45 protein-coding genes and 6 pseudogenes (1 of these 51 running past the window's edge) are annotated in these 57,671 nt (G+C 69.7%); 24 read left to right on the top strand and 27 right to left on the bottom strand.

Annotated features, from left to right (window positions below; translation table 11 throughout):
* Positions 1-215, top strand: the 3' end of a protein-coding gene (locus ACFXAE_RS05990) for a DUF4349 domain-containing protein (RefSeq protein ID WP_384708634.1). The gene continues 787 nt to the left of window position 1, outside the view; the window shows 215 of its 1,002 coding nt (coding positions 788-1,002); its start codon lies off the left edge, out of view; it ends in the stop codon at positions 213-215.
* 48 nt (positions 216-263) lie between these two features.
* Positions 264-1,661 (top strand): FAD-dependent oxidoreductase, encoded by a 1,398-nt coding sequence (locus ACFXAE_RS05985; protein WP_384708631.1) that lies wholly within the window; start codon positions 264-266, stop codon positions 1,659-1,661.
* 133 nt (positions 1,662-1,794) lie between these two features.
* On the opposite strand, the gene ACFXAE_RS05980 is transcribed toward ACFXAE_RS05985, so the two are convergent.
* The 4 genes and pseudogenes from ACFXAE_RS05980 to hemE all read right to left on the bottom strand — a co-directional run bounded on the left by ACFXAE_RS05980 (position 1,795) and on the right by hemE (position 5,003).
* Positions 1,795-2,118: a hypothetical protein gene (locus ACFXAE_RS05980; RefSeq protein WP_384708628.1), complete on the bottom strand. Its 324-nt coding sequence runs from the start codon at positions 2,116-2,118 to the stop codon at positions 1,795-1,797.
* A 218-nt stretch (positions 2,119-2,336) separates the two neighbouring features.
* A pseudogene (locus ACFXAE_RS05975) lies at positions 2,337-2,950 on the bottom strand (PP2C family protein-serine/threonine phosphatase).
* Positions 2,951-3,308: 358 nt separating this feature from the next.
* Positions 3,309-3,806: a PAS domain-containing protein gene (locus ACFXAE_RS05970; protein ID WP_384708626.1), complete on the bottom strand. Its 498-nt coding sequence runs from the start codon at positions 3,804-3,806 to the stop codon at positions 3,309-3,311.
* Positions 3,807-3,908: 102 nt separating this feature from the next.
* The gene (hemE, locus tag ACFXAE_RS05965; protein ID WP_384708623.1) at positions 3,909-5,003 is read right to left on the bottom strand and encodes a uroporphyrinogen decarboxylase; all 1,095 of its coding nucleotides are present in this window, start codon (positions 5,001-5,003) and stop codon (positions 3,909-3,911) included.
* 171 nt (positions 5,004-5,174) lie between these two features.
* Here hemE and ACFXAE_RS05960 point away from each other — a divergent pair, with 171 nt between their 5' ends.
* From ACFXAE_RS05960 to ACFXAE_RS05950, 3 genes are all read left to right on the top strand, one after another.
* Positions 5,175-5,816 carry a DUF3000 domain-containing protein gene (locus ACFXAE_RS05960; protein ID WP_384708620.1) on the top strand — a complete coding sequence of 214 codons (642 nt, stop codon included), beginning with the start codon at positions 5,175-5,177 and terminating at the stop codon, positions 5,814-5,816.
* 268 nt (positions 5,817-6,084) lie between these two features.
* Complete coding sequence (locus tag ACFXAE_RS05955; RefSeq protein ID WP_384708617.1) at positions 6,085-6,744, top strand: LuxR C-terminal-related transcriptional regulator; 660 nt, start codon at positions 6,085-6,087, stop codon at positions 6,742-6,744.
* Positions 6,745-6,892: 148 nt separating this feature from the next.
* Complete coding sequence (locus tag ACFXAE_RS05950; RefSeq protein ID WP_384708614.1) at positions 6,893-8,173, top strand: ribonuclease D; 1,281 nt, start codon at positions 6,893-6,895, stop codon at positions 8,171-8,173.
* 104 nt (positions 8,174-8,277) lie between these two features.
* On the opposite strand, the gene ACFXAE_RS05945 is transcribed toward ACFXAE_RS05950, so the two are convergent.
* Genes ACFXAE_RS05945 through ACFXAE_RS05935 form a run of 3 tightly spaced genes read right to left on the bottom strand, consistent with a single transcriptional unit; the run spans position 8,278 to position 11,374 of the window.
* The gene (locus tag ACFXAE_RS05945; protein WP_384708611.1) at positions 8,278-9,108 is read right to left on the bottom strand and encodes a carbohydrate ABC transporter permease; all 831 of its coding nucleotides are present in this window, start codon (positions 9,106-9,108) and stop codon (positions 8,278-8,280) included.
* The gene (locus tag ACFXAE_RS05940; protein WP_384708608.1) at positions 9,105-10,058 is read right to left on the bottom strand and encodes a carbohydrate ABC transporter permease; all 954 of its coding nucleotides are present in this window, start codon (positions 10,056-10,058) and stop codon (positions 9,105-9,107) included. Before ACFXAE_RS05940 ends, ACFXAE_RS05945 begins: the two co-directional genes overlap by 4 nt.
* Positions 10,058-11,374, bottom strand: coding sequence for an ABC transporter substrate-binding protein (locus ACFXAE_RS05935; protein ID WP_384708604.1), 1,317 nt, complete (start codon positions 11,372-11,374; stop codon positions 10,058-10,060). The genes ACFXAE_RS05940 and ACFXAE_RS05935 overlap by 1 nt, the downstream gene beginning before the upstream one ends.
* A 151-nt stretch (positions 11,375-11,525) precedes the next feature.
* Between ACFXAE_RS05935 and ACFXAE_RS05930 the strand changes: the two genes are divergently transcribed.
* The 5 genes from ACFXAE_RS05930 (at position 11,526) to ACFXAE_RS05910 (ending at position 19,826) form a co-directional block, all read left to right on the top strand.
* Positions 11,526-13,913, top strand: coding sequence for a glycoside hydrolase family 2 protein (locus ACFXAE_RS05930; protein ID WP_384708601.1), 2,388 nt, complete (start codon positions 11,526-11,528; stop codon positions 13,911-13,913).
* Entirely contained in the window at positions 13,910-14,962 is a 1,053-nt protein-coding gene (locus tag ACFXAE_RS05925) for a LacI family DNA-binding transcriptional regulator (protein WP_384708598.1), read from the top strand. Before ACFXAE_RS05930 ends, ACFXAE_RS05925 begins: the two co-directional genes overlap by 4 nt.
* A gap of 207 nt (positions 14,963-15,169) precedes the next feature.
* On the top strand, positions 15,170-16,387 hold the full coding sequence (locus ACFXAE_RS05920) for a thiolase family protein (RefSeq protein ID WP_384708595.1): 1,218 nt from the start codon (positions 15,170-15,172) through the stop codon (positions 16,385-16,387).
* Positions 16,384-18,513, top strand: coding sequence for a 3-hydroxyacyl-CoA dehydrogenase NAD-binding domain-containing protein (locus ACFXAE_RS05915; protein ID WP_384708592.1), 2,130 nt, complete (start codon positions 16,384-16,386; stop codon positions 18,511-18,513). Before ACFXAE_RS05920 ends, ACFXAE_RS05915 begins: the two co-directional genes overlap by 4 nt.
* A gap of 278 nt (positions 18,514-18,791) precedes the next feature.
* Positions 18,792-19,826, top strand: a complete 1,035-nt coding sequence (locus tag ACFXAE_RS05910; RefSeq protein WP_384708589.1) for a hypothetical protein — start codon at positions 18,792-18,794, stop codon at positions 19,824-19,826.
* A gap of 24 nt (positions 19,827-19,850) precedes the next feature.
* Here the strand turns inward: ACFXAE_RS05910 and ACFXAE_RS05905 are convergent, their stop codons facing one another.
* Positions 19,851-20,189 carry a hypothetical protein gene (locus tag ACFXAE_RS05905; protein WP_384708586.1) on the bottom strand — a complete coding sequence of 113 codons (339 nt, stop codon included), beginning with the start codon at positions 20,187-20,189 and terminating at the stop codon, positions 19,851-19,853.
* A gap of 86 nt (positions 20,190-20,275) precedes the next feature.
* Here ACFXAE_RS05905 and ACFXAE_RS05900 point away from each other — a divergent pair, with 86 nt between their 5' ends.
* Positions 20,276-20,647, top strand: coding sequence for an NTP pyrophosphohydrolase (locus tag ACFXAE_RS05900; protein WP_384708583.1), 372 nt, complete (start codon positions 20,276-20,278; stop codon positions 20,645-20,647).
* A 51-nt stretch (positions 20,648-20,698) separates the two neighbouring features.
* On the opposite strand, the gene ACFXAE_RS05895 is transcribed toward ACFXAE_RS05900, so the two are convergent.
* The 9 genes from ACFXAE_RS05895 to ngcE all read right to left on the bottom strand — a co-directional run bounded on the left by ACFXAE_RS05895 (position 20,699) and on the right by ngcE (position 32,908).
* On the bottom strand, positions 20,699-22,207 hold the full coding sequence (locus ACFXAE_RS05895) for an amino acid permease (RefSeq protein ID WP_384708580.1): 1,509 nt from the start codon (positions 22,205-22,207) through the stop codon (positions 20,699-20,701).
* Between the two features lie 149 nt (positions 22,208-22,356).
* Entirely contained in the window at positions 22,357-24,309 is a 1,953-nt protein-coding gene (dxs, locus tag ACFXAE_RS05890; RefSeq protein ID WP_384708577.1) for a 1-deoxy-D-xylulose-5-phosphate synthase, read from the bottom strand.
* Between the two features lie 238 nt (positions 24,310-24,547).
* Positions 24,548-25,840 (bottom strand): sugar ABC transporter permease, encoded by a 1,293-nt coding sequence (locus ACFXAE_RS05885; RefSeq protein ID WP_384708574.1) that lies wholly within the window; start codon positions 25,838-25,840, stop codon positions 24,548-24,550.
* Positions 25,837-26,628 carry an ATP-binding cassette domain-containing protein gene (locus tag ACFXAE_RS05880; protein ID WP_384708571.1) on the bottom strand — a complete coding sequence of 264 codons (792 nt, stop codon included), beginning with the start codon at positions 26,626-26,628 and terminating at the stop codon, positions 25,837-25,839. The genes ACFXAE_RS05885 and ACFXAE_RS05880 overlap by 4 nt, the downstream gene beginning before the upstream one ends.
* Before the next feature lie 185 nt (positions 26,629-26,813).
* The gene (locus tag ACFXAE_RS05875; protein ID WP_384709053.1) at positions 26,814-27,914 is read right to left on the bottom strand and encodes a sugar ABC transporter substrate-binding protein; all 1,101 of its coding nucleotides are present in this window, start codon (positions 27,912-27,914) and stop codon (positions 26,814-26,816) included.
* Positions 27,915-28,048: 134 nt separating this feature from the next.
* Positions 28,049-29,260: an ROK family protein gene (locus tag ACFXAE_RS05870; RefSeq protein ID WP_384708568.1), complete on the bottom strand. Its 1,212-nt coding sequence runs from the start codon at positions 29,258-29,260 to the stop codon at positions 28,049-28,051.
* A 207-nt stretch (positions 29,261-29,467) separates the two neighbouring features.
* Complete coding sequence (locus ACFXAE_RS05865) at positions 29,468-30,403, bottom strand: carbohydrate ABC transporter permease (protein WP_384708564.1); 936 nt, start codon at positions 30,401-30,403, stop codon at positions 29,468-29,470.
* Positions 30,404-30,418: 15 nt separating this feature from the next.
* Positions 30,419-31,351, bottom strand: coding sequence for a carbohydrate ABC transporter permease (locus tag ACFXAE_RS05860; protein ID WP_384708560.1), 933 nt, complete (start codon positions 31,349-31,351; stop codon positions 30,419-30,421).
* Between the two features lie 75 nt (positions 31,352-31,426).
* On the bottom strand, positions 31,427-32,908 hold the full coding sequence (ngcE, locus tag ACFXAE_RS05855; RefSeq protein WP_384708558.1) for an N-acetylglucosamine/diacetylchitobiose ABC transporter substrate-binding protein: 1,482 nt from the start codon (positions 32,906-32,908) through the stop codon (positions 31,427-31,429).
* A gap of 362 nt (positions 32,909-33,270) precedes the next feature.
* Here ngcE and ACFXAE_RS05850 point away from each other — a divergent pair, with 362 nt between their 5' ends.
* On the top strand, positions 33,271-37,074 hold the full coding sequence (locus tag ACFXAE_RS05850; protein ID WP_384708555.1) for a GH92 family glycosyl hydrolase: 3,804 nt from the start codon (positions 33,271-33,273) through the stop codon (positions 37,072-37,074).
* A gap of 111 nt (positions 37,075-37,185) precedes the next feature.
* Positions 37,186-37,395, top strand: a pseudogene (locus tag ACFXAE_RS05845) (acetylxylan esterase); the annotation flags it as partial.
* A gap of 63 nt (positions 37,396-37,458) precedes the next feature.
* On the opposite strand, the gene ACFXAE_RS05840 reads toward ACFXAE_RS05845, so the two are convergent.
* The gene (locus tag ACFXAE_RS05840; RefSeq protein ID WP_384708552.1) at positions 37,459-38,553 is read right to left on the bottom strand and encodes a lytic polysaccharide monooxygenase; all 1,095 of its coding nucleotides are present in this window, start codon (positions 38,551-38,553) and stop codon (positions 37,459-37,461) included.
* Between the two features lie 269 nt (positions 38,554-38,822).
* Positions 38,823-41,546, bottom strand: coding sequence for an aconitate hydratase AcnA (gene acnA, locus ACFXAE_RS05835; protein ID WP_384708549.1), 2,724 nt, complete (start codon positions 41,544-41,546; stop codon positions 38,823-38,825).
* 295 nt (positions 41,547-41,841) lie between these two features.
* Between acnA and ACFXAE_RS05830 the strand changes: the two genes are divergently transcribed.
* The gene (locus tag ACFXAE_RS05830) at positions 41,842-42,366 is read left to right on the top strand and encodes a TnsA-like heteromeric transposase endonuclease subunit (RefSeq protein WP_384708546.1); all 525 of its coding nucleotides are present in this window, start codon (positions 41,842-41,844) and stop codon (positions 42,364-42,366) included.
* A 242-nt stretch (positions 42,367-42,608) separates the two neighbouring features.
* Here ACFXAE_RS05830 and ACFXAE_RS05825 read toward each other — a convergent pair whose 3' ends face one another.
* Positions 42,609-43,499, bottom strand: a complete 891-nt coding sequence (locus ACFXAE_RS05825; protein WP_384709050.1) for an aminoglycoside phosphotransferase family protein — start codon at positions 43,497-43,499, stop codon at positions 42,609-42,611.
* Positions 43,500-43,889: 390 nt separating this feature from the next.
* Here ACFXAE_RS05825 and ACFXAE_RS05820 point away from each other — a divergent pair, with 390 nt between their 5' ends.
* Together ACFXAE_RS05820 and ACFXAE_RS05815 are read left to right on the top strand one after the other, a co-directional pair.
* A complete protein-coding gene (locus tag ACFXAE_RS05820; protein WP_384708543.1) occupies positions 43,890-44,096 on the top strand; it encodes a DUF4236 domain-containing protein in 207 nt (68 codons plus the stop codon).
* A 64-nt stretch (positions 44,097-44,160) separates the two neighbouring features.
* A complete protein-coding gene (locus ACFXAE_RS05815; protein ID WP_384708540.1) occupies positions 44,161-45,690 on the top strand; it encodes a UDP-N-acetylglucosamine 1-carboxyvinyltransferase in 1,530 nt (509 codons plus the stop codon).
* A 196-nt stretch (positions 45,691-45,886) separates the two neighbouring features.
* Here the strand turns inward: ACFXAE_RS05815 and ACFXAE_RS05810 are convergent, their stop codons facing one another.
* Positions 45,887-46,141, bottom strand: a complete 255-nt coding sequence (locus tag ACFXAE_RS05810; protein WP_384708537.1) for a hypothetical protein — start codon at positions 46,139-46,141, stop codon at positions 45,887-45,889.
* A 112-nt stretch (positions 46,142-46,253) separates the two neighbouring features.
* Between ACFXAE_RS05810 and ACFXAE_RS05805 the strand changes: the two are divergent.
* Positions 46,254-46,412: pseudogene (locus ACFXAE_RS05805) on the top strand (transposase); the annotation flags it as partial.
* A 183-nt stretch (positions 46,413-46,595) separates the two neighbouring features.
* On the opposite strand, the gene ACFXAE_RS05800 reads toward ACFXAE_RS05805, so the two are convergent.
* The 5 genes from ACFXAE_RS05800 to ACFXAE_RS05780 form a co-directional block, all read right to left on the bottom strand.
* The gene (locus ACFXAE_RS05800) at positions 46,596-46,862 is read right to left on the bottom strand and encodes a hypothetical protein (RefSeq protein ID WP_384708535.1); all 267 of its coding nucleotides are present in this window, start codon (positions 46,860-46,862) and stop codon (positions 46,596-46,598) included.
* Positions 46,863-47,077: 215 nt separating this feature from the next.
* Entirely contained in the window at positions 47,078-47,203 is a 126-nt protein-coding gene (locus ACFXAE_RS05795) for a hypothetical protein (protein ID WP_384708532.1), read from the bottom strand.
* Between the two features lie 389 nt (positions 47,204-47,592).
* Positions 47,593-47,961 carry a beta/gamma crystallin domain-containing protein gene (locus ACFXAE_RS05790; protein ID WP_384708529.1) on the bottom strand — a complete coding sequence of 123 codons (369 nt, stop codon included), beginning with the start codon at positions 47,959-47,961 and terminating at the stop codon, positions 47,593-47,595.
* An 870-nt stretch (positions 47,962-48,831) separates the two neighbouring features.
* On the bottom strand, positions 48,832-50,031 hold the full coding sequence (locus ACFXAE_RS05785) for an FAD-dependent monooxygenase (protein ID WP_384708526.1): 1,200 nt from the start codon (positions 50,029-50,031) through the stop codon (positions 48,832-48,834).
* A gap of 5 nt (positions 50,032-50,036) precedes the next feature.
* Positions 50,037-51,254, bottom strand: a complete 1,218-nt coding sequence (locus tag ACFXAE_RS05780) for an FAD-dependent monooxygenase (protein WP_384708523.1) — start codon at positions 51,252-51,254, stop codon at positions 50,037-50,039.
* Positions 51,255-52,237: 983 nt separating this feature from the next.
* Between ACFXAE_RS05780 and ACFXAE_RS05775 the strand changes: the two genes are divergently transcribed.
* The 6 genes and pseudogenes from ACFXAE_RS05775 to ACFXAE_RS05750 form a co-directional block, all read left to right on the top strand.
* Positions 52,238-52,876 carry a TetR/AcrR family transcriptional regulator C-terminal domain-containing protein gene (locus ACFXAE_RS05775; protein WP_384708520.1) on the top strand — a complete coding sequence of 213 codons (639 nt, stop codon included), beginning with the start codon at positions 52,238-52,240 and terminating at the stop codon, positions 52,874-52,876.
* Positions 52,877-53,685: 809 nt separating this feature from the next.
* Positions 53,686-54,060 carry a peptidase inhibitor family I36 protein gene (locus tag ACFXAE_RS05770; RefSeq protein WP_384708516.1) on the top strand — a complete coding sequence of 125 codons (375 nt, stop codon included), beginning with the start codon at positions 53,686-53,688 and terminating at the stop codon, positions 54,058-54,060.
* 359 nt (positions 54,061-54,419) lie between these two features.
* A pseudogene (locus ACFXAE_RS05765) lies at positions 54,420-55,258 on the top strand (transposase); the annotation flags it as partial.
* Between the two features lie 448 nt (positions 55,259-55,706).
* A complete protein-coding gene (locus ACFXAE_RS05760) occupies positions 55,707-56,099 on the top strand; it encodes a hypothetical protein (RefSeq protein WP_384708514.1) in 393 nt (130 codons plus the stop codon).
* A 15-nt stretch (positions 56,100-56,114) separates the two neighbouring features.
* Positions 56,115-56,774, top strand: a complete 660-nt coding sequence (locus ACFXAE_RS05755) for a nucleotidyl transferase AbiEii/AbiGii toxin family protein (protein WP_384709048.1) — start codon at positions 56,115-56,117, stop codon at positions 56,772-56,774.
* A gap of 18 nt (positions 56,775-56,792) precedes the next feature.
* Positions 56,793-56,882, top strand: a pseudogene (locus ACFXAE_RS05750) (ATP-binding protein); the annotation flags it as partial.
* A 145-nt stretch (positions 56,883-57,027) separates the two neighbouring features.
* Here the strand turns inward: ACFXAE_RS05750 and ACFXAE_RS05745 are convergent.
* Positions 57,028-57,486 (bottom strand): annotated as a pseudogene (locus tag ACFXAE_RS05745) (alpha/beta hydrolase); the annotation flags it as partial.
* Here ACFXAE_RS05745 and ACFXAE_RS05740 point away from each other — a divergent pair.
* Positions 57,486-57,629, top strand: coding sequence for an ester cyclase (locus tag ACFXAE_RS05740; RefSeq protein ID WP_384709045.1), 144 nt, complete (start codon positions 57,486-57,488; stop codon positions 57,627-57,629). The pseudogene ACFXAE_RS05745 and the gene ACFXAE_RS05740 sit on opposite strands and share 1 nt — an antisense overlap.
* Positions 57,630-57,671: the final 42 nt, after the last annotated feature.

Here is a 57,671-nt window from a genome sequence, read left to right as displayed (position 1 = left end):
TGCTGCGCTGGCTGGCGGTGGCGTTCGGCGCGGTGCTGCCGTTCGCGGCGGTGGCGGCGCTGCTCGTCCTGCTGTGGCGGAAGGCCGTACGCCCCCGGCTGCCGCGGCGTCCGGAGCCGGCGCCCGCGACGAGCGCCCTCGGCCCGCTGCCGGCGGCCCGGCCGGTGCCGTCGCCGGCGTCCCGCCCGGCGTCCGACGGGGACGGGGAGGGCTGAGAGGCCCTCGAGCGGGCCTGAAATCCCCGGCCCCCGTAGCGTGTTCGTATGACCATGAGCGATGCGCGCGGTGCGAGGGAACGTCTGGTGGTGATCGGCGGTGACGCCGCGGGGATGTCCGCGGCGTCACAGGCCCGCCGGCTGAAGGGTCCGGACGAACTGGAGATCGTGGCGTTCGAACGCGGCCACTTCACCTCCTTCTCGGCGTGCGGCATCCCCTACTGGGTGGGCGGTGACGTCCCCGAGCGGGACCGCCTGATCGCGCGCACCGCCGAGGAGCACCGCGCGCGGGACATCGATCTGCGGTTGCGCACCGAGGTCACGGAACTCGACCTCGACCGGGGGCGGGTACGCGCGCGGGACGTCGATTCCGGTGCCGAGTCCTGGACGTCGTACGACAAACTGGTGATCGCGACCGGTGCGCGGCCGATCCGTCCGGAACTGCCCGGCATGGACGCCCCCGGGGTGCACGGCGTGCAGACCCTCGACGACGGACAGGCCCTCCTCGACACGCTGTCCCGCACGCGCGGGCGCCGCGCGGTGGTCGTCGGGGCGGGTTACATCGGCGTGGAGATGGCCGAGGCGATGCTCAACCGCGGTTACGAGGTGACGGTCGTCAACCGCGGCGAGGAGCCCATGGCGACCCTCGACCCCGACATGGGGCGCCTGGTGCGCCGGGCCATGGAGGGCATGGGCATCACCATGGTGAACGACGCCGAGGTCACCGGGCTGCGCACGGGGGACGACGGCGGGGTGCGGGCGGTCGCCACCGAGGACGCCGAGTACCCGGCGGACGTCGTCGTGCTCGGCATCGGGGTGCGCCCGGAGACGACCCTGGCACGGGCCGCCGGACTTCCCCTGGGGGAACACGGCGGACTGCTCACCGACCGGTCGATGCGGGTGCGCGGGCACGAGAACATCTGGGCCGGCGGCGACTGCGTGGAGGTCCTCGACCTGGTCTCCGGGCAGCAGCGGCACATCCCGCTGGGCACGCACGCCAACAAGCACGGCCAGATCATCGGCGCGGGCGCCGGCGGCGGCTACGCCACCTTCCCGGGCGTGGTCGGTACGGCGGTCAGCAAGGTGTGCGACCTGGAGATCGCGCGCACCGGGCTGCGGGAGAAGGACGCCCACCGCGTGGGCCTGCGGTTCGAGTCGGTCACCATCGAGTCGACCAGCCGCGCGGGCTACTACCCGAACGCCTCCCCCATGACGGTGAAGATGCTCGCCGAACTCCGCACCGGCCGGCTCCTCGGCGTCCAGATCGTCGGCCGCGAGGGCGCGGGCAAGCGCGTGGACATCGCGGCGGTGGCCCTCACGGCCGGCATGACGGTGGACCGGATGACGACCCTGGACCTGGGCTACGCACCCCCGTTCTCCCCGGTCTGGGACCCGATCCTGGTGGCGGCCCGCAAGGCGGCGGCAAAAATTGGGTCCGCCTTGTGACGAGGGCCGGCGCCGCGCCCCTGAAAGGGGCACGGGGCCGAGTCGATGCGCGGCTCCGCCGCGTGGGCGCGATCAGCCACAGCGGACCGGCACTCCGCACTCGACCCCGCCCCTACGGCGCCCCCGGAAACCCTCACGCCGTCCCGTTGATCCTCTCGATCGCCTGCCGCGCCTGCTCGGCGGGCGGCCGCGAGGGCAGCGACGACACCGACGCGCTGGCGTCCGGCGTCGGGGCCGACGCCTGCGCCGCCGGCTTCGCGTGCGCGGCCCCCCGCGCGGAGCGCAACCGGTGGCTCACCGCCTCGTCCAGCGTCACCGGCCGCCGCAGCTGCGCGGCGAGCCGCCCCGCCTCCTGGCCGAGCCGGGCGACGTCCTCCCACGGGAGGCGCACCACGAGCGTGAGTTCGGCCTCGCCGTCGGGCAACGCGTGCATCGCGGTGGGCACTCGGTCGTTCATCGGCTGTTCCTCCACGTCGGCCCGGCGGCCCCTTACCCGCGCCGCGGGCGGTCGACGAGTCATACGCACGACCGGCCGGCGGCGTTCAGCGGCGCCGCGGATCCGCCGGCCACGGGGCCGGGCACGAACGGGTGGTCGTTCCCATCCCCATGACGTGCCTCGCGCGCTGCCCGCCGCGCACTTCTCCGTCTTCGTTCTCCGCTACCGGCCGTCCTCCGCTACCGGCCGTCCTTCCCGCGCTCGTCCGTGGGGGTCATGGGCAGGCGCAGGGCCAGCATGGCCACGTCGTCGTCGTTGTCGACGGTCAACTGGTCGGCGAGCAGCGTGTCGCAGAAGACCTCCAGCGGGCTGTGGACGGTCGCCGACGCGTGGTGGCGCAGCCGCTCCAGGCCGACGGTGAGGTCCTCCTCACGGCGTTCCACGAGCCCGTCGGTGTACAGCAGCAGGGTCGAGCCGGGCAGGAGGGGATCCACCGCGCTGTCGTAGTGGGGGTCCGGGACGAGGCCGAGCATCGGGGAGCGGCCCCCGGTCAGGAACCGCTGCCGTCCGCCTCGACCAGCAGCGGCGGCGGGTGGCCCGCGACGGAGTAGTGGAGCTGGAGACCGCCGGTCCCGGAGCGTTCGATCCGGGCCAGCACGCAGGTGGCGGTGCACTCCAGATAGAGGGTCTGCACGGAGAGGTCCAGCCGGCGCAGGATCGTGCCGGTCGGCTCCTGGCGGTCCAGCGCGAGTCCGCGGAGCATGTTGCGCAGCTGGCTCATGGTGACGGCGGCCGGCAGGTCGTGGCCGGAGACGTCGCCGATGGTGAGGACGGTGGCGCCGTCGCGGAGCACGAACGAGTCGTACCAGTCGCCGCCGACCTCGGCGGCCGCGGTGCTGGGCCGGTAGCGGACGGCGATGCCGATGCCGGGCACGTGCGGCGGGTCGGTGAGCAGGCTGCGCTGCAGGGCCAGCGCCACCTGCCGGGTGCGCTGGTACTCCAGGGCGTTTCTGAGGGGGGTGTGGGCGCGTTCCAGGAGGGCCCGCAGCAGAGTGATCTCGGCCTCGCCGAGGGGTGGGCGGTCGCCGCTGACCGAGGCGGTGACCAGGGCGGCCGTGGTGCCCTCGACGACGACGGGGAGCAGGACGACGCTGTTGACCCCGGGGGGCAGCCACGGTTCGGCCTCGGACGGGCGGAGGTCGGGCGGAGGCTCACCGGGCGGGGCTGGGCTCGGTCACCCCGCCCTTGGGGCCCGTCACCCACACGATCTGGGACGCGGCGTTCACCAGGCTGCGGTAGCGCTGCAGGGCGCGGCGGCGTTCCTCGGACAGGACGCGTATCCGTTGCGCGGCGGTCACCTGCTCGGTGACCTCGACGAGGACACTGAGCACCCCTTGTCGGCCGTCGCTCATCGTGGCGTGGGAGAGGCTGAAGGTGAAGTACCGCGTCCGCTCGTGCGGTGAATCCGGATAGTCCAGGTCAATAGGTGCGGCGGTGAGCACTTCGGCCGTGCCCGTGGTGAAGACGCGGTCGAAGATGTCGAAGTAGCCGGACTGCGCGAGGTCGGGAAACGCGTCGCGGATGGCCCGGCCCAGCGGACGGTCGCCGAAAGTCTCGCGGTAGACCTGGTTGATGTACGCGAGCCGGTGCTCCGGCCCCTGGGTGACGACGACGCCGATCGGGGCGGGGTCGAACATCTCGAGCCGCATGAGGCCTTCACCTGCCCGTGCCCGGGAGCGAATGTGCTGGACGACGCAGGTCCAGTACCCCGTTCCCGGGTTCCGACGCGTGTGAGCCGCGTACGCGGTGGGTCAGCGCGCGGTCTGCGTGTGGACGTACTCCACGAGGCGGGTCAGGGCGTCCGGGTCGGTGGACGGCATGACGCCGTGGCCGAGGTTGAAGACGTGGCCCTCCAGGCCGGCGGCCGTGTCCAGGACCTCCCGCGCCTTCGCCTCGACGGCCTCCCGGCCGGCGAACAGCACGGTCGGGTCCAGGTTGCCCTGGAGCGCCTTGCCGGGGCCGACACGGCGGGCGGCCTCGTCCATCGGGACGCGCCAGTCGACGCCGACGACGTCCGCTCCGGCCTCGCCCATGAGCCCCAGCAGTTCGCCGGTGCCCACGCCGAAGTGGATACGCGGGACGCCGTACCCGGCCACCGCGTCGAACACCTTCGCCGAGGCGGGCAGCACCGAGCGCCGGTAGTCGGCGGGGGCGAGCGCGCCGGCCCAGGAGTCGAAGAGCTGGACGGCCGAGGCGCCGGCCGCGATCTGGACCTTCAGGAACGCGGCCGTGATGTCGGCGAGGCGGTCGAGCAGGTCGGCCCAGAGTTCGGGGTCGCCGTACATCATCGCCTTGGCGTTCTCGTACGTACGGGACGGGCCGCCCTCGACGAGGTAGCTGGCGAGGGTGAACGGGGCTCCCGCGAAGCCGATCAGCGGGATGGACCCGAGCTCGCGGGTCAGCATGCCGATCGCCTCGGTGACGTAGGAGACGTCCTCGGGGGTGAGGTCGCGCAGCCGGGCGAGGTCGGCGCGGGTGCGGACCGGCTGCTCGACGACCGGGCCGATGCCGGGCTTGATGTCGAGGTCGATGCCGATGGCCTTGAGGGGGACGACGATGTCGCTGAAGTAGATCGCCGCGTCGACGTGGTGACGGCGCACCGGCTGGAGCGTGATCTCGGTGACCAGGTCGGGGCGCATGCAGGAGTCGAGCATCCCGATGCCCTCGCGGACCTTGCGGTACTCCGGCAGTGAGCGCCCGGCCTGCCGCATGAACCACACCGGCGTGTGCGGCACGGGCTCGCGCCGGCACGCCTTGAGGAAGGCCGATTCCCGGACTGCGTCGTTCCTGACGGGATCGGGGGTCGCGGTCGGCGTCTGGCCCGTCGGGCTTGCGTTGGCACTCACACCGGCAAGTCTCGCACGACCCGCCCACGCGCCCGGACCCCAGGGCCCGCGGGGCGGGATCCGGACACCGCCGGGCGGCGCGGGTGTCCCTCCCTGCGCCGGGGGCCCGTTCCGCTTAATCTTCCCCGCATGGCTGCGGCTCAGGGACGACTGTCGGACGACGCTGACGGAATGGACGAGCGGAAGGAGACCGGAGAGGACTCCGGACAGGGGGGTGCGGGGGGTGCGCCCCCGCCGCCCTTCCGGGCCGCTGTCGAGGCGTTGCGCGGTGCGCGGCTGCGGCCGCAGATCGAGGTGGATCCCGTGCCCGCTCCGAAGCGGCTCGCCCCGTACGCGTACGCGCTGGAGGCGGCGGTCGTCGACGGCGAGCAGGATCTGGCCGACGGCAGGCTGGTGCTGCTGCACGACCCGGCCGGACACGACGCCTGGCGGGGCGCCTTCCGCCTGGTGACGCTGGTGCGCGCGGAACTGGAGCCGGAGATGGCCGCGGATCCGCTGCTGCCGGAGGTGTGCTGGTCCTGGCTGACCGGTGCGCTGGCGGCGCGCGGACTGACGTACGGCGAGCCGAGCGGCACGGTGACGCGCGCGAGTTCCCACTACTTCGGCGGGCTGTCCGCGCGGCCCGCCGCCTCGCAGATCGAGATCCGGGCCTCCTGGACGCCCCGGGAGGGCCTGGGCGGGGTTCCGGACGCGGGCGCCCATCTGGTCGCGTGGTGCGATCTGCTGGCACAGGTCGCGGGGCTGCCGCCGGCCGCTCCCGGGGACGCGTCCGTGGTGACGCTGCCGCAGCGGAGAGGACCGCAGTCGCGCTGAGCCTCCCGCTGAGCGCCCCGACAGCCGTCCACGTCCATCTCTTTGTCGACACGACCACTTTCGAAAGCTTTACAACGCGGATCGAAACCGTTCGGTCTTCGAATGATCGCTCGTGCGTCCGAATTGCTCGGATTGTTACTCATCACTTCGTGATCATTCGTTAAAGGACACCAGGTTTATTGCCGAAGACGACTGTGACCTTGAAAGCATGGTTCGTCCCGGCTTCACCCCCCACGAACCGGCCCCGTCCCGCACCCCAGGAGGCCTGGTGTCCGTTCTCCTCGAGCAGCCCGCAAGCCTGGTCGCCTACCGCCCGAACAAGCCGACCGCCATGGTGGTCGTGGCCGACCCGCGCGTCCGTTCCACCGTCACCCGCCATCTGTGGGCGCTCGGTGTACGCGATGTCATCGAGGCCTCGTCCGTCGCGGAGGCTCGTCCCCGCATCGGCAACCCCCGCGACATCTGCGTCGCCGAAGTCCATCTGCCGGATGGCTCCGGCCTCACCCTCCTCTCCGAGACCCGCGCGGCGGGCTGGCCCAACGGCCTCGCCCTCTCCGCCGCCGACGACATCGGCGCCGTGCGCAACGCCCTCGCCGGCGGAGTGAAGGGGTACGTCGTCACCGGCACCCGCACCAACCTCGGGCTCCCCACCCGTCCCGGTGCCACCCCCATCGGCGCCGCCGCCCGCCTGCACCGCCGCCCCCCGGGTGCTCCGAGCCACCCGGGCGGCTACCGGGAGCTGTCCGGCCGCGAGGTCGAGGTGCTGCGACTGGTGGCGGAGGGCCAGTCGAACAAGGCGATCGGCGTCTCGATGGGTCTGTCCGCCCTGACCGTCAAGAGCCACCTCGCCCGCATCGCCCGCAAGCTCGGCACGGGCGACCGCGCCGGCATGGTGGCGGTGGCGCTGCGCACCGGCATCATCCACTGACCACCCCCACCCGTCCCGTTCCGCCCCGCCCCGCCCACGGGCTCACGAACACGATCTTTCATGCTCCTGACCGGAATACGACCCACCGGCGCCCGTCACGGAACACAACCGTCGACGGGCGCCTTCGTGGCACGGATACCCTTGACAGGTGACCGACGCCCACGACACCGCAGCAGACCGTTCACTGCGCACCACCGGAGGCGCCCCTCCGGACGACGGCGGATCTTCTGCTACGGAGGCGCCGATCCCCTTGCTCGAGCCGCGCGAGGGCATTCCGCCCGTGATCGCGGACGAGGCCGCCCTCGCCGAGGTGGTCGCCGCCTTCGCCGCGGGCACCGGCCCCGTCGCCGTGGACGCCGAGCGCGCCTCCGGCTACCGCTACGGCCAGCGCGCCTACCTCGTCCAGCTGCGCCGCGAGGGCGCCGGGAGTGCGTTGATCGACCCCGTCGCCTGCCCCGACCTGTCCGGTCTCGGCGAGGCCCTGTCCGGCGTCGAGTGGGTGCTGCACGCCGCCACCCAGGACCTGCCCTGCCTCCGCGAGATAGGCATGGTGCCCACCCGCCTCTTCGACACCGAGCTGGCCGGACGCCTCGCCGGGTTCCCCCGGGTCGGGCTCGGCGCGATGGTCGAGAACGTGCTCGGCTTCGTCCTGGAGAAGGGCCACTCCGCCGTCGACTGGTCCACCCGCCCGCTGCCCGAGCCCTGGCTGCGCTATGCCGCCCTCGACGTCGAGCTCCTGGTCGACCTGCGCGACGCCCTGGAGAAGGAGCTGGACCGGCAGGGCAAGCTGGACTGGGCCCGGCAGGAGTTCGACGCGATCGCCTCGGCACCGCCGGCCGAGCCCCGCAAGGACCCCTGGCGGCGCACCTCCGGCATGCACAAGGTGCGCCGGCGCCGGCAGATGGCCGTCGTACGGGAGCTGTGGCAGACCCGCGACCGGATCGCACAGCGCCGGGACGTCTCCCCCGGCAAGGTGCTCTCCGACGCGGCGATCGTGGAGGCCGCGCTCGCCCTCCCTGCCAACCTCCATGCCCTCGCCGCGCTCAACGGGTTCGGGCAGCGCGTGGGGCGGCGCCAGCTGGAGCAGTGGCAGGCGGCCGTCGACCGGGCGAAGGCGCTGGGCGAGGACCGGCTGCCCCAGCCCGGCCAGTCGGTGACCGGCCCTCCGCCGCCGCGCGCGTGGGCCGACAAGGACCCGGCTGCGGCGGCGCGGCTGTCCGCGGCGCGGGCGGGCGTCAGCGCGCTCGCCGAGCGGCTGAACATGCCGCCGGAGAACCTGATCACGCCGGACACGGTGCGGCGGGTGTGCTGGGAGCCGCCGAAGGTTGTCAGTGCCGATGCGGTTGCCTCGGTACTGACGGGATACGGGGCTCGGGTGTGGCAGGTCGAGCAGGTCACGCCTGTGCTGGTGGCCGCACTGTCCGCCTAGTCGCCGTACGACGGGTCTCGCCGTACGGCGGGTGCGGGCCGTATGCGGCTGGTCGCGCCCACGCGGCGGAGCCGCATGTCGATGCAGCCCCGCGCCCCTGGGGCTTACTTCGTCGCCCCCCTCATGAACCCGTTGTAGATGAAGCGCTGGAGGAAGAGGAAGACGAGCAGGGTGGGGAGGATGACCAGGACCGCGCCCGCCGAGATGGTCTCCCAGTGCGCGCCGAAGGGGCCCTTGAAGCGGAACAGGGACGTCGAGATCACGCCGAGGTCCTCGGAGGGCATGTAGAGGAAGGGGATGTAGAAGTCGTTGTAGACGTTGATCCCCTTCACGATCACCACCGTCGCGATCGCCGGTCTGAGCAGCGGGAAGATCACCTTGCGGTAGACCGCGAAGGCGCCTGCCCCGTCCAGGCGGGCCGCCTCGTCCAGGGAGACGGGGATGGAGCGGATGAACTGCAGGAAGATGTAGATCGACACGATGTCCGTGCCCATGTAGAGCGCGATCGGCGCCCACAGGCTGTCGAACATGCCGAAGCTGTTGACGATCTGGAAGGTCGCCACCTGGGTGGTCACCCCGGGGACCAGCGCGGCGAGCAGGAACAGGACGACGACCAGCTTCCTGAAGCGGAAGTGGAAGCGGTCGATCGCGTACGCCGTCATCGAGCCGATGAGGATCGTGCCACCGACGGCGACGACCAGGATGATCGCCGTGTTCCCGAACGCGGACAGCATCTGGCCGTCCCGGAAGGCGGTCACGTAGTTGTCGAGGTTCAGCGGGTCGTCGGGCAGCGCGAGTGCTCCGCTGCCGTTCGCCATCTCCTCGGATGACTTCAGCGAGGTCAGGAAGACCACGGTGAGCGGCAGCAGCACGACGAGCGTGGCGAGGATCAGCGACAGGTACACGAGGGTGCGGGCCACGGTGCGGCGGGTCATACCAAGTCCACCTTCTCGTCGGGGACGATGCGCCGCTGCACCCAGGTGACCGCCAGGACGATCAGCAGCAGGACGACGGCGGCGGCCGAGGCGAGTCCCGTCTTGTTGAACTGGAAGGCCAGCTTCACGGTCTGGATCACGAACGTCTCGGTGCCGGTGGCGCCGCCGGTCATGATGTACGGGATCTCGAAGACCGAGAGCGAGCCGGAGACGGAGAGGATGACGCTCAGGCTCAGAATGGGTTTGATGCCGGGCGCGATGATGTGCCGGAACTGGTGCCAGCGGCTCGCGCCGTCGATCTCGGCCGCCTCGTACAGCTCGCCCGGGATGGACTGGATCGCGCCGAGGAAGAGGACGAAGTTCAGGCCCAGGTAGCGCCAGACGGAGACGCCGGCGAGCGAGGTGTTCGCGGAGAACGGCGTGCCCAGCCAGGCGTGGTCGGTCCCGACGCCGAGGAGGCGCAGTACGGAGTCGAGGGTGCCGCCGTCCTGGAAGAAGTAGAGGAAGACGAAGCCGATCGCCACCCCGTTGATCAGGTACGGGAAGAACAGCACGCCCTTGAAGAAGTTCCGGAAGCGGACGTTGAAACTGAGGACCGTGGCGAAGTAGAGGGCGAGGACGATCTGCACCACGGACGCGACGAGGTAGTAGCCGCTGACGAAGAAGACCTCGAACAGCTCGGAGCGGGTGAGGAGTTCGGTGTAGTTCTCGGTGCCGGTCCAGTTCAGTTCGGGGCTGATGCCGTCCCAGTCGGTGAAGCTGTACGAGACCATGTTGGCGATCGGCGCGTAGGTGAAGGTCAGGAGCAGGGCCAGCGGGGCGATCAGGAAGAGCCACGGGGTGAGGCGGCGCGCCAGCCGGGTGCGGCGCGGGGCGGGTGCGGCCCGCTTCGGCCCGGCGGGCGCGGCCGGGCCGGCCGGCCGCGCCGCCTTGCGGGTGGTGTCCGTCATCAGGACCCCAGCGAGTTCCGTGCCTCGGCCCAGCGCTCGCCGAGGCCGCCGAAGAAGTCGTCCAGGCCGCCCTCGCGGGCGCCGCGGGCGAGGTCGACGAGTTCCTGGCGGTAGTCGGGCTTGTAGATGCCGACCTCGGACCGGTTGTCGATGGACTTCACCTCGGCACCCTTGCTGTCGTCGAGGTCGATCAGCTTGACGCCGGCCTCCTGGTAGGGCTCGAGGATGTCGGGCAACGGGGCGTCCTTCAGTGGGGACAGGGCGAGGTTGGCCGCCGCGTAGCCTGACTTGTCGGTGAACCAGTCGATCCAGGCGCGGGCGGCTTCCTTGTTGTCGGAGTTGACGTTGACGGCCTGCTGATAGTCCGGGGAGGTCACCGCGCAGAAGGCGCCGTCCTGCTGCACGGGGAAGGGCATGAAGCCGATGTCGGCGGGGTCGGTGCCGGCCTGCTTCGCGGCGTCCCGCATCTGGATGACGGCCCAGGAGCCGAGCCACATGGTGGCGATCTCGCCCTTGGCCAGCTTGGGCTTGGACGCTTCCCAGTTGGTGGTGGTCGGGTCCTTCTCCACGAGGCCGCCGCTGACGATGTCGTGGAGCAGGGTGTCGCCCACGCGCAGGTCGGCGCCCTCGGCCCAGGGGTCGCCCTCGGCGAGTCTCGTGGTGGCGTTCGTGTCGCAGCCGACGGAGCCGTTGACATTGGTCCACTGGGTCAGCGGCCACATGTCCTTGAAGTTGGTGTAGTACGGCACCGCGTCGGTCTTCGACCGGATCGCCTTCAGATCGTCGAGGAACTCGGCCGGGGTGGTGGGCCAGTCGGTGACGCCGGCCTCGCTCCACACCTTCTTGTTGTAGACGAAGCCGGGGACGACACCGATGGGGCTCTGGCCGTAGACCTTGCCGCCGACGGTGGAGTAGTCGGTGAAGCGGTACTTGGCGCTGAGTTCGGCCTGGGTGCCGAGGGAGGCGAAGAACTTCGGGTAGTCCTTCTTCTCGATGACCGCCGGGATCATGAGGACGTCGCCGTAGTTCTCCGTGTTCATACGGATCTTGACCTCGCCCTCGTAGTCGGTGAGGCCGTCGAACTCGACCTTCACCCCGGGGTAGGTCCTGTTGAACTCGGCGGCGTACTTCTTCATCGTGCCGTCCTGCACCAGGTCGGTCCGGTGGGTGAGGACCGTGAGGGAGCCCTTGACCTCGGAGGGGTCGTCGGGGGCCTTGGCGTCCGCACCCTCCGAGGAGCCTCCCGTGCCCGTGCAGGCGGATGCCAGCAGGGCGAGGACGGCGATCGATCCGGCTAGTACCTTGCGGCGGTTCATGTGCACCAGCTCCGTTCACGGGGCGGACGAGCACGAGTGGGTTGGCTGGTTCGGCACTCTGGCAGCCCCTTACTGAACCGGTAAAGTCTCTATTGAGACAACGATGTCAAAATGTTGCCCCGACAGGGCTCGACCGGTTTAGGGAGTGTGCATGCGTCAGGTCACACCGCTCACCGAGGGATGGACCCTGCGGCACCCGGACGGCACGGGGGACGCGCTCCCCGCCTCGGTGCCGGGGTGCGTGCACACCGATCTGCTGGCAGCCGGGCTGATCCCCGATCCGTTCCTCGGCCAGAGCGAGGCCGAGGCGGCGTGGGTGGGCCGGCGGGACTGGACGTACGAGACGGAGCTGACCGCCGGGGCGGGCGCGCACGAGCGGACCGATCTGGTCTTCGACGGTCTCGACACCGTCGCCGAGGTCCTGCTCGACGGCCGGACGCTGGGCCGGACGCGGAACATGCACCGCTCGTACCGTTTCGACGTGACGGGGCTGAGCGGGCGGCTCACCGTGCGGTTCGCCTCCGCCTACGCCGAGGCCGAGGCGGTGCGCGGCACGGTGGGCGAGCGGCCGGGAGCGTACGCCGAGCCGTACCAGTACGTGCGCAAGATGGCCTGCTCGTTCGGCTGGGACTGGGGGCCGACGCTGGTGACGGCCGGGATCTGGCGGCCGGTGCGGCTGGAGCACTGGTCCACGGCCCGGATCGCCCGGGTGCGCCCGCTGGTGACCGTCGAGGACGGCGTGGGGCAGGTCGAGCTGGCCGTCGACGTGGAGCGTTCCCGCACCGGGGCACCGCTCACCGTGGAGGCGGGCGTCGGCGGCGTGCGCGCCCGCGCGGAGATCGACGGGACGGAGGGGACCGTACGGCTGCGGGTGCCGGACGCACGGCTGTGGTGGCCCCGGGGGTACGGCGGACAGCCGCTGTACGACGTCGAGTTGACGCTGCTCGACGGCGAGGACGCGCTGGACTCGTGGCGGCGCCGGATCGGGTTCCGGACGGTGGAGCTGGACACCTCGGCCGATGCGCACGGCACCGGGTTCACCCTGGTCGTCAACGGGGAGCGGCTGTTCGCGCGGGGCGTCAACTGGATCCCGGACGACGTCTTCCCGTCCCGGATCACCCGGGATCGCTACCGGCGGCGGCTGGAGCAGGCGGCCGGCGCGGGCGTGGACCTGGTCCGCGTCTGGGGCGGCGGGATCTACGAGAGCGAGGACTTCTACGACGCCTGCGACGAGTTGGGGCTGCTGGTCTGGCAGGACTTCCCGTTCGCGTGCGCGGCCTACCCCGAGGAGCAGCCGCTGCGCGGGGAGGTGGAGGCGGAGGCCCGGGAGAACGTCGTACGGCTGATGCCGCATCCCTCGCTGGTGCTGTGGAACGGCAACAACGAGAACCTGTGGGGGTTCCGGGACTGGGACTGGGAGCCGGGGCTGGCCGGGAACTCCTGGGGCGAGGGGTACTACCTGGGCGTACTGCCGCGGGTCGTCGCGGAGTCGGACCCCACCCGGCCGTACACGGCGGGCAGCCCCTGGTCCGGGTCCTGGCTGCACCATCCCAACGACCCGGCGCACGGCACGCACCACTCCTGGGAGGTGTGGAACCGGACCGATTACGCCGACTACCGCCTCCATGTGCCGCGTTTCGTGGCCGAGTTCGGCTGGCAGGCGCCGCCCGCGTACGCCACGCTGCGGCGGGCGCTGCCCGGGGAGGAGCTCGCGCCGGACTCCCCCGGCATGCTGCACCACCAGAAGGCGGACGACGGCAACGGCAAGCTGGAACGCGGGCTGGCCCGGCATTTCGCCGCGCCGGCGGGGGACTTCGACCGCTGGCACTATCTGACGCAGGTCAACCAGGCGCGTGCGATCGCCGCCGGGATCGAACACTGGCGCTCGCACTGGCCGGTGTGCGCGGGCACGGTGGTGTGGCAGCTGAACGACTGCTGGCCGGTGACCTCGTGGGCCGCGATCGACGGGGACGGGCGGGAGAAGCCGCTCTACCACGAGCTGCGGCGGCTGTACGCGGACCGGCTGCTGACCGTGCGCGCGGACGGGGACGGCGGCGGTCTGGTGGTGGCGGCGGTCAACCAGTCCGCCGAGACCTGGCAGGACACGCTGCGGCTGCGCCGGATGTCCGTCGACGGCACGGTGATCGGGGAGGCCGGCCCGGCGCTGGCCGCCGAGGGGCGGACGGTGGCGGTGACCGGGGTTCCGGCCGGCCTGGTTCCGGTCGGCCCGAAGGAGTTCCTGGTCGCCGACGCGGGCGACCTGAGGGCGGTGCACTTCCCGGTGCCGGACCGGGAGATCCCGTATCCGCGGCCCGAGTTCGAGGTCGAACTCGCGCCGGACGGGATCACCGTCACGGCCCGCACCCTCGTACGGGACCTGCTGCTCCAGGCCGACCGGCTGGCCCCGGAGGCGGTGGCCGACCGGGGTCTGGTGACCCTGTTGCCCGGAGAAGAGGTGACCATCGGGGTGCGGGGCTGGAAGACTCCGGACCCGGACACCGCCCGCTGCGCCCTGTACTGCGTGGAGCCCACTCGATGACGGCAACGCCGACCCCCCGCGTCACCATCAAGGACGTCGCCGCGCGCGCCGGTGTGTCCAAGGGGGCCGTGTCCCTCGCGTTCAACCGGAAGCCCGGTCTGTCGGAGGCGACCCGGGACCGGATCTTCGCGGCGGCGCGCGAGCTGGGCTGGTCGCCGAGCACGACCGCGCGCACGCTGGCCGGGTCGCGGGTGGACGTGGTGGGTCTCGCGGTGTGCCGGCCCGCCCGGCTGCTCGGTCTGGAACCGTTCTACATGGAGTTCATCTCCGGGGTGGAGAGCGTCCTGGTCGAGCGGTCCTGCTCGCTGCTGCTGCGGCTGGTGCGCAGCCCGGACGAGGAGACCGGGCTGATGGAGTCGTGGTGGCGGGGCCGGCAGATCGGCGGGTCCATCCTGGTGGACTTCCGGGCCGACGACCCCCGGCCGGCGGTGGCCGAACGGCTCGGGCTGCCGGTGGTGGCCGTCGGGCACCCGTCGCTGACGGGCGGGCTGACCTCCGTATGGACGGACGACGCCACGGCCGTGACCGAGGCGGTGCGGTATCTGGCGGCGCTCGGGCACCGGCGGATCGCCCGGGTGGGCGGCGCGGCGGCGCTCGGGCACACCTCGATCCGTACGACCGCGTTCGACGAGGCGGTCGGGGCGCTGGAGCCGGCCGCCCGGGCGTGGCAGGTGGCGACGGACTTCTCGGGGGACGCGGGCGCGCGGGCGACCCGCTCGCTGCTGACCGCCGCGCCGGGCGACCGGCCGACGGCGATCGTGTACGACAACGACATCATGGCGGTGGCGGGACTGTCGGTGGCGGCGGAGATGGGGCTGCGGGTGCCGGACGACGTGTCGCTGCTGGCGTGGGACGACTCGCAGCTGTGCCGGCTGACGCATCCGACGCTGTCGGCGATGAGCCATGATGTGCACGGGTTCGGGGCGGAGGTGGCGCGGACGCTGTTCGGTGTCATCACCGGGGAGGGGCCGGGGTCGCACCCGGTGCCGACCCCGGTTCTGACCCCGCGGGGTTCCACCGCCCCACCGCGATCGCCCCGGATGGACTGATGCGGCCCCTCCGGCGTTCGAGGAGCGGGGGTCCGGGGGCGGCGCCCCGGGGACGGGAAGGGGCGGCGGGGTGAAAACGCCTCTCCGGGCACGGCTGGCCGTGTGATGTTCGCCGCTCCAGGCGGCGGGACTGTGCAGTCACGTTACCCACAAGTAGCATGACCCGTAAGCAAGCGCTCAGCATCCCGCACCTGGAGGAGAGCCATCGTGCCTCGTACCGTCAGGGACGTCGTCTTCGTCGACGGCGTCCGTACCCCGTTCGGCAAGGCGGGCCCGAAGGGCATCTACCACGAGACCCGCGCCGACGACCTCGTCGTGAAGGCGATCCGGGAGCTGCTGCGCCGCAACCCCGGTCTCGACCCGAAGAAGATCGACGAGGTCGCCATCGCCGCGACCACGCAGATCGGCGACCAGGGCCTGACCATCGGCCGCACGGCCGGCATCCTCGCGGGCCTGCCCACCTCGGTCCCGGGCTACTCCATCGACCGCATGTGCGCGGGCGCCCTGACCGCCGTCACCACGGTGGCCGGCTCCGTCGCCTTCGGCGCGTACGACGTCGCCGTCGCGGGCGGTGTCGAGCACATGGGCCGCCACCCGATGGGCGAGGGCGTGGACCCGAACCCGCGCTTCGTGAGCGAGAAGCTGGTCGACGAGTCCGCCCTGTTCATGGGCATGACCGCGGAGAACCTGCACGACCGCTACCCGCAGATCACCAAGCAGCGCGCCGACGCGTACGCGGTCCGCTCCCAGGAGAAGGCCGCCAAGGCGTACGCCAACGGCAAGATCCAGGCCGACCTGGTGCCGGTCTCGGTGCGCCGCACCAACGAAGAGGCCGGCGAGACCGGCTGGGGCCTGGTCACCGCCGACGAGCCGATGCGCCCGGGCACCACCCTGGAGAGCCTGGCGGGCCTGAAGACGCCGTTCCGCGTGCACGGCCGGGTCACCGCCGGCAACGCGGCCGGCCTGAACGACGGCGCCACCGCATCGCTCATCGCGAGCGAGGACTTCGCCCGCGAGAACGGCCTGCCCGTGAAGATGCGCCTCGTCGCGTACTCCTTCGCGGGCGTCGAGCCGGAGGTCATGGGCTACGGCCCGATCCCGGCCACGGAGAAGGCGCTGGCCCAGGCCGGCCTGTCCATCTCCGACATCGGTCTGTTCGAGATCAACGAGGCCTTCGCCGTCCAGGTCCTCGCCTTCCTGGAGCACTACGGCATCGCCGACGACGACGAGCGCGTCAACCAGTACGGCGGCGCCATCGCGTTCGGCCACCCGCTGGCCTCCTCCGGCGTCCGTCTGATGACGCAGCTGGCCCGCCAGTTCGAGGAGCAGCCGCACGTCCGCTACGGCCTGACCACCATGTGCGTCGGCTTCGGCATGGGCGCGACGGTCATCTGGGAGAACCCGCACTTCGAGGGGGACAAGTGAGCACCACCGCAGAGCTTTTGAAGGGTGCGGCCGAGCTGTTCCCCGGCGAGGTCGTCACCAGCGCGCACGTACGCCACTTCGACCTGCCGCTGGGGGCGGGGCGCTTCGCGCTCATCACCCTCGACAACGGTCACGACCACACCAAGCCGACCACGCTCGGCCCGCAGTCGCTGGCGAACATCGACGCCGCGATCGACCAGGTCGAGAAGGAGGCCGCGGACGGCGGGATCGTCGGCGTCGGTGTCACCGGCAAGCCGTTCATCTTCGCGGTCGGCGCCGACCTCAAGGGCGTCGAGCTGCTGGAGCGGCACGAGGACGCGCTCGCCATCGGCAAGGGCGGCCACGACGTCTTCAAGCGGCTGTCGAAGCTGGCCGTGCCGACGTTCGCGTACTACAACGGCGCCGCGATGGGCGGTGGCGTGGAGGTCGGCCTGCACTGCACCTACCGCACGGTGTCGGCGGCCCTCCCGGCGTTCTCGCTCCCCGAGGTCTTCCTCGGCCTGGTCCCCGGCTGGGGCGGCTGCACCCTGCTGCCGAACCTGATCGGCGCCGACAAGGCCGTCTCGGTCATCATCGAGAACAGCCTCAACCAGAACAAGCAGCTCAAGGGCGCGCAGGTCCACGAACTCGGCATCGCGGACGCGATCTTCGAGGGCGCCGACTTCCTGGAGCAGTCGCTGATCTGGACGGCGGCCGTCCTCAAGGGCGAGATCGCGATCGAGCGTCCGGTGATCGACCGCGGTGAGGCCTGGGACCAGGCCGTCGCGCGCGGCCGGTTCATCGCCGACTCCAAGGTGCACGGCGCCGCCCCGGCCGCCTACCGCGCGCTGGACATCATCGCCGCCGCCAAGAACGGCGACCTCCAGCAGGGCTACGACGCCGAGGACCAGGCCCTCGCCGACCTCATCATGGGCGGCGAACTGCGCTCCGGCATCTACGCCTTCAACCTGGTGCAGAAGCGCGGCAAGCGCCCGGCCGGCGCCCCGGACAAGTCGCTGGCCCGCCCGGTCACCAAGGTGGGCGTCGTCGGCGCCGGCCTGATGGCCTCGCAGCTGGCCCTGCTCTTCCTGCGCCGCCTGGAGGTGCCGGTCGTGCTGACCGACATCGACCAGGAGCGCGTCGACAAGGGCGTGGGCTACGTCCACGCCGAGATCGACAAGCTGCTCGGCAAGGGCCGGATCAACCAGGACAAGGCCAACCGCCTCAAGGCGCTGGTCTCCGGTGTCCTGGACAAGGCCGAGGGCTTCGCGGACGCGGACTTCGTCATCGAGGCCGTGTTCGAGGAGATGAGCGTCAAGCAGAAGGTGTTCGCGGAGGTCGAGGCGGTCGCCCCGGCGCACGCGATCCTGGCGACGAACACCTCCTCCCTCTCCGTGACGGAGATGGCGTCGAAGCTGAAGCACCCCGAGCGGGTCGTCGGCTTCCACTTCTTCAACCCGGTCGCGATCCTCCCGCTCCTGGAGATCGTCCGCGGCGAACAGACGGACGAGGCCTCGCTGGCCACGGCGTTCGGCGTCGCCAAGAAGCTGAAGAAGACCGCGGTGCTGGTCAAGGACGCCCCGGCGTTCGTGGTCAACCGCATCCTGACCCGCTTCATGGGCGAGATCCAGAACGTCATCGACGAGGGCACGCCGGTCGAGGTCGCGGAGAGGGCGGTGGAGCCGCTCGGCCTGCCGATGTCCCCGCTGGTCCTCCTCGAGCTGGTCGGCCCGGCGATCGGCCTGCACGTCTCGGAGACCCTCAACCGGGCCTTCCCGGACCGCTTCACGGTCTCCCCGAACCTCGCGGCCGTCGTCAAGGCGGGCAAGCGCGGCTTCTACGTCTACGACAGCGGCAAGCCGGAGCTGGACCCGGAGGTCGCCGCCCTCCTCCAGCAGGGCGACACCGTCCTGACGGAGGAGCAGGTCCGGGCGCGGGTGCTCGACGCGGTCGCCCAGGAGATCGGCCTGATGCTCGACGAGGGCGTCGTCGCCGAGGCCCAGGACATCGACCTGTGCCTGATCACCGGCGCCGGCTGGCCCTTCCACCTGGGCGGCATCACGCCGTACCTGGACCGCGAGGGCGTCTCCGAGCGGGTGAACGGGAAGCGGTTCCTGGAGCCGGGGGTGGCTTCGGTTCCGGCGTAGTGTCCGAGCGTGCGACAAGGGCCCCCGCTCCGGCGGGGGCCCTTCGCTCTCCCCTGCGAAGCCTTCTCCGTGCCCACCCCGCAAAGGACGGGCGGAGCGAAGAAGTGGATAAGGTTTAGCCATACAAAATGTCGATCCTGGTCGCCGGGCACGGGGAGGGCGCTCCGGGAGACGTAAGGATGGACGGCCACATGCGGCGAAGAGTGAGAGATCGGCGGCGCGCACCCGAGAGTGCCGTCCACGAGTCGGCCACGGGCTCGCGCGGAGCCGAGAGCCCGGTGGGCGGCAAGTTCCTCACGCGCGGCACGGACGGACGGCTCACTCTGTTCGCACTGGGTTCCGGGGAGCTGCTGCGCTGGACCGAGTCACGGCCCGGCGGGCCCGACTGGAACGGACCCGAGCGCTTTCCCCTCCCGCCGGGTCTGAGCCGCCTCTCCCTCTCCCAGGGGGTCAACGGCTATGTGCACTTCCTGGCGCACCGCACCCGGGAGGACGCCGAGGGCAGGGCCGTCACCGACCTGATGCACTCCACGCAATACCAGTCGGGCCGTCCTCTCAACGAGTGGCGTGCCATCGGCAATCCGTACAAGGCCGACGACCGGCGCAACCCGCGCCTGGGCTGTCCCACCGGCGTCGTCGACGGGGCCGGCACCCTTCACGTCTTCGTCCGCAACGCGGGCCGTGGCCTGCACGTTCGACACGAGGACAAGGACGGCAAGTGGCGTCCCTGGCAGGATCTGCGGGGCAGCAAACTGCACGAGGACGTGACCGTCGGTGTCACCTCCAAAGGCCGTATCGGGGTTCTCGGCCCGTCCGAGAAGCCGCTGCACCACTGGCAGCAGCCGATACAGGGCGGCCCGTTCGAACGCCTGGAGGACATCCACGTAACGATGGTCCCGGGTAACGGCGTTGCCCTGGAGACAGCCGAAGACCAGCTCACCTTCTATGTCGCCGACGCCTGCTCGCCGAGCCTGCTGGCGATCCGTCCGAACGGTTCCGTCGTACCGATCGGCGGCGCTCCGGGCGGCGGTGCCCCCTCCGCGCTCCGAACCGTCGTCGACGGGCAGGACTGCACGGTTCTCGTGCACCGGGGGGCCGACGGCACACCGGTGTTCGGCGCGTTCGTGACCAACGCCGAGGAGTGGGGCGTGCAGTGGGCCGAGGTCGGCCTTCCGTGCCTCGGGGATCCCGCGACGGTGCTGGACGCTCACGGCCGGGTCGTCCTGGCCGTGCTCGGCACGGACGGAATCCCTCGAGTCGCCCGCCAGTCCTCGGAGTCCGGGCTCACGCTCGGGCAGTGGCGCGACATCTGACGTTTCGTCTGATCGCGCGGGGCGTCAGCGCTCCGCCGGGCCGGAACCCGTGCTCGATGGCCCATGCCGGCGCTTCGCCGACTGGGCCATGCCGTGCGCAAAACCCGCCTCGTGGGGGGGGGCGACGAGCCGTTCGGCCGCTGCCACCGGCTTGTGTACGGCGGCGAGCTGCCGCATCCGGCCGACGGTCCCGGAGCGCATCTCGAACCGGGCGCTCCCCGAACCGCTCGACGCGGCCGGCTCCGCGACGCGGGTCGGCCGTACCCGCGACCGGGCGCCGGCCCGCTCCTGCTCGGTGGGACGCGCGGCGAACGCGACGGCGAGGCTGCCGTCGCGGCCGCGGAGGAGCCGGTCGCCGTTCACCGGTTCACCTTGCGGAAGCCGGTTCGCGGGGTGGGGGCGGGGCCCGTCCTCGCGGAAGGCGGGTCCTCGCGTGGGACTCTTGCGGTATGGATGACGCCGCCGCCCTGCTCGTGATCGTCGACGCCGCGAATGTCGTCGGGTCGGTGCCCGACGGGTGGTGGCGGGACCGGCGCGGGGCCGCGGAGCGGCTGCGCGACCGTCTGGCGGCGGAGGGCCTGCCGGACCGCTCCGGTCCGGTGGAGATCGTGCTGGTGACCGAGGGAGCGGCCCGCGGGGTGGAGTCGGTTCCGGGTGTCCGGGTGGAGCCGGCCCCCGGCAGCGGCGACGACCGCGTGGTCGCCCTGGTGGCGGAGGCCGGCGACCGCCCGGTCCTGGTGGTCACGGCGGACCGTGAACTGCGCCGCAGGGTGGCGTCCCTGGGCGCTGACGTCACGGGCCCGCGCACGGTACGGCGATAGGCCCGGGCGGGCCGGCGACTCCGGCAGCGCGCCCGGGCGGGCCGGGGTCCCTCAGCGGGACGGCGGGGTGGAGTGCTGTTCCTCCCCCTCGCCCCGGGCCAGACGGCTGTGGGTGCGGCCGTAGAGGAAGTAGACGACGATGCCGATCGCCATCCAGATGCCGAAGCGGACCCACGTCTCGGCGGGCAGGTTCAGCATCAGCCACAGGGACGCGGCGACCGACACGATCGGCAGCACGGGCACCCAGGGGGTGCGGAACGCCCGGTGCAGGTCGGGCCGGGTCCTGCGGAGGATGATCACGCTGATCGCGACGATCACGAAGGCGAACAGCGTGCCGATGTTCACCAGCGCGGCGAGCTCGTTCAACGGGGTGAAGCCGGCGAGGATCGCGATGACGACGCCGAGCAGGACGGTCGGCCGGTGCGGGGTCTTGAACCGGGGGTGGACCCGGGAGAAGAACCGGGGCAGGAGTCCGTCGCGGCTCATCGCGAAGAAGACCCGGGTCTGGCCGAGCAGCAGGATCATGCAGACGGTCGTCAGACCGACGGCGGCGCCGAAGCTGATGAAGCCAGCGAACCAGGGATGTCCGGTGGCCTTGAAGGCGTCCGCCAGCGGGGCGTCCACGGACAGCTCCCGGTAGTTCTGCATGCCGGTGACGACGATCGACACCAGGACGTACAGCACGGTGCAGATGAACAGGGAGCCGAGGATGCCGCGGGGCATGTCGCGCTGCGGGTTCTTGGTCTCCTCGGCGGCCGTGGCGACGATGTCGAAGCCGATGAAGGCGAAGAACACCACCGAGGCGGCGGTGAAGACGCCCATCACGCCGAAGTTGGCCGGGGCCCAGCCGAACATCAGCTGGATGAGCGGGGCGTCGAGGCTCTGGCCCGCGGGCACCGGCTTCGAGTCCGGGATGAACGGGTCGTAGTTGTCGGCGGTGATGAAGAAGGCACCCGCGATGATCACCACGAGGACCACGGTCACCTTGATGGCGACGACGACCGAGGTGACGCGGGCGGACAGCTTCATGCCGAGGACGAGGATGCCGGTGAGCACCAGCACCAGGACGGCGGCGAGGATGTCGAACCCGAAGCCGTCGGCGCCCTCGCGGCTGCCCAGCGCCGCGGGCATCTCCCAGCCCGCGTTGGCCATGAGCGACTGGACGTAGCCCGACCAGCCGACGGCCACCACCGCCGTGCCGAGCGCGAACTCCAGGACCAGGTCCCAGCCGATGATCCAGGCGGGCAGCTCACCCAGGGAGGCGTACGAGAACGTGTACGCGGAGCCGGCCACCGGGACGGTGGAGGCGAACTCGGCGTAGCAGAGCGCGGCGAGCGCGCAGACGACACCGGCCACGGTGAAGGCCAGGGCCACGGCGGGCCCGGCGTTGTTCTTGGCGACCGTACCAGTGAGGACGAAGATGCCGGTGCCGATGATGACACCGACACCGAAGACGGTCAGATCCAGCGCGGACAGGGATTTCCTGAGCGCGTGCTCGGGTTCCTCGGTGTCGCGGATGGACTGCTCGACCTTCTTCGTCCGGAAGAGGGGGCTTGTCACGGGTACCTCCCACGCTTGTCGTCCTCGACATGATCGAGAGGGGGCGTAGGTCGTATGCCCCGACGCGGGCGCCTTCACGCGAATGGGCCGCGCGCGCCACTCTTCACAGTGGCACGGGCGGCCCATCCGGGCGACGCGTGGCGCGTGGGTCAGTCGCGCGCCGGTTCCACCGAGTCGACCGCGTCGGCGGCGGAGCGCTCGCTCGAGCGGAGCCGGGAGTGGGGGAGGCCGTCGAGCTTCGCCACCAGACCGGTGACCTGGCGGGCGATGTCGGGGGCGGTCAGTCCGATCTCGGCCATGACCTCGGCGCGGGAGGCGTGGTCGAGGAAGCGCGGCGGGATGCCGAAGTCGCGCAGCGGTACGTCCACGCCGGCGTCGCGCAGGGCCTGGGCGATCGTGGAGCCGACGCCGCCGACGCGCGAGTTGTCCTCGACGGTGACGACCACGCGGTGCTTCTCGGCGAGCGGGGCCATGGCCTCGTCGACGGGCTTGACCCAGCGCGGGTCGACGACGGTGGTGGAGATGCCCTGCCGGTCGAGCAGGGCGGCGATCTCCAGGCACATCGGCGCGAGGGCGCCCACGGAGACCAGCAGGACGTCGGGGGCGTCGGTGCCGGGCTCACGCAGGACGTCCATGCCGCCGACGCGGCCCACGGCGGGTACGGCGGGGCCGACGGCGCCCTTGGAGAAGCGCACCACGGTGGGGGCGTCCTCGACGGCGACGGCCTCGCGGAGCTGGGCGCGCACCTGGTCGGCGTCGCGCGGGGCGGCGAGCCGCAGCCCAGGGACGACCTGGAGGATCGACATGTCCCACATGCCGTTGTGGGAGGCGCCGTCGGTGCCGGTGACACCGGCCCGGTCGAGCACGAACGTCACGCCGCACTTGTGCAGGGCCACGTCCATGAGCACCTGGTCGAAGGCGCGGTTGAGGAAGGTGGCGTACACGGCGAAGACGGGGTGCACCCCGGCGTGGGCGAGGCCGGCCGCGGAGACGGCGCCGTGCTGCTCGGCGATGCCGACGTCGTAGACGCGGTCGGGGAAGCGCTTGGCGAACTTGTCGAGGCCGACCGGCTGGAGCATGGCCGCGGTGATGGCGACGACGTCCTCGCGCTCCTCGCCGAGCCTGACCATCTCCTCGCCGAAGACACTCGTCCAGTCGGCGCCGGAGCTGGCGATCGGCAGGCCCGTGTCGGGGTGGATCCTGCCGACGGCGTGGAAGCGGTCGGCCTCGTCCGCCAGGGCGGGCTGGTAGCCGCGGCCCTTCTCGGTGAGGCAGTGCACGATCACCGGGCCGCCGAAGCGCTTGGCGCGGGCCAGGGCGGACTCCAGGGCCTCGATGTCGTGGCCGTCGATGGGGCCGACGTACTTCAGGCCGAGGTCCTCGAACATGCCCTGCGGGGTGATGAAGTCCTTCAGGCCCTTCTTGGCGCCGTGCAGGGTGTCGTAGAGGGCCTGGCCGACGACCGGGGTGCGCTCCAGGACCTCCTTGGTGCGGGTCAGGAAGCGCTCGTAGCCGTCGGTGGTGCGCAGGGTCGCCAGGTGGTTGGCGAGGCCGCCGATGGTCGGCGAGTAGGAGCGCTCGTTGTCGTTGACGACGATGACGAGCGGGCGGTCCTTGGCGTCGGCGATGTTGTTCAGCGCCTCCCAGGCCATGCCGCCGGTGAGCGCGCCGTCGCCGATGACGGCGACGACGTGGCTGTCGCGCTTCTTGATCTGGTTGGCCTTGGCGATGCCGTCGGCCCAGCCGAGGACGGTGGAGGCGTGGCTGTTCTCGATGACGTCGTGCTCGGACTCGGCCTGCGAGGGGTAGCCCGAGAGGCCGCCCTTCATCTTCAGCCTGGAGAAGTCCTGCCGGCCGGTGAGCAGCTTGTGCACGTAGGACTGGTGGCCGGTGTCCCAGAGGACCTTGTCCCTGGGCGACTCGAAGACCCGGTGCAGGGCGATGGTGAGCTCCACCACACCGAGGTTGGGGCCCAGGTGGCCGCCGGTCTTGGAGACCGCGTCGACGAGGAAGGCCCGGATCTCCCCGGCCAGCCGGTCGAGCTCCTCCGGGCTGAGCCGGTCCAGATCGCGCGGTCCCCTGATGCGGGTCAGCAGCGGCACCCGTGCCTCCTTGCAGTAGAGCTGATCGAGCTGTTGCCGGGCGGGTCGAGTCTAATGTTCCGCTCCGCCGGACGGTCTCCGGGCGGTGCGTCGTACGTCACCCGGTCAGCAGTACCCCGGATGCGTGAGTCCTACGACACGACCGTGGCCCGGCGCCTGTGAGGCGCCGGGCCACGGCAACGCACCCAGGGGCGCGGGGAACTGCGCGATCAACCACAGCGGACCGGCAGTCGAAACGCTACGCGCGCCCAGCCGTCTTCTGGGTCTTACGGGTGACCGCGTCGATGACGACGGTCGCCAGCAGCACACCACCGGTGATCATGTACTGCACCGGCGAGGCGATGCCCTCCAACGCCAGACCGTACGTGATCGAGATGATCACCATCACACCGAGCAGCGCGTCCCACGTGCGGCCACGGCCACCGAAGAGCGACGTACCGCCGATGACGGCCGCGGCGATGACGTTCATCAGGAACTCACCGGTACCCGCGCCCTGGTTGGCGGAGGCGATCTTCGACGCGACGAACAGGCCGCCGATCGCGGCGAACGTACCGGCGATCGCGAAGACCGAGATCCGGACCATCTCCACGTTGATACCGGCACGGCGGGACGCCTCGACGCTGCCGCCGAGCGCGAAGACCTTGCGGCCGTACGCGGTGCGGCGCAGCACGAAGTCCGTGAGCACCAGGAACGCGAGGAAGATCACCACGGCCAGCGGCAGGCCCTTGTACTGGTTGAAGACGATCGCGGCGGCGAACGCCAGGATCGCGAGCAGTACGGTCCGCACGATGATCTCGTTCAGCGGGCGGGACGGCACACCGGCGGCCTCGCGGCGGCGGTTGTCGAAGAACGCGGCGAGGAAGTACCCCGCGGTCACGACGATCGCCAGGCCGTAGGCGGCGGCCACGTCCGAGAAGTAGTAGCTGGTCAGCTTGACGACCAGGCCCTCGGAGTCGAGGTTGATGGTGCCGTTGTCGCCGAGGATCTGCAGCATGAAGCCCTGCCAGAACAGCAGTCCGGCCAGGGTCACGGCGAAGGCCGGGACGCCGATGCGGGCGAAGATGACGCCGTGGAGGGCGCCGGCCACCGTGCCGCTGAGGATCGCCAGCACCAGGGCCAGCACCTCGTTCATCCCGTGGGTGACGTTCATGACCGCGAAGGCGGCGCCGGCGACACCGCTGACCGAGCCGACCGACAGGTCGATCTCGCCGAGCAGCAGGACGAAGACGATACCGACGGCGATCATGCCCGTGCCGACCATGGCGACGGACATGTCGGAGAAGTTGCCGGCGGTGAGGAAGTTGGAGTTCAGGCTGGTGAAGATGGCCCAGATGACCAGCAGGCCGACCACGACGGGGATGGAGCCGAGGTCACCGGCCTTCATCTTCCGCTTGAACTCGTTCCAGTAGCCCAGGAAGCCCTGTTCGCGCACCAGCAGCCGGGGGTCGACCACGGTGACGGCCGCGGCGGCCGCCTCGGGGTTCTCCACGGCGTGGTCCTCGGTGGGGGTGGAGGTCTTTTCGGTGCTCACTTCTTGATCTCCCCATTGGTGCGCGCCGCACGACGGGTCACGGCGTTGTCCGTGGCGCCGGTGATGGCGGAGATGATCTCTTCCTGCGAGGTCGACTTGACCTCGAAGACGCCGTTGTTGCGCCCGAGGCGCAGGACCGCGACCTTGTCGGCCACGGCCTTCACATCGGCCATGTTGTGGCTGATGAGGATGACCGCGTGGCCGCGCTCGCGCAGCCGCTCGACGAGGTCGAGGACCTGCGCGGTCTGCTCGACGCCGAGGGCGGCGGTGGGCTCGTCCAGGATCACCAGCTTCGGCTCGCCGAGCATGGACCGGGCGATGGCCACGACCTGGCGCTGACCGCCGGAGAGGGAGGCGATCGGGATCCGGACGCTGGGGATGCGGATCGAGAGGGTGTCGAGGAGCTCGCGGGAGCGGCGCTCCATCTCCACCTCGTCCAGGACTCCGCGCCTGCGGAGCTCCCGGCCCAGGTAGAGGTTGCCGACGACATCGATGTTGTCGCACAGCGCGAGGTCCTGGTAGACCGTCGCGATGCCCAGGTTCTGGGCGTCGTGCGGCTTGCTGATCTGGACGGACCTGCCGTCCCACTCGATGGATCCCTCATCGATGGGATGCACGCCGGCGATCGTCTTGACCAGCGTGGACTTTCCGGCGCCGTTGTCGCCCACCAGGGCGACCACCTCACCGGCGTGGACCTCAAGCTCTACGTCGGTGAGCGCCTGGACGGCACCGAAACGCTTGGAGACCCCGCGCAACGCCAGCACGGGCGTAGCGGACACGTGAACCATCTCCTTCGCCGCCTGACCCGGCGGGAGGTTGTGCAGAAGTTTCTGATGGGGGGTGTTCCGTCCGGCGCCCCGCGTAGCTTGCGGGGCTGATGTGTGCGGGGCGCCGGCGGAGCGCGTGGCAGTCGGTCCCGTGCGGGGAGTCCGGGTCACGGACTCCCTCGTCCGTCACGGGACTCGGGGACTGCTTACTTGAGGCCGATCTTGTCGCAGGCGGCCTTGTACTTGTCCGTGCAGATCTCCTGGACGGTGTAGATGCCGTCCTTGATCACGGTGTCGTTGATGTTCTCCTTGGTCAGCGACACGACCGGGACGAGAACCGAGGCGACACCCTTGGTGGTGGGGCTGTCGACCTTGTCCTTGGCGAGGGAGTCCAGCGACTTGCCCTGGGCCAGCAGCACGGCCATCTCCGCGGCCACGTCGGCCTCCTGCGGGTACGGCTTGTAGACGCTCATGTACTGCTCACCGGTGACGATGCGCTGCACACCCGCGAGCTCGGCGTCCTGGCCGGTGACCGGGACGTTGTCGATGCCGGCGGCCTTGAGGGCGGTGATGATGCCACCCGCCATGCCGTCGTTGGCGGAGTAGACGCCGACGATCTTCTTCTTGCCGAGGGCGGAGATGGCGCCCTCCATGTTGGCGTTGGCGTTCTCCGGCTTCCACTCCTTGGTGTCGTACTCGCGGCCGACCTTCACCTTGCCGTCGAGGACGGAGTGCGCGCCCTGCTTGAAGAGGGCGGCGTTCGGGTCGGTGGAGGACCCGTTCATCATGACGATCTGGCCGTCCTTGGCCTTGTCGCCCAGGGCCTCGAGGAGGGCCTCGCCCTGGGTCTTGCCGACGGTCACGTTGTCGAACGAGGTGTAGGCGTCGATCGGGCCCTCGGCGAGACGGTCGTAGGCGACGACCGGGATGCCGGCGTCCTTGGCCTTCTTCACCGAGCCGGCGATGGCCTTGGAGTCCACGGCGTCCACGATGAGCACGTCCACCTTGTTGGTGATCATCGTGTCGACCTGCTGGTTCTGCAGGCTGGCGTCCTGCTTGGCGTTGGCGTAGACGACCTCGCCCTTGTTGTTCGTGAGCTCCTTGACCTTCTTCTCGATCAAGGGCTTGTCGAACTTCTCGTACCGCGCGGTCTGGTTCTCCGGCAGGAGCAGGCCGACCTTGATGTCGTCGCCCTTGGCGGCGGAGTCGCCCGAGTCCTTCTTGTCGCCCGACTCGGCGGCGCTGCCGCAAGCGGCGAGCGAGACGGCCATCGCACCGGCGGCGACGGCAAAGGCGGCACGACGCATACGCGTATTCACTTCTACAAACCTCCCTGACGAGGCCGCGTCGTTGCGGCCGAGGTGGCTGGAAGTCAACTCGGCCACACGTGCGACGTCAAGAAGTAAATCCTTAACGAGATGGCAACGGTGCCATCCGTTCTCTAAGTGAAGGCAGGGGTGGCCGCGGTGAGCGACCCGGTCGCAGTGCCGTCCAAAAGGGTCGAATCGCCCATCTCGCTCAGTGCGAGGGCGAGCGCTCCGAGCACCTCGGCACGGCCTCCAAGTGCCCCGGGGAGAACGGACAGTTGACGTGCCGCACTGGGGATCGCATAGCGGCCGACGGACTCCCGGATCGGCCCGAGCACCAGCTCACCGGCCTCGGCGAGATCACCGCCCAGGACCACCCGGCTCGGGTTCAGCAGGTTGCAGAGATTCGCGACTCCACTGCCGATGTGGCGGCCGACGTCGGCGATCACCCGACGGCAGCCAGGGTCTCCGTCCCGCGCCAGCCGCACGATGCCCTCCATCGTGAGATCGGTGCCGTGACTGGGCTGGAGCAGCGGGAGCACATAGCGCGCGGCCGTGAAGGTCTCCAGGCAGCCACGGTTGCCGCAGCGGCAGACGGGACCGGATTCATCAAGTGTAATATGCCCGATTTCACCCGCGGTGCCGCCCGGGCCGCGATAGATCTTCCCATTGATCACCAGACCGGCGCCGACACCGCTGGCGACCTTGATGTACGCCAGGTCGCGCACGCCCCGGCCACTGCCCCAGACCATCTCGCCGAGCGCGCCGAGGTTGGCGTCGTTGTCCACGTGCACCGGCACGCCGAGCCGCCCCCGCAGCTCCTCGGCGGGCTTGGTGCCGGTCCAGCCGGGCAGGATGGCGGTCGAGCCCAGGGTGCCGGACTCCACGTCGATCGGCCCCGGTACGCCGAGACCCACGCCGGCGACCTTGGACGGGTCCACTCCGGTCGCCTCGATCAGCCGCTTGACCAGCTGTTCCGCCCGGTCGAGTCCCTGTGCCGAGGAGGCGTCCACGTCCAGTGGCTCGGACTCCTCGGCCAGCACCTGATGGGCGAGGTTCCCGACCGCGACCCGCAGATGGGTGTGCCCGAAGTCGACCCCGACGACGATCCCGGCGTCCCCGCTCAGCGAGACGCTGCGCGCCCGGCGCCCGCCCGCCGAGGTGGGCGTGACCTCGACCGTTCCGCCGTCCTTCAGTTCCCGGACGATGTTGGAGACCGTGGCCGCGGACAGGCCGGTCGTCCTCGCGATCTCCGCCTGGGTGAGGGAACCCGCAAGACGTACTGCTCGGACGACCCGCTCCAGGTTGGCTCGGTGCAGCGACGACTGCGACCCCGGAGTCTCCACGACGACCTCCTGCGCGCGGGGCCGCTTCGGTGAGGCCCCTCTCATGTCCAACTAGTGAACTCTAAGATGAGCCGTTCGGGTCGCCTCCCGTCAAGAGGTTGAACCGTTTCCGGGTGCATGGACACACGTGCACACGCCGCTCCCTGGGACGAAAGCGGCGTGTGCACGAGGGGTTCCGGTGCGTCACTTCAAGGCGGTACCAGTGGTCTACTTCAGGGTTGCGGAGGTGAGGCCCGCCTGCACCTGGCGCTGGAAGGACAGGTAGACCACCAGCATGGGCACCATGGCGATCGTCACTCCCGCGAAGAGCACCGGGAGGTCCGCGGCGTAGCCCTGCTGCTGCTGGAGCTGGATGAGCCCCTGGGTCAGCACATAGCGTTCCGGATCGTCACCGCTCTGCGGCTGCATCAGCACCGTAGGGAGGATGTACTGGTTCCACTGCCCCAGTGTGTTGAAGATCCCGACGCTGAGCAGACCGGGCTTGGCCATCGGCAGCATCACCTGGAAGAAGGTCCGGGTGTGCGAGGCACCGTCGAGGATCGCCGCCTCGAAGACCGCCGTGGGCAGGGTCCGGAAGAAGGCGTGCATGAAGAACACCGTGAACGGCAGCGAGTAGGCGACGTACACCAGCGCCAGGCCGTGGTAGGTGTTCAGCATGTCGAGCCGTTTGACCATGAAGAACAGCGGCACCAGGGCGAGGAACACGGGGAACATCGCGCCCGCGACGAAGAAGTAGTACAGCAGGCGGTTGCCCCGGAACTCGTAGCGGGCCAGCACATAGGCCGCCATGGAACCGAACAGCATCGTCAGCGGCACGGACATGACGAGGACGACGACCGTGCTGGTGAAGTAGTCCCCGATGCCCTTCTCCCAGGCGCGGGAGAACACGTCCGGGTCCCAGTTCCGCGGCCAGCCGAACGCGGAGCCGCCGATCTGTGTGTCGGTCTTGAAGGAGCTGAGCACCAGCCACAGCAGTGGCAGCACGATCAGCACCGCCCACACGACGAGGAAGCCGTGCGAGAAGACGTTCAGTACGACGCCTTCGCCGCGCCGGTCGCCGGGGCGGACGGTGCCCTTGGTCACCGGCGGCGGAGGCGGGGTGGGGCCCCCGGTGGGGGCGGTTTCCTTGAGGGGTGCGCTCATCGTCGTTACTCCGCCTCAGAACTCGATGCGCTCGCGACGGGTGGCGCGCAGCATGACCACGGACACGATCAGGGTGAGGAGCAGCATGAAGACGCCCATGGCGCAGGCGTAGCCGCTCCGGCCGTACACGAGGAAGTTCCGCATCATCACGGTCGACATGACCTCGCTGGCATGGTCGGGGCCGCCGCCGTAGCCCCGGCCCGAGGTCATGGTGGAGACCAGGATGAACATGTCCATCGCCGCGATGCCGAGGTAGACCCAGGCGGTCTGTACGGAGTCCCACAGCAGTGGCAGCGTGATGCGGAAGAAGGACTGCGCGCGGCCGGCGCCGTCGATCAGCGCGGCCTCGTAGATGTCCCGGGGAATGGACTGCATGGCGGCGGAGAACAGCACCAGATAGAAGCCGACGCCGTGCCAGACGACCACCGCGACGAGTGCCCAGAGCACCATGTCGGGCTCGTTGAGCCATTCCACCGGACTGTTCTTGTCGACGAGCCCGAGTTCGATCAGGGCGCCGTTGAGCATTCCACCGCCGTCACTGCGGTACACCGCTCCGAAGAGCACCGCCATGATGGCCAGGGAAAGCACCTGCGGAAAGAAATAGACGACCCGGTAGTACTTGGATCCGGCGACCCCCGAAACGCCTCCGGAACGCCCGCGTCCGCCCGCGTTCAGCATGAAGGCGAAGAACAGCGCGAGCAGAATGGTGATCACCGGGATGAACACCAGGAACAGGATGTTGTGCCAGATGGCACCCATGAAGATGTCGTCCTTGAACAACGCCGTGTAGTTGTCCAGGCCGACGAAGTTGAAGGTCTGCGACTGGCCCTTCCAGTCGGTCAGTGAATAACCGAACGTCTGGATGTACGGCCAGATCACGAAGATCAGATAGAGCGCCACGGGAAGGAAGAGGAATCCCGCGACGAACCGGTGCTGCCCTTTACGCATGGCGTTCCTGCCCCTGGGTGTGGCCGTTCCGGGCCGGGAGTCACCCCGGCCCGGAACGCGGTCGGTCGAGCGGGATCAGTCGCGGCGGTTCTGCTTCGAGGCCGGGTCCTCGGCCTGCTTGTCGACCGCGGCCTGCGCGCGCTTGAGCCACTCCTTGGGCTGAATGCGCTTGGCCATCAGCTCGTTGGAGGCGTTCTCGATGGCGGAGTTCATCTCGCTGTACCACTCGGTGTACAGGAAGCGGAAGGTGTTGTCGCCGGCCGCCTTGGAGGCCTCGACCGTGGACTGGGTGCCCGGACGCAGTTCGACGTCCGGGTCGACGCCGTCCTTGAGGATGGTCAGCGAGTTCGCCTCCTTGGCGAACAGCGTCGACCACTCCTTGGAGAGCATCCTGCGCATGAACTCCTTGGCCGCGGGGAGGTTGCCGGCCTTGGACGGGATGATGAAGGGCTCACCGGAGCCGGCCCGGATCGCCTCGAACGGCAGCGCGCTGCCCGGCAGCAGGGGCATCGGCAGGAACTTCATGTCGAAGTCCGCCGGTGTCGTCTTGAGCTGCTCGTTCTCGAGCCAGGAACCGCTGGTGATGAAGGCGGCCTTGTACTGGTTCCAGCGGGTCTGCGACTCGGTGTGGGTCAGACCGTTCGTACCGGGCATCAGAAGGCCCTTCTCGACGACCTCGTAGACGGCCTCGATGGCCTCCTGCGCGGCGTCGGAGCCGACGAACGCCTTGGGGTCGAGGTTGTCGATCGCCTTCATGGCGTCCAGGCCGCCCTTCTTGGCGATCAGGTCCATGATGGCGACGTTGATGTAGTACGGGTACTTGCCCTGGTGGGCGAGGCCTCCGATGCCCTGGGACTTGGCGTCCTTGCAGATGGCGAGGAAGTCGTCCCAGGTCTTGGGGGCCTCCCAGCCCTTCTCCTCGAAGAGCTTGCCGGAGTACCACAGACCCCACACCGTGTAGATGTAGTTGAGGGCGACGACCTTGCCCTCCTGCATTCCGGCGTCGAGCGTGCCGGGAATGAGGGTGTCACGGACCTTCTTGTCCGGGTCGTCGACCGACGGGGCGTCCAGCACTTCGGCGAGGTCGAGGAGCTGGTCGTTCTTGGCCAGCACGTCGATCGGGATCTGCTGGTTGCCCGAGTCGTCCACGATGTCCGGCGGATTGCCGGCGTTGAACCGGGGCTGGAGCTTGCCCGTGATCTCCTGGGTGCCGGTGTGGACGGAGGTGACGCCCCACTGCTTTTTGAAGGCGGCCTCCCACGCCTTGGCGTAGTCGTCGCCGTAACCGCCCTTGAAGATGACGACGTCGAGTTTGCTGCCCTTCTTGACGCCGAACGGGTTGGACTCGGACGTCTTGCCCTCGTTGTCACCGGAGTTGTCGTCCCCGCCCCCGCTGGCACACGCGGACAGGAAGCCCATCGCCGGTACGGAAACCAGGCCGAGCGCGGCGGACCGCTTGATCAGTGCGCGGCGTCCCACGCCGGCCGTGCCCTCGTCCCTGTTGCCGGTGCTCCCGGCAGAACCGGTGCCGTCGTTCTCGGCGGAAGTGGATCCCATGCTCAAGTCCTCGCCTTCTCCAGGACTCAGGCGGTGAACCGGATCCTTCCCGGCACCGCGTTCGGGTCACGCTGGGTCGTGCAGGAAGTGCGGCTGGTACAGGTCGGGTGCGGTGAAGACGCCCCGGAGTGCCGACAGGTATAGTCCACTTCACGCCGCCGGAGCAAGATCGAATGCAAGGTTCGCCTCCGGTCTTTTCCGAGTTGAGACCTCGCGGAAATATCGGCCCCCGGCGGGGGAATCATTGCCGTTGAACTGGAATGCCGCATTCGAACCCCTTGACACCACGGGCCACTTGACGCACTACTGGACCTTGCGCAGCTGATTGACAACGTTGTCTGGCGCAGGGAGGGTACTCACGCATGCACAGCAGGGTTCGGCACAGATGGGGTACGGCGGTCGTCGCGGCGACCGCCTTCGCTTTGACCGCGGGTTCCCAGGGCGTCGCGGTGGCACTGCCCCAGGCACCACCGAAGGCGGACCGCGGGTTCGCGTCGTCGTTCGAGTCCGGGGAGCCCGCCCCGGACTGGCAGAACACCGTCGACACCGCACCGGGCGGCGACAAGCGCGCCTCGGGTGTGGACGGCGGTTACAGCTCCGGCATTCCGGGCAATGTCACCGACCATGTCACGGACGTCCGCGCCAGCGCGGAGAACACCGGCGGCGGGGAGGTGAAGGAGAACCTCGTCGACGGCGAGCCGAGCAGCAAGTGGCTGGCCTTCGAGTCCACCGGCTGGGTGGAGTTCGACCTGGACGCGCCCGTCAAGGCGGTCCGTTACGCCCTCACGTCCGCCAACGACGCCGCCGAGCGGGACCCGAGGGACTGGACCCTCAAGGGCTCCACCGACGGCGAGGACTGGAAGACCCTCGACACCCGTTCGGGCGAGACGTTCGCGGAGCGCTTCCAGACCAAGATCTACGACATCGACGCGGCGGCCGTCGCCGAGTACCGGCACTTCCGGCTGGAGATCACCAGGAACGGCAGCGGCGGCATAATCCAGCTCGCCGACGTCCAGTTCTCCACCGGCGACGACGAGGCGCCCATTCCGCAGGACATGCTCTCGCTGGTCGACCGCGGCCCCACCGGCTCGCCGACGGCCAAGGCGGGCGCCGGATTCACCGGGAAGCGCGCCCTGCGGTACGCCGGCCGGCACACCGCCGACGGGCGGGCCTACTCCTACAACAAGGTGTTCGACGTCAACACGAGAGTCGACCGGAACACCGAACTGTCGTACCGCGTCTTCCCGTCGATGGCGGACGGCGACCTCGACTACGACTCCACCAACGTCTCCGTCGACCTCGCTTTCACCGACGGTACCTACCTGAGCGACCTGCGCGCCACCGACCAGCACGGGTTCCCGCTCACCCCGCGGGGGCAGGGCGCGTCGAAGATCCTCTACGTCAACCAGTGGAACAACGTGGCCTCCCGGATCGGTTCGGTGGCCGCCGGAAAGACCGTCGACCGGATCCTGGTGGCGTACGACTCCCCCAAGGGCGAGACCAGGTTCCGCGGCTGGCTGGACGACGTGGTGCTGAAGCCGGTGAAGCCGGAGCGGCCGAAGGCCCACCTCTCCGACTACGCGGTGACGACCCGCGGCACCAACTCCAGCGGCGGGTTCTCCCGCGGCAACAACTTCCCCGCGACGGCCGTGCCGCACGGGTTCAACTTCTGGACCCCGGTCACCAACGCCGGTTCGCTGAGCTGGCTGTACGACTACGCGCGCGGCAACAACGCGGACAACCTGCCGACGATCCAGGCGTTCAGTGCGAGCCACGAGCCGAGCCCCTGGATGGGTGACCGGCAGACCTTCCAGGTGATGCCGTCGGCCGCCTCCGGCACCCCGGAAACCGGCCGTGAGGAGCGCGAGCTGGCGTTCCGGCACGAGAACGAGACCGCGCGGCCGTACTACTACGGCGTGCGGTTCGAGAACGGCCTCAAGGCCGAGATGGCGCCGACGGACCACGCGGCGATGATGCGCTTCACCTACCCCGGTGACGACGCGAGCGTGCTGTTCGACAACGTCACCGACCAGGCCGGCCTGACCCTCGACAAGGAGAACGGCACCTTCACCGGCTACTCGGACGTCAAGTCCGGGCTGTCCACGGGCGCGACCCGGATGTTCGTCTACGGCGAGTTCGACCAGAAGGTCACCGGGGGCGACGCGAGCGGCGTCAAGGGCCACCTGCGCTTCGACGCGGGCGACGACCGCCGGGTCACGCTGCGCCTGGCCACCTCGCTGATCAGCGTCGACCAGGCGAAGGACAACCTGCGCCAGGAGATCCCCGAGGGCCGCGACTTCGAGGCGGTCAGGAAGAGCGCCCAGCGCCAGTGGGACCGCATCCTCGGCAAGGTCGAGGTCGAGGGCGCCACCCCCGACCAGCTGACCACCCTCTACTCCAGCCTCTACCGGCTGTACCTGTACCCGAACGCGGGCCACGAGAAGGTCGACGGGAAGTACATGTACGCCTCTCCCTTCTCGAAGATGGAGAAGGCCGACACCCCGACGCACACCGGCGCGAAGATCGTCGACGGCAAGGTGTACGTCAACAACGGCTTCTGGGACACCTACCGGACCACCTGGCCGGCGTACTCCTTCCTGACCCCGTCCAAGGCCGGTGAGCTGGTCGACGGGTTCGTGCAGCACTACAAGGACGGCGGCTGGACCTCGCGCTGGTCCTCCCCCGGCTACGCCGACCTGATGACCGGCACCTCCTCGGACGTCGCGTTCGCCGACGCGTACGTCAAGGGCGTCGACTTCGACGCGGAGGCCGCGTACGACGCGGCGGTGAAGAACGCCACCGTCGTGCCGCCGTCCTCCGGTGTGGGCCGCAAGGGCATGGCGACCTCTCCGTTCCTCGGCTACACCGGCACCGACACCCACGAGGGCCTGTCGTGGGCGCTGGAGGGCTACCTCAACGACTACGGCATCGCCAAGATGGGCGAGGCCCTCTACGAGAAGACGGGCGAGAAGCGCTACCAGGAGGAGTCCGCGTACTTCCTCGACCGCGCCCAGGACTACGTGAACCTCTTCGACTCCGAGGCCGGGTTCTTCCAGGGCAAGAGCATCAAGGGCGACTGGCGGGTCGAGTCCTCGAAGTACGACCCGCGCGTGTGGGGCCACGACTACACGGAGACCAACGGCTGGGGCTACGCCTTCACCGCCCCGCAGGACAGCCGCGGTCTGGCCAACCTGTACGGCGGCCGGGACGGCCTCGGTGACAAGCTCGACGAGTACCTGTCCACGCCCGAGACGGCCTCCCCTGAGTTCAAGGGCTCCTACGGCGGTGTCATCCACGAGATGACCGAGGCGCGGGACGTCCGGATGGGCATGTACGGCCACTCCAACCAGGTCGCGCACCACGCCCTGTACATGTACGACGCGGCCGGGCAGCCCTGGAAGACGCAGAAGAACGTGCGCGAGGTGCTGTCCCGTCTGTACACCGGCAGCGAGATCGGCCAGGGCTACCACGGCGACGAGGACAACGGCGAGCAGTCGGCCTGGTACCTGTTCTCCTCGCTCGGCTTCTACCCGCTGGTGATGGGCAGCGGCGAGTACGCCATCGGCTCCCCGCTGTTCAAGAAGGTGACCGTGCACCTGGAGAACGGCCGCGAGCTGGTCGTCAAGGCGCCGAAGAACAGCGCGAAGAACATCTACGTGCAGGGCCTGAAGGTCAACGGCAAGCGCTGGAACTCCACTTCGCTGCCGCACTCGGTGATCTCCAAGGGCGGTGTCCTGGAGTTCGACATGGGCTCGCGTCCGTCGTCGTGGGGCACGGGCAAGAACGCGGCGCCCGTGTCGATCACGAAGGACGACGAGGTGCCGACACCCCGCAAGGACGCGCTGAAGGGCGAGGGCGCCCTGTTCGACGACACGTCGGCGACCGGCGCCACGGTGTCCACCGTGGAGCTGCCCGTCACCGGGGACACCGAGGCGGTGCAGTACACGCTGACCTCCTCGGACCACGCCAAGGCGCCCACGGGCTGGGTGCTGCAGGGCTCGGCCGACGGGACGACATGGGCGGACCTCGACCGGCGGACGGACGAGTCCTTCCGCTGGGACCGCCAGACACGCGCCTTCTCGGTCGACCGGCCGAAGGCCTACGGCCACTACCGGCTGGTGCTGACCGGTGAGGCGACGCTGGCGGAGGTGGAACTGCTGAGCTGAGCCGACCTCCGCTCACATGGCGGGTCCGGACCTTGTCCGGGCCCGCCTTTTCCATGGATTTCCGCAGGCCGGCGGGTACCTCTCCGGTCTCCGGTGCACCAGAATGAGGGCGCCCCCGGTGCCCTCCACTTCGGGGTCGGGCTGCGCGACACGGTCTGCCCGCCGAGCGGGGCGTACGCGGCGTTCCACCGGTACGCGGAACGCACGGGCGGGGATCCGGCCAAGGTGCTCCACGCCTATCCCTTCAACGGGCACGAGGGCGGGGAAGCTGTGCATGTGCGGCGCCAACTGGACTGGCTCGCCTTGCTGTTGGGTGACTGAAAGGGCCCGTGGGCGACACCGATGACGACCGGACACGCCATCGGGGCCGCCCACGGGGGCGGTTCAGCCGACCCGGCAGGGCAGGGACGTCGTACTGTCACCGCCCGGACCGGAGACCACGTAGCCGAACGTCGCGCTCTCCCCCGGATCGAGGGAGCCGTTGTAACCGGCGTTGTGGACCATCACGTCCTGGCCGTCGTAGGTGGCGTTGCCGCTCCACAGGCTGTCGACGCTCTGGCCGTCCGGGAGGGTCCAGTCGACCATCCAGCCGAGCATCGGCACGTCGCCGCTGTTGGTGACGGTCACCTCGGACTGGTGGCCGCCGCTCCAGCTGCCCGTCGTACGGCGGGTGGCGGTGCACTCTCCGGGGACGGGGTCGGGGTCGGTCGGGTTTCCGGGGTCCTTGACGCCGGTCACCTCGCCGTTGCCGCCGTCGAAGACGACGTCGGAGCAGGAGTAGAAGGTCTCCTGGCTGTCCGAGCGCTGCCAGACCATGTAGATGACGTGGCGGCCGGACTTGCCCTCCGGGAGCTGTCCGCTCCAGCGGTAGTCGGCCTCGACACTGCCCGGGGACCCGTTGAGCGGCGGGTGGTCGACGGTGAGGAAGGGCTGCTCCTCCAGGTCGGCCCAGGTGAGGGTGCGCGTCGGGTCGAAGCCGTCCTTGGTGAGGTACACGTAGAACCAACCGGGGTGCGCGGCCCAGGCGTTGTAGGAGAAGTCGACGGTCGCGCCCGCGGTGAGATGGGTGAGCGGCCAGTCGGCGCTGGGCGTGTTGAACCCGGTGAAGCTGGTGTTCCCGCCGCTGCACAGCTCCCCGTCGGGCACGAAGCCCCGGGTGCGGCCGGCGCCGTCGGAGCGCAGGACGGAGAACCAGTTGTAGAAGGGTGTGGTGCCGCTGACCTGGGCGGCGGTCTTGCAGGCCGGGTTGACCGGCTTGATCTCGCCGGTGCCGGTCAACGCGTCCTGCCAGCACAGGAAGGTGCGGCTGCCGGGCTTCATGGGCGTGCCGTGGGCTTCCGCCTCACCGCCCGCCGTCACGACCAGGCCGATGGCCGGGACGGTGGCGAGCAGGGAGACCAGGACGAGGAAGAGGGCTCGGGTGCGGTTGGGGAGCGCTGATCGGGGAGTCGCTTCGCCCCCCGGTCTTGTTGTGATCATGACACACCTGTCCGCGACTGTGGGGTTGACGGATCATGCAGGGGTGCGTGGAAGGGGCGAGGCGGCAGGTCCCAACGGCGGGTTCCGGTCCACCTGAGCATGGGAGCGCTCCCACCTCGCCCGTGAGGGGACGGTAGCGCCGGGCGGCGCGATTGTAAACGGTTGCCGCACAGGCGAGTTGTGCCGTAGGCCGGCCGGCGGCATCGACAAGGGCGAGGGCCGTACCCCCGTCACCGGAGATACGGCCCTCGTCCGCCCTGCCGGACCGCTTACTTGCGGATCAGGCTGCGCAGCACGTACTGCAGGATGCCGCCGTTGCGGTAGTAGTCGGCCTCACCGGGGGTGTCGATGCGGACGACCGCGTCGAACTCGACACCGGTGTCGGTGGTGACCTTCACCGTGCGCGGGGTGGTGCCCTCGTTCAGCTCGGTGACGCCGGCGACGGAGAAGGCCTCCTCGCCGGTCAGGCCGAGGGACTCGGCGGTGTGGCCCTCGGGGAACTGCAGCGGCAGGACGCCCATGCCGATGAGGTTCGAGCGGTGGATGCGCTCGTAGGACTCGGCGATGACGGCCTTGACGCCGAGCAGCGCGGTGCCCTTGGCGGCCCAGTCGCGGGACGAACCGGAGCCGTACTCCTTGCCGGCCAGGACGACCAGCGGGATGCCCTGCTCGATGTAGTTGCGGGAGGCGTCGTAGATGAACGACACCGGACCGCCGTCCTGGGTGAAGTCGCGGGTGTAGCCGCCCTCGGTGCCCGGCGCGATCTGGTTGCGCAGGCGGATGTTGGCGAACGTACCGCGGATCATGACCTCGTGGTTGCCGCGGCGCGAGCCGTAGCTGTTGAAGTCGCGGCGCTCGATGCCGTGCTCCGTGAGGTACTTGCCGGCCGGGGTGTCGGCCTTGATGGCGCCGGCCGGGGAGATGTGGTCGGTGGTGACCGAGTCGCCCAGCTTCGCGAGCACACGGGCGCCGGAGATGTCCTCGACCGGGGCCGGCTCCATGCCCATGCCCTCGAAGTACGGGGGCTTGCGCACGTAGGTGGACTCGGCGTCCCACTCGAAGGTGTCACCGGTCGGGATGGACAGCGCCTGCCACTGGGCGTCACCGGCGAAGACGTCGGCGTAGGACTTGGCGAACATGTCCTCGCCGATGGCGTTCGCCACGACGTCGTTGACCTCGGCCTCGGAGGGCCAGATGTCCTTCAGGAAGACCGGGTTGTTGTCCTGGTCGTACCCGAGGGCCTCGCGGGTGATGTCCACCTTCATGGAACCGGCGAGCGCGTAGGCGACGACCAGCGGCGGGGACGCCAGGTAGTTCATCTTGACGTCGGGGTTGATCCGGCCCTCGAAGTTGCGGTTGCCGGAGAGCACCGAGGTGACGGCGAGGTCGTGCTCGTTGACCGCCTTGGAGACCTCCTCCGGCAGCGGACCGGAGTTGCCGATGCAGGTGGTGCAGCCGTAGCCGACGAGGTTGAAGCCGACCTTGTCGAGGTACGGGGTGAGGCCCGCCTTCTCGAAGTAGTCGGTGACGACCTTGGAACCCGGGGCGAGGGTGGTCTTGACCCACGGCTTGCGGGTCAGGCCCTTCTCCACCGCCTTCTTGGCCACCAGCGCGGCGGCGACCATGACGTACGGGTTGGAGGTGTTGGTGCAGGAGGTGATGGCCGCGACCGTCACCGCGCCGTGGTCCAGCGTGTAGGTCGTGCCGTCGGCTGCGGTGACCTCGACCGGGTGCGAGGGCGCGCCGTTGGAGATGGCCGGGGCGTCGGAGGCCGGGAAGGACTCCTTGCTCGCCTCGTCGACGTCGCCGCCGTCCTTGACGTAGTTGCGCACGTCCTGGGCGAACTGGGCCTTGGCGTCGGCAAGGACGATGCGGTCCTGCGGGCGCTTCGGGCCGGCGATGGAGGGGACGACGGTGGAGAGGTCCAGCTCGAGCTTCTCGGAGAAGTCCGGCTCGGCCTGCGGGTCCAGCCAGAGGCCCTGCTCCTTGGCGTACGCCTCGACGAGCGCGACCTGCTGGTCGCTGCGGCCGGTCAGGCGCATGTAGTTCAGCGTCTCGTCGTCCACGGGGAAGATCGCGGCGGTGGAGCCGAACTCCGGCGACATGTTGCCGATGGTGGCGCGGTTGGCCAGGGAGGTGGCGGCCACGCCCTCGCCGTAGAACTCGACGAACTTGCCGACGACGCCGTGCTTGCGCAGCATCTCGGTGATGGTGAGCACCAGGTCGGTGGCGGTGGTGCCGGGCTTGAGCTCACCGGTGAGCTTGAAGCCGACGACGCGCGGGATCAGCATGGAGACCGGCTGGCCGAGCATCGCGGCCTCGGCCTCGATGCCGCCGACGCCCCAGCCGAGCACGCCGAGGCCGTTGACCATGGTGGTGTGCGAGTCGGTGCCGACCAGGGTGTCGGGGTAGGCCTTGCCGTCGCGGACCATGACGACACGGGCCAGGTGCTCGATGTTCACCTGGTGGACGATGCCGGTGCCGGGCGGGACGACCTTGAAGTCGTCGAAGGCGGTCTGGCCCCAGCGCAGGAACTGGTAGCGCTCGCGGTTGCGGCCGTACTCCAGGTCGACGTTCTGCTTGAAGGCGTCGTTGGTGCCGAACTTGTCGGCGATGACGGAGTGGTCGATGACCATCTCGGCCGGGGAGAGCGGGTTGATCTTGTTCGGGTCGCCGCCGAGCTCCTTGACGGCCTCACGCATGGTGGCGAGGTCCACGACACAGGGGACGCCGGTGAAGTCCTGCATGATCACGCGGGCCGGCGTGAACTGGATCTCCTGCGACGGCTGGGCCTGGGAGTCCCAGCCGCCCAGGGCGCGGATGTGGTCGGCGGTGATGTTCGCGCCGTCCTCGGTGCGGAGCAGGTTCTCCAGCAGCACCTTCAGGCTGTAGGGAAGGCGCGCGGAGCCCTCGACCTTGTCCAGCCGGAAGATCTCGTACGACTCGTCGCCCACCTGCAGCGTGCTGCGGGCGTCGAAGCTGTTCGCCGACACGACAGTCTCCTTCATTGATGTGCGCGTACGTACCACCGCATCCTGCCGCCACGCCGCCCTGGCCTGTCCGCTAAGGTAAGACTAAGTTAGGTAGCCCTTACCAGGGTGGCGGCTGCGGTGCGCCTCGGCAGATATCTCGATGTCGAGATAACTCTAATACACGAGGGCCGAATGGTCATGCCCGGGCCCGGCTCTCCGCTGTCATCCATACCGAGGCGTTTGGCAGCGAACCCCGTCGTTCGGGCTTCCTTGCCGGCGAACCCGGTCGCACGAGGGGACGTACCGGGGGTGCCGGGTGGCCGTACCGGTCGGGGTGGATCTCACCGAGCCGTACGTCGAGCCGTCGTACGTGGATGCTGTGCGCGCGTGTCGGCGGCGTCCGCTGTTGGACTGCGTGACGGTTCGGTTCGAGGACGTGCCCGCGGTGCGGCCGTTTCGCCGGTCGCGCGGTGAGCGCCACTTCCCGGGCCGGCACCGGGCGGCGACGACCGGGCGGCACGTCGGTTTCGAGTCGTGGCCGGAACGGGACCGGCTTGTGCTGAGGTACTTCGATCCCGGGGGTGGTGGGGATCGCCTCGCAGCCGTTCTGGTTGCACCGGCCATGACGGCGAGCGTGAGCGCCGCCACGCGCGCGTGCCCGGACTGCTTCGTGCGCCGCACGGATGGCTCGGCGGTGGTCGTCGACGTCCGTGCCGATGAGCGGATCGAGCCGAGAGACACGAAAGCGTTCGAGGTGACGCGCCTGGCCCGCCGTCAAGCCGGGTGGGGCTTCGAGCGGGTCGGGGTTCCGGAGGAAGTGCTGCCGGCGAACGTGCGGTGACCGTCGCGCCACCGGCGTCCCCGGTGCCGGCGTGGGCCGGTCGTGGACCGACTCCGGGAGATCTTCGCGACACCGGTCCCACTGATGGCCGGCGCGGATGCGGCCGCTCTCCGCAGGGTCACTTTCAGTGATTTCCCGAATCGAGCAGAGATGTCCCGCCTCAGCCGACCTGTTCATGTCGGTGCTGTTCCGGTGAGGGTGGCAAGCGGTCGTCTCTGTCGCGGCCTACGACCGGGGCGACATCACTTCGTCGACTCCAGAATGCGGTCGAGTGTCCGGCGCCCCATTCGGCTCATCGTCGGATTGCTCTCGACGTAGTACCAGACGAGCCCCATCGCCTGTTCGAACGCCCATGCCTTGCCGCGCTCCCACTCCAGATCGTCACAGGCCAGTGTCCGCCGGAGCACTTCCCGTGGGCCCGGCCGCAACAGGTGCCAGGCGCTGACCAGATCCAGCGCGGGGTCGGCCGGGCCGAATCCGCCGGTGTCGAGGACGCCGCCGAGCCGGTCTCCCGCGACGAGCACATTGCCGGGAATCAGGTCGCCGTGGCTCATCACGTCGGCACTTGTGCGCGGCAACTCCCGGAAGCGGCTCCACAGTCGGCGCAGCCGGGGCACGTCCAGCAGCCCCTGGCTCGCCTCGAAGCACTTCTCCATCCAGGCGTCGTGGTGAGCGAGAACGCCGCCGCGATTGTCGCCGCTGAAAAGCCGACCCCGCGTCTCGGCTTCCCGCAGGGCTGCGATGAAGGCCGCGAGGTCCTCGGCGAAAGCGTCCGACCCACTCGGGTCGGCATCGAAGGCGACCGTTCCCGGCAGCCACGTCTGGACCGACCACGGCATGGGACAACCCGCTCCAGGCTTTCCCAGGGCGACGGGTTCCGGAACGGGGAACCGAGACACCTGTGCCAGCTCCGCGCTCGCCCGGGCTTCCCGTTCCAGAACCGCCAGCGCCTCCGCGGCATCGGTCAGACGCAGCGGGAAACGTGCGGAGAGGTCGTCCCCGATGCGGAAGATGGCGTGGACCGTCCCGGTCGACGACAGGGGTCGGATCGCCTTGCCGCTCCACTGAGGGAACTGTTCTTGGATCAAGGTCGCAACGATGTCGGTGGTCACGTCCACTTGGTCCTCGTGCATGGTCAATCTCGCAGGCCCTTCCACTGTCCAGTTCGAACTGGGACGACAGCCAGTATCCAGACGCCAGGTCCCGGATCAACCGGGATTTTCTCGGCCACCCAGGTGTCCCGACCGTTCCGGTCGCCCCAGGTCACAGCTGCGGCTTCGGACCGGATCACCCGGGACGGGACACGAGAGGCACCCGCCGAGAGCGATCGTTCGCCATCGAACCAGTCGAGTCGCTCAAGGTCAGGGCATCGCAACCGACCAACTTCGCCGTCAAAGGACACCCGGCACGCCGTGCCTCACCCCGCCCTTCCGCCGCCACGCCGCCACCGCATGCCATCAGTGCGCCCGAGCGGGGTAACCGACTGAGACGAAGTCAGTTCCGGACGGGAAAGGGGCACAGGAATGCCGCTCACGTTTCGCAAGAGTTTCCGGATCCTTCCGGGGGTGCGGCTGAACATCAACAAGAAGTCGTGGTCCATCACCACCGGCGGCGGGAACGGCCCTCGCCACACCCGTAGCAGTACGGGACGTCGTACGACATCGATGGATTTGCCCGGACCTTTCGGGTGGCGTCGGACCACTCGGGCCCGCCGGACCAGGGGACACTGACGTCACGTCACCCGAATGGACCCCCCAGGAGGCACCATCTCATATCTGAGATAACCTCATCCTCATGTCAGACGACTACCTCGTACGCATCGGCAAGCTCATCCGTGACGCCCGGCAGCACCGCGGGTGGACGCAGACGCAGCTCGCCGAGGCGCTCAACACCAGCCAGAGCGCCGTCAATCGGATCGAGCGCGGCAACCAGAACATCAGCCTTGAGATGATCGCCCGGATCGGCGAAGCCCTGGACAGCGAAATCGTCTCGCTGGGCTACGCCGGTCCGATGCATCTGCGCGTGGTGGGCGGCCGCCGGCTCTCCGGCTCCATCGACGTGAAGACGAGCAAGAACGCGTGCGTGGCACTGCTGTGCGCCTCGCTGCTCAACAAGGGGCGCACCGTGCTGCGCCGCGTCGCCCGCATCGAGGAGGTCTACCGCCTCCTGGAGGTGCTGAACTCCATCGGCGTACGCACCCGCTGGATCAACGACGGCGTCGACCTGGAGATCGTGCCGCCGGCCGAGCTGGACCTCCCGGCCATCGACGCGGACGCCGCCCGCCGCACCCGCTCCATCATCATGTTCCTCGGCCCGCTGCTGCACCGCCTGGACCGCTTCATGCTGCCGTACGCCGGCGGCTGCGACCTCGGCACGCGCACCGTCGAGCCGCACATGATCGCGCTGCGCCGGTTCGGCCTGGACATCGCCGCGACGGAGGGCCAGTACCACGCGGTGGTCGACCGTTCCGTCGCGCCCGACCGCCCGATCGTGCTGACCGAGCGCGGGGACACGGTCACCGAGAACGCGCTGCTCGCCGCCGCGCGCCACGACGGCACGACCGTCATCCGCAACGCGTCCTCCAACTACATGGTCCAGGACCTGTGTTTCTTCCTGGAGACGCTGGGCGTCAAGGTCGACGGCATCGGCACCACCACGCTCACCGTGCACGGCGTGCCCACCATCGACGTCGACGTGGACTACTCCCCCTCCGAGGACCCGGTCGAGGCGATGAGCCTGGTGGCCGCGGCCGTGGTGACGGAGTCGGAGCTGACGGTCCGCCGGGTGCCCATCGAGTTCCTGGAGATCGAGCTCGCGGTCCTGGAGGAGATGGGCCTCGACCACGACCGCACGCCGGAGTACTTCGCCGACAACGGCCGTACGCGCCTGGTGGACCTCACCGTCCGCCCCTCCAAGCTGGAGGCGCCGATCGACAAGATCCACCCGATGCCGTTCCCGGGCCTGAACATCGACAACGTCCCGTTCTTCGCGGCGATCGCGGCGACGGCCCAGGGCAAGACCCTCATCCACGACTGGGTCTACGACAACCGCGCCATCTACCTGACCGACCTCAACCGCCTCGGCGGCCGCCTCCAGTTGCTCGACCCGCACCGCGTCCTGGTCGAGGGCCCGACCCGCTGGCGCGCCGCGGAGATGATGTGCCCGCCGGCGCTGCGCCCGGCCGTGGTCGTCCTGCTGGCGATGATGGCGGCGGAGGGCACGTCCGTGCTGCGCAACGTGTACGTCATCAACCGCGGTTACGAGGACCTGGCGGAGCGGCTGAACTCGATCGGGGCACAGATCGAGATCTTCCGGGACATTTGAAGTCTCTAGGAAAAGACAGCACGAAGCCCCTCCTGACCAGCACTTATGCAAGCCAGGAGGGGGTTCGGCTCGGTCTGTGGGACTTCTCAGGGACTTTCAGGTCGAGCCGGGAGACTGTCGGTTTCAGAGGCTGAGGACGGATTGCCCGGCGCTGCACGTGTCGGGCACGGGCAGGGCGCCGGCTTTCCTCTCGGTGTCAGGCCACTGGCCCCGGAGCCCTGCCATGCAGGGTCGGATAAAACGTGCGGAGCGATTCCGGGGAGCTTCCCACCGCGAAACAGTTGCGGACCTTGCCCAAGGGGTTCCACACCCGGCCGTCCGGCATGCGTACCCCGGTCGGCTCCCCGAAGTAGGACCGCTGGTCGGCGTCGAAGTCGATCCACGTCGCGCCGGTCCGTCGGACCAGGACCTTTCCGACGTAGGCTCCGAGGCCGAACAGCGCTTCGCGCACCCTCGCCTCTTCCACCCCGTTCTTGTGGACATCAGCCGTCGGAGACGGAGTGGACCCCCGACGCTTCCAGCATCGCCACGAAAATCGGCTCCACGAACGGATCGGGCCAGACTTCCCGCACCAGCACTGGAAGAAGATCCAGTCCACGAACCCGCTGGAACGGCTGAACCGGGAAATCAAACGCCGCACCGACGTCGTCCAGGTCTTCCCCAACCCGCTCGCCGTCCCTCGCCTCGCGACCCCGGTCCTCGCCGAACTCCCCAACGAATGGATCGCCTTCCCTCGCCGCATCAGGCAACTGATCGCCTACACCACCGGAAGGAACGTGACCCTGCCTCGCCACCACAGCCGCTCACCAGCATATTTCACCGGTCACCACAGGATGAAAGAGGCTCACTGACAAGGTGATGCTGTGGGAGCGCCGGCACGTGCAGGGCCCGTGCTCCAACGCCCGTCACGATGCCGAACGTTTCCGCTGCAGCAACCAGGTACCCCCTGTCACCGCCCCCGTCACCAAAAAGCCCACCATCAGCGACATCCTGAATTCCTCCATCTTGCTGCCGTCGTCCGCCATAACCACCATCAGCGTCGTCATGAAGGTCGTGATCACCAGCCCGATGGCCAGGTTCTTGCGCACCGGCGTTTTCAGCATTTTCTCCTCGTTTCTCGATGAGTGCGCCGCAGCATCGTCCTCAATTCGGCGGCACACCTGGGTTGCCATCAGTTCGGGTCGATCAATACTCGGTGAGCACGGCCTTGCGTCGCGTTCTGTTACGGACGTTGCCGGCAGACCGCCTCTGGCTAGGCGTCGTGCTTCTCATAGCCGGATGTCCGGTCATTCCCTCCTACCGGGAGGTCTCCAGCACCGTCCGGTTCAGCTGCTGCACCAGCCCGCCCGGGCCGGTCAGTGACAAGCCCTGCTCCTTGGGCCGCGGATCATCGGCCTCTGCACCCGCCCGCCCGACGACGCGACATGGAGTAGTCGTACTGGCCTTCGACGACGGCCTGGTGGCTGACGCCGACGCCCAGCACCAGGCGGCCGCCTGCAAGTCCGATGCGCATCCTGTCTCCTTCGTGGTGTCGACGGTCCGCGGTCGCGCATCCGGTGACGGCAACGGGGTTCGGCACAGTGAGGGGCGACTTGTCCGCGCGGCGCTCCGTCCGGTCGGCACGTCGGACGTTCTTCGGTGATCCAACCAGTGGATCGGTCCGGCCGGTGATGCCGATGCGAGCACCCCTGTCCATGCCGACTGGGCATGGACAGGAGGATGTTCCTCGCCCTTTCCCACAATCAGGGGTTCTTCAGCGCCCATCGACGGCGCGCGTGTTCCGTGAAGGCACACTCGCGAAGGCGCGAGGCCAAGGCGGCCCGGTGTCGCACGACTTCACGCTGAACGGGTACCGCTGCCGGGTAGCGGGGTGAGCGAAGCCGGCAGCGGCACGCCACTCCGTCACAGGATTTCGATCCAGTCGACGTGGGGCGGCCTGTTGGGGAAGGTGATGATGTAGTGCTTGGGGTAGGTGACGGTCGTCCCGTTCACGTCGTGGTACTTGACCCTGTTGTTTCCGGTGGAGATCTTGTCGACCCACACGGCGGTGCCCGGCCCGCTCGCTGCGAAGTTGTAGGTGCCCTTGTTGGCGAAGCAGAAACTCAAGTTGAAAGAGCCGATGTAGTCCTGGCCGTGCACATCGGCTCGCAGATAGTCGGACGGGCCGCAGTTGACCTTGTCGATGGCGTGTGCTGTTCCGGCCGGCATGACGACGGCCATGACGGCGGCCGCGGCTACTGGAAGGGCGAGACGCAGTTTCCTGGACAGCATCCTCTGACTCCTTTTTTTGGGGGTACCGGCCGTCCGGCGAGAGCTTGTCGTGGCTCAACAAAATTGACGGGCGTTTCGCCTGCCGGTATGCGATTTTCACGCTAAAAGCATGGCCCTATGATTGTCAACGGCGGTTTTCCGCAATGGCATTGGGGTTGTACTGAGGTCGCGCCGGAGCCGCCGGCGTCCTGTAATGGCCCCGGCTTTTGACACGTCGGCGCCCGATGCGGCCGACCGGTGCACGCCGCGTGAAAATGACGCCACCCGGCGACCTATGCTTGGCCTGTTGTTCTCACTTCTCGATACGCATTGTCCCAGGAAATGCCCTCTTTCCTCGGGGAAAGGACCGGGGGGACAGGAAATAAGGGCGAGCAGGCCCGAGGTGCGAGACCATGGCTGTTGACGCCAATACGGATGTCTCCTCGTCATGCTGGTCCGATTTCTGCGGGCCGGCGAGTGTGCCGATGAGACGGGAGACGGTCGGGTCCAAGGCCACCGGACCGGACACGCCCGGCCCGGCCCGGCCCGCGGCGGGCCGACGCCGGCCAGGCAGGCACCGCCGAGCGCGACGGCCAGGGCGGCACCGTGGGCCGGACGCCGAGGATCTCCGGACGGGGCCCGTCGTGGGGCCGGCGCCTCGAACGCGAACGCCACCGGGTACGCGCCGGCGAAGAACTCCAGGGCACCGCGCCAGCCGTAAGTCATGCTGCCGTGCACGAGCAGAAAGAGGATCAGACCGAGCATCCCCGGCATCATCGGCAGGGCCGAATCCGTCACGAGCAGGGGCGCGAGCCCCCCGGCCACCACGATGCCCGCAGCGCACCAGGCTCCGGCGACACGGATCGTCCCTCGTCGACGCGGACACCGTCGTCACCACGACGTGCCGGACCGCGCCATGGCCTGCGGCCCGCCCGCCTCCGTCGCCGGCTGGCGGCCGCGGATCCTGCGGGCCAGACCGACGAGGACCGAGCGCAGCGCCTCGGCCCGACGGCTGGACGGGACGAACATCTGCTGCTTGAGCCGCGCGGTGCGCTGGTGCTTGGTGATGAACGGACGCAGCCCGGCCTCCCAGGCGTCCAGGGCGGCGGCGAGGTCGTCGGGGTGCTCCTGCAGGGCCGCGCCCAGTGCGGCGCCGCCGCGCAGCGAGGACGTGGCGCCCATGCCCGAGTAGAGGTTCATGCACCAGGCCGCGTCCCCCACCAGCACGACCCGCCCCGTGCTCCACCGCGGCATCCGCACCTGGTGCACCGAGTCGAACAGGTGGTCAGGGGCCTCTTCCAGGGAGTCCAGGACGTGGCGCACCACGGGGTCGTCGTCCATCCCGGAGAAGACCGCGCGCAGCCGCTCGACCCGCGACCCGCTGAACTGCTCCTGGATGTCCCTTGTCCGGTAGGTCAGCAGCGCGGTGGGCGCGTGGTCGGCGAGCCCGAACACCCACACCGCCCGCTTGGCGCGCGCGATGATGATGCTGTCGCTCGCCTCGTACGTGGGCACCTGCTCCTTCAGCTGGAAGGCGCAGATCATCGCGTTCCACGTGGTCAGGTGGTCCTCGTGCGGACCGAACGCGATCCGGCGCACGCTCGAGCGCATCCCGTCCGCGCCGACCACCAGGTCGAAGCTCTCGCGGTACTGCTTCCCGGTGCCGGCGTTCTCGAGCAGGACCTGCACCTCGGCAGGACCCTCGGTGATCTCGACCGGAGTGGTCGCGAACCGCACCTCGACACCCGTGATGCTCTGCCACAGCGCGGCCTCGATGTCGCCGCGCAGCACCGCTGCCGGCCCTCCGGGCTGGTCCAGGAATCCCAGAGCCGGCCTGCGCCTGCCCCGGCGATCCACCGACCACGCACTCGTGCCGGCCGCCCGTTCCGGGTTGCGGGTGTGCAGGTGGTCGGCGATGCCCAGGTCGACCGCGGCCTGCCGGCCCTCCGGGAACAGCCCGACGAAGTAGCCCCCGGTGCGCCGCTCGGGCGCCCGTTCGACGATCACCGGCGTCCAACCGGCCCGGCGCAGCCCGATCGCCGCGGACATCCCCGCTATCCCGAGCCCCACCACCAACGCCCTCTTCCGCACGGCCGTCACCGCGCCGTGCCGGACGGGACAGCGGCCGCCGCCGCGGTGAACTCCGCCGCCAGCCGGCGGTGGACGACCCTGCGGACCAGATCGAGAACGCCCGAAACCAGCACCTGGACCGGGCGGCTGGACGGTACGAACCGCTGTTGCTTGATCCGTGCGGAACGCCGCTGGCTGGTGATGTAGGGACGCAGGCCGGCCTCCCAGGCGTCCAGGGCGGCGGCGAGGTCGCCGGGGTGCTCCTGCAGGGCCGCGCCCAGTGCGGCGCCGCCGCGCAGCGAGGACGAGGAGCCCATGGCCGAGTAGGTGTTCATGCACCAGGCCGCGTCCCCCACCAGCACGACCCGCCCCGTACTCCACCGGTCCATCTTCACCTGGTGGATCGAGTCGAACACGTGGTCAGGGGCCTGCTCCAGGGAGTCCAGGACGTGGCGCACCACGGGGTCGTCGTCCATCCCGGAGAAGGCCGCGCGCACCTGCTCGATCGACGACCCGGCGAACCGGTCCGGGATGTCCTCGGTGCGGTAGGTCAGCCACGCGCAGGGCGCGTGGTCGGCGAGTCCGAACACCCACATCGCACGCTTGGGGCGCGAGACGATGATGCTGTCGCTCGCCTCGTAGGAAGGCACCTGCTCCTTCATCTGGAACGCGCAGATCATCGCCTTCCAGTTCGCCAGGTAGTCCTCGTCCGGACCGAACACCATCCGGCGCACGCTCGAGCGCATACCGTCGGCGCCGACCACGAGATCGAAGTCCTCGTGGTACTGCTTCCCGGTGCCGGCGTCCTCGAGCAGGACCCGCACGCCGCCGGCGCCCTCGGTGATCTCGACCGGAGTGGTCGCGAACCGCACCTCGACCGCGTCCTCGGTCCCGTCGCCGGTGATGCCCTGCCACAACGCGGCCTCGATGTCGCCGCGCAGCACCGCTGCCAGCCCGCTGGGCGCGTCCAGCAGTCCCAGAGCCGGCTTCCGCCTGCCCCTGCGATCCACCGACCACGAGTTCCCGCCCGGTCGCCATTCCGGGTTGCGGATGTGCAGGTGGTCGGCGATCCCCAGGTCGGCCGCGGCCCGCACACCCTCCGGGAACATGAAGATGAAGTAGCCCCCGGTACGTCGCTCGGGTGCCCGTTCGACGATCACAGGCGTCCAACCGGCCCGGCGCAGCCCGATCGCCGCGGACATCCCCGCTATCCCGAGCCCCACCACTAATGCCCTCTTCTGCATGGCTTTCCTTTCTCCGATCACGTTCTGTTGAATGGACGGCTCAATCCGGCACGACGACGGCGCGGCTGCGGCCGGTGTGTGCCCATGCCTCACCGACCCGGCTCAGCGGGAACGCGGTCCAGGCAGGGGCCCGACGGCGAAGTGGGCCATGACTTCGGGCGCCTCGGCGAGCGTCTCCCCGGCTGACCGCGATCCGACGCCGCTCCCGGTGATCCGGATTCGCCGGCCGCGCAGCAGGTCCGCGGGCAGCGACGCCTCCAGGCCCGCGAGCGAGCCGATCCACACGTAGGCCGTATTCGCCTCGGTGTCCTCGCCGCTGCGGCGAAGGCGGCCTCGGTGACGGGCCCCCACAGGCAGTCCGGCACGAGACCGGGCGACGTCTCGGACACCGCATCGGCCAGAGCCTGCTCCAGACCGTCGGGCCCCTCCTGGGCCGGCGACACGGTCGTCGCTCCCGCGCCGCGCAGCCGCTCCAGTTCCTCCCCGAACGCCGGCGCCCCCTGCACGGCGAGGCTGCCCGACATCCCGTGGCGCCCAGCACCAGCACGGTGCCCGACGCCCCCACTTCCTTGCGTCGCGCGGTGAGAACCATCCAGCCCGACGGGCCGGGGTTCATGCCCGCGGCGATCACGAGTGGATCCGCCCCCGCCGGACCTCCGCCTGGAAGGGAGCGACCAGCCGCTCGGCCATCGTCCCGAAGGGCGGACGCGCGCACCCGGTGCAGACCAGTCGCCCGTACCGGCGGATACCTCAGCCGGCCACGGCCGTAGTGCCGCCAGGTGGTCGGCCCGCGCACCTTGTTATCCAGGTCGGCTCCGACGAGGTGCAGGGGCCCGGAACCGGGCGGAACCGTCGGCTCGGGCAAGTCGGCGCAGACGGGCGACGCATCGGGGGCGGTGACGACTGCAGCACTCATCACGGGCTCTCCTTAACTAAGTTCAGCGCCTTGGCCAGCATGCCTGAACACTGTTAAGGTGTCAATCATGACCAAGGGCATCACCCGGGAGCAGATCGTCACGGCGGCGCTCGAACTCCTCGACGACCAGGGCATGGACGCCCTCACCGTCCGCGCGCTCGCCTCCCGGCTGGACGTCCGCGCCTCCGCCCTCTACTGGCACGTGCGCAACAAACAGGAGCTGCTCGACGAAATGGCCACCGAGGTCATGCGCCGCGTGGCCGGCGCCCTCGCCGCGGTCCCGCCGGGCGACGGGTGGCGCGACGACCTCGCCGCCTACTCCCGCGTGCTGCGCTCGGAGTACCTGCTCCACCGCGACGGGGCCCGCATCTTCAGCGGCACCCGGATCACCGACCCGGACGTGGTCCGCATGAAGGAGCCGTTGTTCGAACGCTGGACCGCGTCCGGCTGGAAGCCCACCGACGCGGACGACGCCATCGACCTGGTCACCGCGTTCGTCGTCGGCTTCGTCATCGAGGAGCAGGAGAGGCGCCAGGCCGCCGGGACCGATCCGTCGCGCTACTCGATCGAACAGCGCGACGCCTGGCTCGGCGAAGGTGCGTCACTGGTCAAGGAGGCCGGGCACCTCCACGACGACGGCGACCGGCGGTTCGAACGGCTCCTCGGCATGGTCCTCGACGGGATCGCCGCCCGGCTGGACACGTGACTCACCCGCGCCTGCGCACCAGCACCGTCGCGAGCACCGCGGCCGCGACGAGCGCCGCGCCACCCATCAGGATGTAGAGCTGCACCCCGGCCAGGGAGTTCGCGGCGACCCGCCGCGACGAGCGAGTCGGTGGCTGTCGCGTTGAGCGGCATCACGCCGACGAAGTTGAGCGCGACCGACCCGACGCAGAGCACGACCGCCACCAGGCCGCCGATCGCACCGTAATTTTCGGGCGGGGTCATGACGGTCGCGCGCACGCTGCTCGCCGGGATCGCGGTGGGGCTGTTGGCCACATCCGTCCCGTCACAACTGGCGCCACTGATAGGCCGACTCCCGACTCCCCCACAGGCGCCGCGCCCTCCAACGGCTTGATCCTCTGCTCGAACAACTCAGCCGCCTGCATCCGCACCGACTCACGGCGCCGACGTCCCGCGACAGTCAGCCCGCCCCCATCCGCATATCTCACACACCACGGGATACAGCCACCGCCCCAGGCCCATCAGGGACTTCGTCGAACCTGGCGAGCCGAAGTCAGTGGCGCAGCCATGACACGCGAGACGCTTCAGGGAAGGGAACACCGGCCAGACGCCCGAGCGGCCCCTTCCGATGGGCCACCCGCCAGGACACCAGGAGGAGGCACTCCTGCATCGGCCGGATCAGCCCGAAACGCCTTCGAACAAAGATCAGTTACGCTGACCACCGCGGCACGAACCGGTGTCCACGATCTCGGGTCAAGCCCCGGGCAGTAGGAGGCGGGACATGACCGCGCTTCCACGGATACCAACGCGCAACAAGGGGAAAGGGTAGTCATGAGCCTGGCATTCAAGACCTCGTTAGCAGGAGCAGTCCTCGCCTCCACCGCCGTACTGGCGGCTCCGGGAACCGCATCGGCCGATGAACCCGTGACCCGCTGTGAAGAGGGCCAGATCTGCCTCTATGACGGCCACAACCTCACCGGGAGCAACCTGCAGCTCCAGTATCGGGTGGACATCCCCAACATCGGCTGGGCGTGGAACGACCGAGCCAGCTCGGTGTGGAACCGCGGCGAGGGGTTCGTCTGCGTCTACACCGATGCCGACTACCGCGGCTACCACTACACCATCCCGCCGGGTGGGAAGCAGGAACTTCTGTTCCTCTACGACAACGCAGTGAGCTCCCTTGAGTACGGTGGCTGCGGGGGCTGAGCCGGCTGGCTGACCGAACCCCTCAACCGCCCGCCCCGCCAGGACCGCTGGGAGGCCGGACCGGACCGGGGACCGCTGGGCACCGGACCCACTCCCGCCGACAACCCTGGCGAACCGGAGCCGCGTCCGGCCGCCGGACGCCGCGTACTCGAGGTCGGCCCCGCCCCCCCCTGGTATGAAGCAGCTCCCCACCCTGGGTCGACGTGGGGAGCTGCTTCACGTCGGCGGGTCTGCGCCTGTACTCCCACCTGATCACCGTCGGTCTGTCAAACGAGCGGCTCTGTCCCGTAATCGGGGGGACGAAGGGCGACGGTTGTCGTTGATGTTGCATGCGAGATGTCAACGAGCTTGTGGGTGTGGTGTTTTCGGGACTGGCGTTGCTGGTCGTGGAGGGTGGCGGACGAGGGTGAGGTCATCCGGGTGCGGGCCCGGACACGGAAGGAGCCGGTGCGGTGCCCGGTGTGCGGGCAGCCGACGGGGCGGGTCACGGCATCCACCGACGTACGATCGCGGACGGCAGGCGGGTCGTGGTACCGGTGCGGGTCCGGCGCCTCGCCGACCAGGTCGGTGAGGTGTGAAGGAGTTGGCGGGCCGGGCGGGCGCCCGCCTCTCCCGTGTCCTGGCTGCGGCGATATCCCGCTCGACCGCCCTGCGACTTATGGCCCGCCTGCCCTTGCCCGTGGTGCGGGTGCCGCGCGTCCTCGGCGTCGAGGACTTCGCGCTCAAACACCGCCGCCGCTACGCGACCGTCCTGATCGATGCCGACACCGGCGAACGCATCGACGTACTCCCGGGCCGCGGCGCCGACGCCCAGGAGAGGCGGCTGCGCAAGCATCGTGGTCTCGAGATCGTCTGCCGCGACGGCTCCGGCGCCTACGGCGAGGCCGTGCGCCGTGCCCTGCCCGACGCGGTGCAGGTCAACGACCGCCGGCACCTGTGGAAGAACCTGCGCGAGACGACCCTGGCCGAGGTCCGCTCCCACAGCGCCCGCCGGGCCACCGCGAACCCGCCCCGCCCGGCCGGCGTCCACGAGCAGACCACCCGCGAACGCCGGCACCAGATCCACGGCCTCCTCGGCAAGGGCGCCGCCCTGCTCGAATGCGCCCACCGCCTGAACCTGCCCCTCAACACCGTCAAGCGCTACGCGCGCACCCGCGAATCCGAGGCCCTGCGCCGCATTACGGCCTCGCGCTCGACCGCGCAGCCGTCGACGCCGGCCTCACCCAGGCCATTTCTGCAGGTCAGCAGCGCCTGATCACCCATCGCCGCAGGTCACAAAGCTGGCTGGCTCTCCCGGGACATCTGAAAGCTCTAAGGAAAGGTAACGCGATTCCCCTCCTGACCTGCACGTATGCGAGCCAAGAGGGGACTCGGCTCCGTCTGTGGGACTTCTCAGGGACTTTTGGGCCGAGCCAGGAGACTGCCGCTCCCAGGAGCTGAGGGACGGATTGCCCGTCATTACATGCGATGGGTCACCGGACGGGCGTCGACCTGAGCGACTCACGAACGAGAACAGGCCGGGCCGGGTTCTCGACTCACCGCCTTGCTGTCACGCCCAGACACCCTCCACGAGCCCGTCCCGCTCACTGCGGAGGCAAGCTCGCGCATCATGCCCCTGACCGCTCCCCTACGGTCATAATGGAGGCATGCCCTCCACCCCACAGCGCCCCACACCCGCGCCGAGCGGCCTCTCGGACGCGGCCGCTGAGGATCTCGCGTTGTACCGGGAGAAGTTCCGGCGGCGCCTGCCGGAGTCGCTGGACGAGTTGCGCGGCCCCACCCAGGGGGTCGTGGAACTACCGCTGCACATGGCCTGGTCCGGGATGACGTCGTACGACCTGGGCAAGCCGCGCCAGCGCATGGGTCTGTACCGCACCGTCCTGCACGAGGGCCTGCACGACGATCTGCCCCGCTACCTCAACCAGGGCCTGCTCCTCCAGCTGTGGCCGGTGCTGCGCACACTCGTCGGCCGCACCGTGCGCACCGTGTGGGAAGACGCCTTCCCACAGCTCGCCTCCCGCACCCGGGCCGCCGCGTGACGGACATGCCCGGAGCTGCACGCGCGGCTCCTGGTGGATGTGATCGCCCTCGGCTCCCCGTATCCCCTGGTCCTCACCGGCGGGTATGCCGTGCGGGCGCACCACCTCGTCAACCGCCCCAGCCAGGACCTCGACGTCGCCACCGAGAACCCGGCGCCCATGGCCGACATCGCCGCCACGCTCCGCGCCGGCCTGGAAGCCCGCGGCTGGAAGGTGCACGCGCTGGAGACCGCCCCGCTGTCCGCCCGCTTCACCGTGGCCGATCCGGCCACTGGGCAGGAATGCGAAGTCGACGTCCTCAAGGAAATCTTCTGGCGGCCTGTCGCCCAGAGTCCGTACGGGCCCGTCCTCGCGGAGGAGGACGTGATCGGAACCAAGGTTCGCGCCCTCGCCGACCGCGGAGCGCCCCGCGACCTGATCGACGTGTTCGCGGCCTCCCACCGCTGGACCAACGCCGAGCTCGAGGAGTTCGGCCGCCGCCACGCCCGAGGCCGCTTCGAGCGCGAGGACCTGCAGTCGAACCTCACGGGCGCCGAGTGGACCGACGACGAAGCCTTCGCCGCCTACGGGCTCGATGACGCCACCATCACCGCTCTCCGCGCCTGGGCCGTGGAGTGGGCCGACGACCTGGCGGCCCGTCTCCTCGAAGAGGCCGATGATCCGGACATCGAGTAATCACGTCCGAATCAGAGCAACGACACCCTCACCCTGATCAGCGCCGAACTGACCGCCAACGCCGTGCAGCACGAGCACATCGCCGGACGGGACTTCCACGTCCGGCTCCCCGCCGCGCGGGAACTCGGCTCGCTGTGCATGACGATGGATTCGTGGACGAACTCGTCCACGCGGTCGAACTCGCGCGCGTCGAGCGCGTCGACGTAGCGCTCGTAGAAGTCGCGCAGGTTGGTGCCGGACATGAGCCTTTCCCTGACCGGGTGGAACAGCACCTGCTGCACCAGCGGGACGTCGCCGCGTTCCTTGGCCGTCAGGGTCGGGGCGGCGCTCATGTTGCCGCCCACGGAGTCACCCGCGACCACGATGCGCGAGGCGTCCAGGTGTTGTTCGCGCCTTCGCGGACGACCCACTGGGCGACGGCGTAGTTCTGCCCGATGGCGACGGGGTAGCGGGCCTCGGGAGAGAGGTCGTACTCGGGGAAGACGACGGCGGCGTTCACGCCGGTGGCGAGTCCGCGGACCAGGCGGTCGTGGGTGTGGGCGTTGCCGAACACCCAGCCGGCGCCGTGGATGTGGAGGATGACGGGCAGGGTGCCGGTGGCGCCGGCCGGGCGGACGATACGGGACCGGACACTGCCGGTCGGGCTGCCGGAGACGGTGATCCACTCCTCGTCGACCTGCGGCCCCGCGATCTCACCGGCCTGCACCTCGTCTGAAGGAGTGGCTCGGCGTTCCTCCCTCCGGCGCCTCCTTCGAGATCACCGAGTGCGCCCTGTACAAGGTCAGCGATGGTCGCTTCGTACAGATGACGGCGCTGCACGACTCGTCCGACCTGCTGCGGCAGCCGGCCGCCTGACCTCAGCCGGCGTCGGCGCGGCGTCCCGGGATCTCCCGGGAC

The organism is Streptomyces sp. NPDC059454, from assembly GCF_042749965.1.
In the GTDB taxonomy this organism is placed as follows: domain Bacteria; phylum Actinomycetota; class Actinomycetes; order Streptomycetales; family Streptomycetaceae; genus Streptomyces.
The sequence above is the reverse complement of the archived record's forward strand: the minus strand, read 5'-3'. Positions and strand labels throughout refer to the sequence as shown.

Excerpts from the sequence above, each read along its gene's own strand:
- ACFXAE_RS05825 (WP_384709050.1), bottom strand. The coding sequence starts at position 43,499 with ATGCACGAGGACCAAGTGGACGTGACCACCGACATCGTTGCGACCTTG.
- ACFXAE_RS05960 (WP_384708620.1), top strand. The coding sequence starts at position 5,175 with ATGGACGAGCGGAAGGAGACCGGAGAGGACTCCGGACAGGGGGGTGCG.
- ACFXAE_RS05865 (WP_384708564.1), bottom strand. The coding sequence starts at position 30,403 with ATGAGCGCACCCCTCAAGGAAACCGCCCCCACCGGGGGCCCCACCCCG.
- ACFXAE_RS05860 (WP_384708560.1), bottom strand. The coding sequence starts at position 31,351 with ATGCGTAAAGGGCAGCACCGGTTCGTCGCGGGATTCCTCTTCCTTCCC.
- ACFXAE_RS05790 (WP_384708529.1), bottom strand. The coding sequence starts at position 47,961 with ATGCTGTCCAGGAAACTGCGTCTCGCCCTTCCAGTAGCCGCGGCCGCC.
- ACFXAE_RS05900 (WP_384708583.1), top strand. The coding sequence starts at position 20,276 with ATGGATGACGCCGCCGCCCTGCTCGTGATCGTCGACGCCGCGAATGTC.
- ACFXAE_RS05875 (WP_384709053.1), bottom strand. The coding sequence starts at position 27,914 with ATGCGTCGTGCCGCCTTTGCCGTCGCCGCCGGTGCGATGGCCGTCTCG.
- ACFXAE_RS05780 (WP_384708523.1), bottom strand. The coding sequence starts at position 51,254 with ATGCAGAAGAGGGCATTAGTGGTGGGGCTCGGGATAGCGGGGATGTCC.
- ACFXAE_RS05800 (WP_384708535.1), bottom strand. The coding sequence starts at position 46,862 with ATGGCAACCCAGGTGTGCCGCCGAATTGAGGACGATGCTGCGGCGCAC.
- ACFXAE_RS05760 (WP_384708514.1), top strand. The coding sequence starts at position 55,707 with ATGCCCTCCACCCCACAGCGCCCCACACCCGCGCCGAGCGGCCTCTCG.
- ACFXAE_RS05935 (WP_384708604.1), bottom strand. The coding sequence starts at position 11,374 with ATGAACCGCCGCAAGGTACTAGCCGGATCGATCGCCGTCCTCGCCCTG.
- ACFXAE_RS05985 (WP_384708631.1), top strand. The coding sequence starts at position 264 with ATGACCATGAGCGATGCGCGCGGTGCGAGGGAACGTCTGGTGGTGATC.
- ACFXAE_RS05930 (WP_384708601.1), top strand. The coding sequence starts at position 11,526 with ATGCGTCAGGTCACACCGCTCACCGAGGGATGGACCCTGCGGCACCCG.
- ACFXAE_RS05980 (WP_384708628.1), bottom strand. The coding sequence starts at position 2,118 with ATGAACGACCGAGTGCCCACCGCGATGCACGCGTTGCCCGACGGCGAG.
- ACFXAE_RS05970 (WP_384708626.1), bottom strand. The coding sequence starts at position 3,806 with ATGCGGCTCGAGATGTTCGACCCCGCCCCGATCGGCGTCGTCGTCACC.
- ACFXAE_RS05940 (WP_384708608.1), bottom strand. The coding sequence starts at position 10,058 with ATGACGGACACCACCCGCAAGGCGGCGCGGCCGGCCGGCCCGGCCGCG.
- ACFXAE_RS05820 (WP_384708543.1), top strand. The coding sequence starts at position 43,890 with ATGCCGCTCACGTTTCGCAAGAGTTTCCGGATCCTTCCGGGGGTGCGG.
- ACFXAE_RS05840 (WP_384708552.1), bottom strand. The coding sequence starts at position 38,553 with ATGATCACAACAAGACCGGGGGGCGAAGCGACTCCCCGATCAGCGCTC.
- ACFXAE_RS05815 (WP_384708540.1), top strand. The coding sequence starts at position 44,161 with ATGTCAGACGACTACCTCGTACGCATCGGCAAGCTCATCCGTGACGCC.
- ACFXAE_RS05775 (WP_384708520.1), top strand. The coding sequence starts at position 52,238 with ATGACCAAGGGCATCACCCGGGAGCAGATCGTCACGGCGGCGCTCGAA.
- ACFXAE_RS05795 (WP_384708532.1), bottom strand. The coding sequence starts at position 47,203 with ATGCGCATCGGACTTGCAGGCGGCCGCCTGGTGCTGGGCGTCGGCGTC.
- ACFXAE_RS05850 (WP_384708555.1), top strand. The coding sequence starts at position 33,271 with ATGCACAGCAGGGTTCGGCACAGATGGGGTACGGCGGTCGTCGCGGCG.
- ACFXAE_RS05880 (WP_384708571.1), bottom strand. The coding sequence starts at position 26,628 with ATGGTTCACGTGTCCGCTACGCCCGTGCTGGCGTTGCGCGGGGTCTCC.
- ACFXAE_RS05925 (WP_384708598.1), top strand. The coding sequence starts at position 13,910 with ATGACGGCAACGCCGACCCCCCGCGTCACCATCAAGGACGTCGCCGCG.
- ngcE (WP_384708558.1), bottom strand. The coding sequence starts at position 32,908 with ATGGGATCCACTTCCGCCGAGAACGACGGCACCGGTTCTGCCGGGAGC.
- ACFXAE_RS05770 (WP_384708516.1), top strand. The coding sequence starts at position 53,686 with ATGAGCCTGGCATTCAAGACCTCGTTAGCAGGAGCAGTCCTCGCCTCC.
- ACFXAE_RS05945 (WP_384708611.1), bottom strand. The coding sequence starts at position 9,108 with ATGACCCGCCGCACCGTGGCCCGCACCCTCGTGTACCTGTCGCTGATC.